This window comes from Spirulina sp. LEGE 11439, assembly GCF_059821285.1.
On the sequence record NZ_JCAMRX010000011.1, the window covers coordinates 1 to 57671 of the forward strand.

At 43.1% G+C, this 57671-nt stretch carries 47 protein-coding genes and 2 pseudogenes (1 of these 49 running past the window's edge); 24 read left to right on the top strand and 25 right to left on the bottom strand.

All coding sequences use genetic code 11. From position 1 onward, the window contains the following. Positions 1 to 13 precede the first annotated feature (13 nt). The 3 genes from dpdE to AC6RV6_RS09970 all read right to left on the bottom strand — a co-directional run bounded on the left by dpdE (position 14) and on the right by AC6RV6_RS09970 (position 4531). Positions 14 to 2965: a protein DpdE gene (gene dpdE / locus AC6RV6_RS09960; RefSeq protein ID WP_500240692.1), complete on the bottom strand. Its 2952-nt coding sequence runs from the start codon at positions 2963 to 2965 to the stop codon at positions 14 to 16. A 299-nt stretch (positions 2966 to 3264) separates the two neighbouring features. Further along, positions 3265 to 4029 carry a twin-arginine translocase subunit TatC gene (gene tatC, locus AC6RV6_RS09965; RefSeq protein WP_500240693.1) on the bottom strand — a complete coding sequence of 255 codons (765 nt, stop codon included), beginning with the start codon at positions 4027 to 4029 and terminating at the stop codon, positions 3265 to 3267. Positions 4030 to 4246: 217 nt separating this feature from the next. Continuing rightward, complete coding sequence (locus tag AC6RV6_RS09970; RefSeq protein WP_500240694.1) at positions 4247 to 4531, bottom strand: hypothetical protein; 285 nt, start codon at positions 4529 to 4531, stop codon at positions 4247 to 4249. Between the two features lie 189 nt (positions 4532 to 4720). Between AC6RV6_RS09970 and AC6RV6_RS09975 the strand changes: the two genes are divergently transcribed. Further along, a complete protein-coding gene (locus AC6RV6_RS09975) occupies positions 4721 to 5635 on the top strand; it encodes a LysR family transcriptional regulator (RefSeq protein WP_500240695.1) in 915 nt (304 codons plus the stop codon). Between the two features lie 19 nt (positions 5636 to 5654). On the opposite strand, the gene AC6RV6_RS09980 is transcribed toward AC6RV6_RS09975, so the two are convergent. Then, positions 5655 to 5855: a hypothetical protein gene (locus AC6RV6_RS09980; RefSeq protein ID WP_500240696.1), complete on the bottom strand. Its 201-nt coding sequence runs from the start codon at positions 5853 to 5855 to the stop codon at positions 5655 to 5657. 50 nt (positions 5856 to 5905) lie between these two features. On the opposite strand from AC6RV6_RS09980, the gene AC6RV6_RS09985 reads away from it, so the two are divergent. Then, positions 5906 to 8152, top strand: a complete 2247-nt coding sequence (locus tag AC6RV6_RS09985; RefSeq protein WP_500240697.1) for a GAF domain-containing protein — start codon at positions 5906 to 5908, stop codon at positions 8150 to 8152. Between the two features lie 100 nt (positions 8153 to 8252). Beyond that, positions 8253 to 9683 carry an alanine/glycine:cation symporter family protein gene (locus tag AC6RV6_RS09990; RefSeq protein WP_500240698.1) on the top strand — a complete coding sequence of 477 codons (1431 nt, stop codon included), beginning with the start codon at positions 8253 to 8255 and terminating at the stop codon, positions 9681 to 9683. A 23-nt stretch (positions 9684 to 9706) separates the two neighbouring features. On the opposite strand, the gene AC6RV6_RS09995 is transcribed toward AC6RV6_RS09990, so the two are convergent. Beyond that, positions 9707 to 15376 (bottom strand): AAA family ATPase, encoded by a 5670-nt coding sequence (locus AC6RV6_RS09995; RefSeq protein WP_500240699.1) that lies wholly within the window; start codon positions 15374 to 15376, stop codon positions 9707 to 9709. A gap of 190 nt (positions 15377 to 15566) precedes the next feature. Beyond that, on the bottom strand, positions 15567 to 16838 hold the full coding sequence (gene mltA / locus AC6RV6_RS10000; RefSeq protein ID WP_500240700.1) for a murein transglycosylase A: 1272 nt from the start codon (positions 16836 to 16838) through the stop codon (positions 15567 to 15569). 85 nt (positions 16839 to 16923) lie between these two features. Here mltA and AC6RV6_RS10005 point away from each other — a divergent pair, with 85 nt between their 5' ends. Beyond that, positions 16924 to 18681: an ABC transporter permease gene (locus AC6RV6_RS10005; protein WP_500240701.1), complete on the top strand. Its 1758-nt coding sequence runs from the start codon at positions 16924 to 16926 to the stop codon at positions 18679 to 18681. A gap of 84 nt (positions 18682 to 18765) precedes the next feature. Next, positions 18766 to 20367 (top strand): ABC transporter permease, encoded by a 1602-nt coding sequence (locus tag AC6RV6_RS10010; protein ID WP_500240702.1) that lies wholly within the window; start codon positions 18766 to 18768, stop codon positions 20365 to 20367. A 96-nt stretch (positions 20368 to 20463) separates the two neighbouring features. On the opposite strand, the gene AC6RV6_RS10015 is transcribed toward AC6RV6_RS10010, so the two are convergent. After that, positions 20464 to 21102: a histidine phosphatase family protein gene (locus AC6RV6_RS10015; RefSeq protein ID WP_500240703.1), complete on the bottom strand. Its 639-nt coding sequence runs from the start codon at positions 21100 to 21102 to the stop codon at positions 20464 to 20466. Between the two features lie 10 nt (positions 21103 to 21112). Beyond that, complete coding sequence (locus AC6RV6_RS10020) at positions 21113 to 23281, bottom strand: DEAD/DEAH box helicase (protein ID WP_500240704.1); 2169 nt, start codon at positions 23279 to 23281, stop codon at positions 21113 to 21115. A gap of 186 nt (positions 23282 to 23467) precedes the next feature. On the opposite strand from AC6RV6_RS10020, the gene AC6RV6_RS10025 reads away from it, so the two are divergent. The 3 genes from AC6RV6_RS10025 to AC6RV6_RS10035 all read left to right on the top strand — a co-directional run bounded on the left by AC6RV6_RS10025 (position 23468) and on the right by AC6RV6_RS10035 (position 25964). Beyond that, entirely contained in the window at positions 23468 to 24496 is a 1029-nt protein-coding gene (locus AC6RV6_RS10025) for a hemolysin family protein (protein WP_500240705.1), read from the top strand. A 47-nt stretch (positions 24497 to 24543) separates the two neighbouring features. Next, a complete protein-coding gene (locus AC6RV6_RS10030) occupies positions 24544 to 25368 on the top strand; it encodes a Uma2 family endonuclease (protein WP_500240706.1) in 825 nt (274 codons plus the stop codon). Positions 25369 to 25538: 170 nt separating this feature from the next. After that, positions 25539 to 25964 carry a hypothetical protein gene (locus AC6RV6_RS10035; RefSeq protein WP_500240707.1) on the top strand — a complete coding sequence of 142 codons (426 nt, stop codon included), beginning with the start codon at positions 25539 to 25541 and terminating at the stop codon, positions 25962 to 25964. A 79-nt stretch (positions 25965 to 26043) separates the two neighbouring features. On the opposite strand, the gene AC6RV6_RS10040 is transcribed toward AC6RV6_RS10035, so the two are convergent. Further along, positions 26044 to 26658, bottom strand: a complete 615-nt coding sequence (locus tag AC6RV6_RS10040; protein WP_500240708.1) for a TetR/AcrR family transcriptional regulator — start codon at positions 26656 to 26658, stop codon at positions 26044 to 26046. 109 nt (positions 26659 to 26767) lie between these two features. Between AC6RV6_RS10040 and AC6RV6_RS10045 the strand changes: the two genes are divergently transcribed. From AC6RV6_RS10045 to AC6RV6_RS10070, 6 genes and pseudogenes are all read left to right on the top strand, one after another. Then, positions 26768 to 27949: an ABC exporter membrane fusion protein gene (locus AC6RV6_RS10045; RefSeq protein WP_500240710.1), complete on the top strand. Its 1182-nt coding sequence runs from the start codon at positions 26768 to 26770 to the stop codon at positions 27947 to 27949. Then, positions 27946 to 29121 carry an ABC transporter permease DevC gene (gene devC / locus AC6RV6_RS10050; RefSeq protein ID WP_500240711.1) on the top strand — a complete coding sequence of 392 codons (1176 nt, stop codon included), beginning with the start codon at positions 27946 to 27948 and terminating at the stop codon, positions 29119 to 29121. Before AC6RV6_RS10045 ends, devC begins: the two co-directional genes overlap by 4 nt. A gap of 30 nt (positions 29122 to 29151) precedes the next feature. After that, positions 29152 to 29856, top strand: a complete 705-nt coding sequence (locus AC6RV6_RS10055; protein WP_500240712.1) for a DevA family ABC transporter ATP-binding protein — start codon at positions 29152 to 29154, stop codon at positions 29854 to 29856. Positions 29857 to 30109: 253 nt separating this feature from the next. Beyond that, a pseudogene (locus AC6RV6_RS10060) lies at positions 30110 to 30190 on the top strand (maltose acetyltransferase domain-containing protein); the annotation flags it as partial. Positions 30191 to 30370: 180 nt separating this feature from the next. Continuing rightward, entirely contained in the window at positions 30371 to 30625 is a 255-nt protein-coding gene (locus AC6RV6_RS10065) for a DapH/DapD/GlmU-related protein (RefSeq protein ID WP_500240802.1), read from the top strand. A 280-nt stretch (positions 30626 to 30905) separates the two neighbouring features. After that, positions 30906 to 32402, top strand: coding sequence for an aminotransferase class I/II-fold pyridoxal phosphate-dependent enzyme (locus AC6RV6_RS10070; RefSeq protein WP_500240713.1), 1497 nt, complete (start codon positions 30906 to 30908; stop codon positions 32400 to 32402). Positions 32403 to 32498: 96 nt separating this feature from the next. On the opposite strand, the gene AC6RV6_RS10075 is transcribed toward AC6RV6_RS10070, so the two are convergent. The 11 genes from AC6RV6_RS10075 to moeB all read right to left on the bottom strand — a co-directional run bounded on the left by AC6RV6_RS10075 (position 32499) and on the right by moeB (position 43651). Next, complete coding sequence (locus AC6RV6_RS10075; RefSeq protein ID WP_500240714.1) at positions 32499 to 32723, bottom strand: hypothetical protein; 225 nt, start codon at positions 32721 to 32723, stop codon at positions 32499 to 32501. A gap of 123 nt (positions 32724 to 32846) precedes the next feature. Continuing rightward, positions 32847 to 33401, bottom strand: a complete 555-nt coding sequence (locus tag AC6RV6_RS10080) for a DUF2808 domain-containing protein (RefSeq protein ID WP_500240715.1) — start codon at positions 33399 to 33401, stop codon at positions 32847 to 32849. Positions 33402 to 33453: 52 nt separating this feature from the next. After that, a complete protein-coding gene (locus tag AC6RV6_RS10085; RefSeq protein WP_500240716.1) occupies positions 33454 to 33843 on the bottom strand; it encodes an S-layer homology domain-containing protein in 390 nt (129 codons plus the stop codon). Positions 33844 to 33956: 113 nt separating this feature from the next. Continuing rightward, positions 33957 to 34436 (bottom strand): hypothetical protein, encoded by a 480-nt coding sequence (locus tag AC6RV6_RS10090; RefSeq protein ID WP_500240717.1) that lies wholly within the window; start codon positions 34434 to 34436, stop codon positions 33957 to 33959. Between the two features lie 39 nt (positions 34437 to 34475). Further along, positions 34476 to 35612: a mechanosensitive ion channel family protein gene (locus tag AC6RV6_RS10095; RefSeq protein ID WP_500240718.1), complete on the bottom strand. Its 1137-nt coding sequence runs from the start codon at positions 35610 to 35612 to the stop codon at positions 34476 to 34478. Between the two features lie 28 nt (positions 35613 to 35640). Next, entirely contained in the window at positions 35641 to 36771 is a 1131-nt protein-coding gene (locus AC6RV6_RS10100) for a mechanosensitive ion channel family protein (protein WP_500240719.1), read from the bottom strand. Between the two features lie 105 nt (positions 36772 to 36876). Beyond that, the gene (locus AC6RV6_RS10105; protein ID WP_500240720.1) at positions 36877 to 37332 is read right to left on the bottom strand and encodes a glutathione S-transferase family protein; all 456 of its coding nucleotides are present in this window, start codon (positions 37330 to 37332) and stop codon (positions 36877 to 36879) included. Then, positions 37329 to 38648: an AAA family ATPase gene (locus AC6RV6_RS10110; protein ID WP_500240721.1), complete on the bottom strand. Its 1320-nt coding sequence runs from the start codon at positions 38646 to 38648 to the stop codon at positions 37329 to 37331. Before AC6RV6_RS10110 ends, AC6RV6_RS10105 begins: the two co-directional genes overlap by 4 nt. Positions 38649 to 38672: 24 nt before the next feature. Next, on the bottom strand, positions 38673 to 41600 hold the full coding sequence (locus tag AC6RV6_RS10115; RefSeq protein ID WP_500240722.1) for an ATP-dependent Clp protease ATP-binding subunit: 2928 nt from the start codon (positions 41598 to 41600) through the stop codon (positions 38673 to 38675). A 121-nt stretch (positions 41601 to 41721) separates the two neighbouring features. Continuing rightward, on the bottom strand, positions 41722 to 42462 hold the full coding sequence (locus tag AC6RV6_RS10120) for a hypothetical protein (protein WP_500240723.1): 741 nt from the start codon (positions 42460 to 42462) through the stop codon (positions 41722 to 41724). A 16-nt stretch (positions 42463 to 42478) separates the two neighbouring features. Continuing rightward, on the bottom strand, positions 42479 to 43651 hold the full coding sequence (gene moeB / locus AC6RV6_RS10125; protein ID WP_500240724.1) for a molybdopterin-synthase adenylyltransferase MoeB: 1173 nt from the start codon (positions 43649 to 43651) through the stop codon (positions 42479 to 42481). Between the two features lie 560 nt (positions 43652 to 44211). Between moeB and AC6RV6_RS10130 the strand changes: the two genes are divergently transcribed. Beyond that, the gene (locus tag AC6RV6_RS10130) at positions 44212 to 44940 is read left to right on the top strand and encodes a hypothetical protein (protein WP_500240725.1); all 729 of its coding nucleotides are present in this window, start codon (positions 44212 to 44214) and stop codon (positions 44938 to 44940) included. Positions 44941 to 44942: 2 nt separating this feature from the next. On the opposite strand, the gene aptA is transcribed toward AC6RV6_RS10130, so the two are convergent. Continuing rightward, positions 44943 to 46256, bottom strand: coding sequence for an omega-aminotransferase AptA (gene aptA / locus AC6RV6_RS10135; protein ID WP_500240726.1), 1314 nt, complete (start codon positions 46254 to 46256; stop codon positions 44943 to 44945). 93 nt (positions 46257 to 46349) lie between these two features. Continuing rightward, positions 46350 to 46604, bottom strand: coding sequence for a hypothetical protein (locus AC6RV6_RS10140; protein ID WP_500240727.1), 255 nt, complete (start codon positions 46602 to 46604; stop codon positions 46350 to 46352). 287 nt (positions 46605 to 46891) lie between these two features. Between AC6RV6_RS10140 and AC6RV6_RS10145 the strand changes: the two are divergent. Both AC6RV6_RS10145 and AC6RV6_RS10150 read left to right on the top strand, forming a co-directional pair. Further along, positions 46892 to 47035 (top strand): annotated as a pseudogene (locus AC6RV6_RS10145) (element excision factor XisI family protein); the annotation flags it as partial. A 142-nt stretch (positions 47036 to 47177) separates the two neighbouring features. Next, positions 47178 to 47771 (top strand): Uma2 family endonuclease, encoded by a 594-nt coding sequence (locus tag AC6RV6_RS10150; RefSeq protein ID WP_500240728.1) that lies wholly within the window; start codon positions 47178 to 47180, stop codon positions 47769 to 47771. Positions 47772 to 47777: 6 nt separating this feature from the next. Here the strand turns inward: AC6RV6_RS10150 and AC6RV6_RS10155 are convergent, their stop codons facing one another. Both AC6RV6_RS10155 and AC6RV6_RS10160 read right to left on the bottom strand, forming a co-directional pair. After that, a complete protein-coding gene (locus tag AC6RV6_RS10155; RefSeq protein WP_500240803.1) occupies positions 47778 to 47855 on the bottom strand; it encodes a calcium-binding protein in 78 nt (25 codons plus the stop codon). A gap of 270 nt (positions 47856 to 48125) precedes the next feature. Beyond that, positions 48126 to 49400 (bottom strand): aspartate aminotransferase family protein, encoded by a 1275-nt coding sequence (locus AC6RV6_RS10160; protein ID WP_500240729.1) that lies wholly within the window; start codon positions 49398 to 49400, stop codon positions 48126 to 48128. Positions 49401 to 49746: 346 nt separating this feature from the next. On the opposite strand from AC6RV6_RS10160, the gene AC6RV6_RS10165 reads away from it, so the two are divergent. From AC6RV6_RS10165 to AC6RV6_RS10185, 5 genes are all read left to right on the top strand, one after another. Next, entirely contained in the window at positions 49747 to 50949 is a 1203-nt protein-coding gene (locus AC6RV6_RS10165) for an argininosuccinate synthase (protein WP_500240804.1), read from the top strand. Positions 50950 to 51299: 350 nt separating this feature from the next. Then, complete coding sequence (locus tag AC6RV6_RS10170) at positions 51300 to 53357, top strand: S-layer homology domain-containing protein (protein ID WP_500240730.1); 2058 nt, start codon at positions 51300 to 51302, stop codon at positions 53355 to 53357. Positions 53358 to 53715: 358 nt separating this feature from the next. Then, complete coding sequence (locus AC6RV6_RS10175; RefSeq protein WP_500240731.1) at positions 53716 to 54183, top strand: cyclic nucleotide-binding domain-containing protein; 468 nt, start codon at positions 53716 to 53718, stop codon at positions 54181 to 54183. A 100-nt stretch (positions 54184 to 54283) separates the two neighbouring features. Then, entirely contained in the window at positions 54284 to 55153 is an 870-nt protein-coding gene (gene rsmH / locus AC6RV6_RS10180; protein ID WP_500240732.1) for a 16S rRNA (cytosine(1402)-N(4))-methyltransferase RsmH, read from the top strand. Between the two features lie 124 nt (positions 55154 to 55277). Further along, complete coding sequence (locus tag AC6RV6_RS10185) at positions 55278 to 55472, top strand: ATP-binding protein (RefSeq protein ID WP_500240805.1); 195 nt, start codon at positions 55278 to 55280, stop codon at positions 55470 to 55472. On the opposite strand, the gene AC6RV6_RS10190 is transcribed toward AC6RV6_RS10185, so the two are convergent. After that, the gene (locus AC6RV6_RS10190) at positions 55435 to 55617 is read right to left on the bottom strand and encodes a hypothetical protein (RefSeq protein ID WP_500240733.1); all 183 of its coding nucleotides are present in this window, start codon (positions 55615 to 55617) and stop codon (positions 55435 to 55437) included. The two genes, AC6RV6_RS10185 and AC6RV6_RS10190, sit on opposite strands and share 38 nt — an antisense overlap. Positions 55618 to 55691: 74 nt before the next feature. On the opposite strand from AC6RV6_RS10190, the gene AC6RV6_RS10195 reads away from it, so the two are divergent. Both AC6RV6_RS10195 and AC6RV6_RS10200 read left to right on the top strand, forming a co-directional pair. Further along, positions 55692 to 57104 (top strand): hypothetical protein, encoded by a 1413-nt coding sequence (locus AC6RV6_RS10195; RefSeq protein ID WP_500240734.1) that lies wholly within the window; start codon positions 55692 to 55694, stop codon positions 57102 to 57104. Beyond that, a protein-coding gene (locus AC6RV6_RS10200; protein ID WP_500240735.1) for a tetratricopeptide repeat protein crosses the window boundary here: on the top strand, positions 57088 to 57671 show its 5' end (the start). It continues 2662 nt past the right edge of the window; 584 of the gene's 3246 nt are visible here — the first part of the coding sequence; it begins with the start codon at positions 57088 to 57090; the stop codon falls past the right edge of the window. The genes AC6RV6_RS10195 and AC6RV6_RS10200 overlap by 17 nt, the downstream gene beginning before the upstream one ends.

A 57671-nucleotide genomic window follows, 5' to 3' on the forward strand; every position in this document is an offset into this window, starting at 1 on the left:
CATTTTTACTGTACTATTTATCTCTTTTTAGCACAACAACTTCGGTAGACCCTAATAATCTTTCATTTTCTACAATTTCTAAAGATTTCTCGTGAAGAAAAATCGTTTCTATCCGTGGTGGAAATAAAGCAGAAATTTTTCGCGTTAACGCTTGTAAATGGAAATGATCGATCGCAAATTGTTCTATAATATGTTTGACGGGTTTTAAATCGGCTTCAATGATATAATCGAAGCGAAATCCCAGCCATTCTCCTCCTTCACTTGCATCCCAATTTTCATCGTAACGCCATAAAGCAAAGGCTTGACCGCGATCGTCCCACTGAGTATATTGATAGAGACTTTCAATGAGTCGTTCTCCAATTCGATAAAGACAAACTCCGGCATTTTTATTGGCAATTCTGCGATTATACGTTCCCGAACGATCGAGACAACCGGTAAAATATTCTCTCAGACGATCGCTTGGAATTAAGGTTTCTCGATGTCTTGACTTTTGATAAGAGTAAGAATAAATATCTTCACGAGTATTGCGTCTTACTTGAAATCCATCGCATAGCAACCCTTCAATTGCTTGTTTGATTGTTTTATGTTTAGCATCATAATCATCTAATTGAATAAAATAGTTTTCTAAATTATCATCGAGAAGTTCAATCTCATCCAGTGAGTTTTGTTCGTCAATTTGAATTCTCTCTTGTTCAATTTCTTGGTGTATTTCGCTTAAATAGTCTTGAAATTTTTCAGGATCTTCAAGATAAAAATTATCTCTGAATAAGCGATTTTCTAAATCCATCAATTTGCGATCGATATAGAATTGAAGACTGGCAATTGAATCTTCAAAAATATGTAAGCCATCGCGTAAAATGCGATAGAATTGAATGTGAGGACTTTCCTGTAATCCTGTTAAAGCCCAAGATTGAATTTTGCGTTTTCCCCCAATGCGATCGACTCGTCCTAATCTCTGTTCGAGTTGATTGGGAGACCAAGGTAAATCAAAATGAATTAACCCATCTGCAAATTGTAAATTTCTTCCTTCTTCTCCAGTGCGATCGCAAACTAAGATAAAACAATGCGGATCGGTTTTAAATTGTTGAAAGTTATCCTCTAATTGTTTTGAAGATTCTCCCCACTGATGCGAAACAATCGATTTCTCTCCAAATATTGATGATAGATAGCGCACAATTTCCGAACAAGTTTGTGTAAAACTGGTAAAAATAACAATCTTCGGAAAGCGATCGCTAAGACGCGGCCATTGTATTCGTCGCTTTACGAGATCGATTCGTTTTTGGAAATTATCTTGATATGCTTGTAATTGAAATTTTTCTGACAAATAGTCGATCAAAATAAATGTTAACTTCTGCAAGCGATCGTCATCTCCATCGCAATTGTTTAAACTCTCTAAAATTCCTTGTAAAATATCTTTTTCACCAGAAAAATGAGGCTCGGTTTTTAAAAGAATTGTTTTTTCTTTACCCAACTCTCTAATTAATGCTTCTGATTGTATTCGATTTAAACGAACTTCTATAACTTGTTTTAAAATTTCTAACCATGTATCAGAAGCACGAAATAAAATCGTAAAAATTTTGTGATAATTTTCGCGATCGGGTGCAACAGTTCGCCACTCATCTAATAGTTCAATAATGGTTTCTAAAGATTCGCTGTTGGTATACTTTAATTGAGGAATAATATTGCGCTCAAAAATAACATCCCGTACTGTATCTCGACGGTTGCGTAACATTCGACGATGCAAACGATAGATTTCGCTGATATGAGTCCGGATGGAGCGAATTTTTCCATCGCGATCGCTTTCTGATATGGTATTATCTCGCAAACCCATTTGTAATGCTTCAATTAACTCTAAAATATAGCGATCGCCAACAAACAATTCTTGCAATTGCTGGAGTTTTCGCTTCAGAAGAAATGGTTTCATTCCTTCTCTCAATGCTAATAACAAACGTCCGATTATTTGACGGTTTTGAACTCGTTCTCGAAATCCTTTTAAATCTTCTAAAGAATAATTTTGCGGATCGAGAAGATATAACATTGCTAAAAAATCTCGTTCGTTGTGCAAAACTGGAGTTGCAGATAAGAGAAGCAAGCGATCGCATTGATGTGCTAACTGTTGACAAAAAGCGAAACATTTTTTTTTCTGTAAATCTTGAGTTGCGGCCATTGCTGCAAGATGATGCGCTTCATCAATAATTAAAAAAGCAAATTTTTTACCAACAAATTTTTGCCAATCATTTATTGCTGTAATAATAACGCGATCGCCAAACTCACTTATATAAATTTTATCTTCTAACTCCTGTTTCCATTGTGCTAAAAGATGCGGAGGAACAAAAATTAAGCATTGTCCTTCTTCTTCCTCTAAAAGAAATTGCCGCAAGATCACTCCTGCTTCAATCGTTTTTCCCAATCCCACTTCATCTGCTAATAAATAGCGTTGTATGGGATCGGATAAAATACGTTGGATAACGGCAATTTGATGGGGATACAATTCTATATTGGCAGAAAATAATCCCGTCATCCCTTTCGCGATCGCTTGTTGTTGTATATAATTTTGAATGAATTGCGATCGCCAATTATGAAAGCGAGGTGTTTCCTGTCCTTTTACAGCTAAAATCTCAATTGGATCTTCAATCGCTAAATTGCACCGAACATAAATTATTTCTTCTTTAACAAATTTAATTTCTCGATCGGGAAACTCAATATAATATCCCTCTTTTAAGACATCTTTCGTACTGCTAATTCTACCAATATACCAACTCTCCAAATTTTTTAACCAGAGGTAACATCGAGTTTGCGGAGATAAACTAACCGACGAGATTGCAGTCCGAGGTAATATGTGCGTTCTTCGTCGCGCGACAGAGCTAAAATATTCAACTTTTACATCATCAGGATCGATGAGATCGATAATTTTACCAACTCCTAAATGATTGCTTGTCGAATAGACTAAAGAACCAACTTTCATGGAATGAGAAATACTTCTTATTGGAAGTGCTAGGTATAGTAACCTAATCTATTTTCCTTTAAAAACAAATCTGAGTCCTCATTATAACTCCAAGCAATAACTTGATTTCTCTTTATTGATTTCACTGTTACAAATTTTTACAATATCGTTCTTGTCTATCTCTTATTAGTTAGAAATAGTTTAAGTGTACATAAAAATGTGCCGAACATAAACAGTCTCGCGATTAATTAATTCCCTTTTCATCTGCTTTCAAGGGACAAGAACGAGAAAGGAACAGCTAACCACCGATCGCTAAACCTCTATTTCCCAATCAATTTCACCGCACCGATCCCGCCAAAATATAGCGCCAAAACCGCCCCCCCGAGAAGAGATTGAGTAATTGGATCTGTGGAAGGGGTAATCACTGCACCCAAAATTGCGGCGGCGAGAATCACATAACGCCATCCCGATAACATTCTCTCGGAACTCACAATTCCTAATTGTGCCAAAATTAATTGCAAAATCGGTACCTGAAACACTAAACCCGTGCCAAACAGTAATAACAGCACGAATTCAAAATAGCGATCGATGGACCATGCTTGTTCGACAACATCGGCACCGTAGCTAATAAAAAAGTTTAAGGCTGCGGGGACGAGGGCAATATAAGAAAAAGCTAAACCTATAAAAAAGAGAATTCCCGAGCCTAAAACGACGGGACCGAGAAGACGACGTTCTCGTCGCGTTAAACCGGGTAAAACAAATTTGATAATCTGGTAGAGAATCCAAGGACTAGAAACCAATATTCCGGTATATCCCGCGACTTTAATCGAAACAAAGAAGAACTCCCCCGGTGCCAGTTGCAAAAACTTGACCCCATGTGCAGGCATTTCCAACAAGTTGACGATGGGTCGCACGAAGAAAAAACAGCCGACAACACTCACCGCGATCGCGATTAAACTCGAGAAAATTCGCCACCGCAGTTCGTCGAGATGATCGAAGATGGACATTTCTACATCACTGGGAATCTCGTCAAGCGGATTTTGAGGGGTTGTTTCCGGGGCTTCTTCAAGGTCGGTCGTTGCCATTATCGTTTTGAGGATGCGTTATCGATCGCTCTCCATTGTATCGCGTGAGGTCTGAGAAACCGATGCTTTCTCCGAATCCATCCTTTCTGCTTGCCTGTTAGCATTGGTTCTAAAAATAATAAAAACCCAAAAGTTAAAACCTATCGTGCAATCGCAGGGTTTAACTTTTGAGTTTTCGGGAATTGATGGTTTTTTTCTGTCGCTCTAACATCTTTTCTTAATGGTAGTAGCGTTCCTCTAACCAGCTTCTCAATTCCGTTTCTTCGGTACTGGAAAATGAAGCATTCGTTACGGGGTCATAAGCCCGATATACTTTGCTTCCATTGCGATCGCGGCGCACCGAAATTCGCGGTTCTTCGCTACCACAAAGAAAGGCAAAAAAATCATTAAAAAATTGCTTGAATCCTGCGGGAAATTCAATTGTTGTAGCGGATTTAGAGGTGTTTTGATTGTAAATACGCTCTAATTTTTTTTGTGCCGTGCGAATGCTATAGTTAGTCATAATTGAATCCTCGCTCCAATCTTTTTCCTGACACTTTTACTATATCAATGGCAAAACTTAATATTCAAAGCATGACATAGATATCTTCTATCGATAAAATCGATAGATAGCAATTATTCAGTCACCAGTCACCAGTCACCAGTCACCAGTTATCGATCCCAGATTCTCGATTCCTTATTCCCTATTCCCATGAGTGCCATCAATCCCTACAAGTTAAAAATCTCGCAACTTCGCGCCCTTGTTGCAGTTGCGGACTGTAAAAATTTTAGTGCGGCTGCTCTTGAATTAGACTTGTCTCAATCGACGGTCAGCCATGCGATCGCTCAACTCGAAGAAGAATTGGGGGTACAATTGGTCAAGCGCGGACGAAAAGGTGCGAAAGTCACACCGGTGGGCGATCGCATTGTCACTCAAGCCCGGCAAGTTTTACACTTATTGGAGGGAATTGCCCGAGAAGCCAATCGAGATAAGGGTTTAGATGGGGGACAGGTTCGCATTGCCGCTTTTCGTAGCGTGGCGACTCACTTATTACCATCCGCGATCGCTCGCCTGCATCGCCATTTCCCCAATATTCAAATTGATATCGCCGAGTACGGAGAAATTTACGAAATAGAACAGGCACTCAGACAAAGAGAAGTTGACATCGGAGTGACTGAATGTCTGGTGAGTGAAGGGTTTTCAACTTGGGAGATTGTTGAAGATGAATATATTGCCCTCCTACCGCCTCGCGCAAGGGAAAAACACACTCAACTCACATGGCAACAACTGGCATCTTACCCTTTAATTCTCTCGCGTCATAGCAGTTGTAGCGCCAGAATTCGTAAATGTTTGCAACAATCAGAAGTTCCAATTGACATTGCTTACGAAATCCAAGAAGATTCGACGGCGATCGCGATGGTGATGCGAGGTTTAGGCGCAACAATTTTACCGCGTATGGCAGCCGAACCTATTCCCACAGGCGTTAAAGTGTGTAAATTACCCTGCCATCTCTCTCGCACTCTGGGGGCTTCAATTTTGGAAAATGCCCTACATCCTCCTGTTGTGTTTGCTTTTTTAGATGCGCTGAGAAATACGGGGCGATTCCGCGAACCGATCGCAGTTTAATTGATTGACTTCTTGGTATTTAGGACAGGGCGATCGCATCCCAAAAATCGATAGATTGATTCGCCAGTGTAGTAGATATGGTAATAGCGATCGCGAAAACCGCTATTTTGACATCCCTGAGAGAAATTTTCCTGACGACATCCCCAAAGGGATTTAAAATGGCGGAATAAGGGCTTTCAGATTTTGACCGACGCGATCGCCCGCAATGGTCGGGAAGCATCCCCAACCCAAACCAACCTCAATGCCTACTGCATCACCAGAAGTTGCATCATGACCTCAAATTCATTTTCTTCCCCCACCCAAGATGCCAGCAGCAACGGACTCCCTCTGACTCCTGAAATGCTGGAAGGCTCCCACAATTACAAAAAAATGTTGGGGTTGGTTTTGGAATGGACGGGAAAAGAGCCTTTTCTCACGCAAATTCTCTTCAAGATGCTTTTAGGAGGGCAAGAAGCGCCAATTTTTGGGGAAGAGCAAGAATGGGTCAACGAGATGGTGCGATCGCGTATTATCAAGAATTGGGAGAAAAATCCCCAACTCAAGCCCTTATGGAATATTCGCGATCGCATTCTTAAAAGTAAAGATAAAAAAAATAGCCTCAAACTCCTTAAATTTTACCGCGAAATTGTTAAAAAAGAATCGGTTTTTGCTGATAATAGTCCAGAGCAAAAAGAATTGCGCTTGTTGGGCTTAATCGTCCAACAAAGAGGCCGCTTAAAAGTTCACAATCAGATTTTTCAAGAAGTTTTTAATATCGAATGGATCGACAAAGCCATTGCTCAATTAGAAACCAATCTCGAACCCGATGACGATGAATTTCTGCAAGCCTTTAGCATTCTCGAACGGAAATTACTTCAGCATCAAACTGAAATTCTGGCTAAAATTGAGAGCGGTGAGGCCGACGAACAAACTGTCAGCCAACCCGTTTATGAAACCTTAAGAGATTTAACAGCCAAAGTCGGTCAGTTAGTCGGAGCAGATCGCTGCACGATTTTCTTACTCAATGATGAAAAAACCGAGCTTTGGTCTTTGGTAGCCGAAGATGAAAGCGGACAGTTTCTCGATATTCGCGTCCGCGTCGGCCAAGGGATTGCCGGATTGGTGGCCAAAAATAAACAAGTTGTTCATATTGCCGATAATGTTTATGAAGATCCGCGATCGCGCTTAGTCAAAGAATCCGATAAAAAGTTTAATTATCAAACTAAAAATATTCTCGCCTTTCCCATTTTAAACGACGATCTCGATATTGTCGCCGTCGTTCAACTCCTCAATAAAATTGTTAAAAAAGAAGGCGATCCCGCCGGATTTACCCATCAAGATTTAGAACGCTTGGCAAAATGCGTGATCCCCGTTCGCGGCATTTTAGAAACCTGTCAATCTTGCTACGAAGGTATTAAGAAAGCCCAAGCAACGGCTGCTTTAGCCAAAGCCACGCGATCGCTCAATCAAGTCAATTTAGATACGGACATGATTTTAGAGCGCGTGATGGGAGCCGCGAAAGAATTGCTCAACGCCGATCGCGCGACCCTCTGGCTAGTAGATCGACGACGCGGAGATCTCTGGACGAAGATTCCAGGAAAAGGAGAAATTCGCTGTCCCATTGGTGTCGGATTTGCCGGCCAGGTGGCTCACAGTCGCCAACCGATGGTGATTCCCTTCGATCTCTACGACGATCCCAATGCCGAGAATGCGAAAAGAACCGATGCTCAAACTCACTATCGTACCTGCAGTCTGCTTTGCATGCCCGTTCTTGCTCCTGATAGTGAGTTAGTTGGTGTCTCTCAATTAGTGAACAAAATAAAATCTGGAATGGAAGGAACATACGATCCTAATACTTATCCAGCCGTTCCAGAATTTTTTCAGGCAAGTTTCGATAAAAACGATCGCCAATCCATGGAAGTTTTTAACGAACGAGTCGGGGCAATTCTGCAATATGCCAAGGCCCATGAAGATCTGAAAGAATCCAGTCATATCGACCCCCAAGAATCCGTTCGACAAACGCTTTCCTTATTTAGCAACTTGTTTGAAGAAAGCCAAGAGAGCCGTTATAATACCCTATATTCTCTACTTAATTCTCTTACGGCTTCCGTCGGCAAATTCGTGGCCGCAGAACACAGCCATATTTTCTTGGTCGATGCCGATAAAAAAGAAGTTTGGTCTCTTGCCTTCGATGCAAAAAACGCTTGTGCTAAAGAATTTCGTCTCCCGGCCGATCGCGGCATTGCCGGAAAATTATTGAGCGATCGCGAAGCCAAGAAAAGTAATAAAGTGAGTCAAATCAAAGATCATTTTGTGAGAATCGGTTTGCGAAAAGATCGCGCCGCCCAGTTAGAACATATTCTTTTGTTTCCGGTCATTGATTCCCAAGGAAACTATATTGCGATCGTTCGCCTTCTCAATAAACGCCAATCTGCTACGGGATTTACCACTGAAGATGTGTCAAAATTAAAACAAAAATCTCCTGATTTATTACCCATTTTGCAAGCCTTTCAATCTTTTCGGGAAGAGAAGGTGTAAGGGTGGGAATTGGGAGAAAAAAGAGAAAAATCGCTTTTTTATACCTTCCCTTTCCTTAAAAAATGTTAAGATTTGTGAATCCAAGAAATTAAGTTTACTTATGCCGCAACTCGATTGGAGTTCTCTTTTTTTTCAAGCCGATCGTGAGTTTCAAATTATCGCCAATGGACTGTACGATCTGCTGTTTATTAGTATTTTCGGCTGTCCTTTAATTGTGCTGTGGGTATTGTTGGGTGGTATTATTCTCAGTTTCCGCTTGAATTTTATTAATCTACGAGGGTTTTCCCATGCCGTTGAGATCGCGCGGGGAAAATACGACGATCCGGGCGATCGCGGCGAAGTGAGTTCCCTGCAAGCATTAGCAACGGCATTATCGGCCACGGTAGGAGTGGGAAATATTGCAGGAGTCGCACTCGCGATCGGTCTAGGGGGAGTGGGTGCAGTATTTTGGATGGTTTGTACGGCTTTCCTCGCGGCAAACTTGAAATTTATTGAATGCACCCTCGCACAAAAATACCGCATTCTTGGCACTGACGGACATTTTTCTGGCGGCCCCACCCAATATCTCTCACAAGGATTAGCCAAACAAGGCCGAGAAACACTGGGAAAAATCTGCGCGATCGCTTTTGCCGTCTTTTGTATTTTTGCCTCTTGGGGAGCTTGTGGTATGTTTCAGGTAAACCAGTCTTACGGGGCATTTTCCCGCGTTTTCTCCTTTGTTCCAGCTTGGAGTTATGGAGCCCTCCTCGTGATTTGCGTCGGGACGGTCATTCTCGGTGGAATCGAACGAATTGGCAAGGTTGCCGAGTGGTTGGTCCCCATCATGTGCGGAACATATCTTTTGGGAGCATTCTGTATTTTAGTGCTGAAATGCGATCGCATTCCCGAGGCGATCGTAACAATTTGTACCGCAGCTTTTACCTTAAAGGCAGGCTGGGGAGGTTTAATCGGAGCGCTTTTGGCAGGAATACAACGAGGGAGTTTTGCTAATGAGATGGGCATGGGATCTGCCGCGATCGCTCATGCTGCATCTAAGCAACACGTCCCGCTTCGAGAAGGCTTTTTAGCCTCCCTCGAACCTTTAATTATTGCCTCAATTTCCCTGCTGACAGGGTTGGTTATTGTGGTGACCCATGCCTATCAAAATTCGGAACTCACTGGCACGCAAGGAGGAGAATTAGCAACGATGGCTTTTGAAAGTACATTACCTTGGTTTCCTTATTTATTAGCGGCAGCCATGTTTTTATTCGCCTTTTCGACGGCGATTTCTTGGGGATATTACGGCGAATCCTGCTGGGCTTATTTATTCAGTTCAAAAACGACAGGGATCTATAAAATCATCCTGTTGATTTTTCTCTTTTTAGGTGCGATCGTGAATTCGGAATCCGTAGTTAAATTTAGCGATGCTACCATGTTAGCAATGTCTTTTCCTAATCTATTAGGACTATATTTCCTCTGTGGAGAAATCAAGGCTGAAGCGATCGTCTATCTAGAAAAACTCCAATCTAGCTCAGAGATTGTTGTCAACTAGAAGTATTAAGAAAAGAGTTAATCTCAGTAATGTTGACAGCGTTCTAAATAATTGCGGGCAACGCAATCCTTCGAGCAATATTGTAAACATTCCTGAAATAACCGTGCCGCGTGAGGAAATTCTTTTTGATGAAACAGCATCACAGCCTTTTCAAACTTATCTTTGCTTGCCAGTTTCGCTTGATGTAATTCTGGGAGATCGGCAGAAAAAACTTCAAATAATCCTACTGCTTTAGCTTTGCCTTTCGCTTTCACTTGTTCGATAAAACGCAAGTCGTATTGGAGAGAATTATTTAAATTTGCAAAAGTTCTATGGGTGATTAAAAGAGAAACACCATAGGTTTTAGTTAGCTCTTCAACCCGAGAGGAAAGGTTGACCGCATCTCCGATCGCCGTGCCATCCATGCGACCGAATCCGCCGACGGTACCTAAAGTTAATAATCCTGTATGCAGTCCGATACCGATGCGAAGGGGTTGCAAATCCCTGTTTTGTCGAATGTGATTGTACTTTTTTAAGGCTTCTAACATTGCGATCGCGCCCTGCAAAGCACGATCCGCAGAGTCTGGAAAAAGTGCCATAATGGCATCGCCAATGTATTTATCAATAAATCCACCATGAGCCTGAATTTGGGGCTCCATATAACCGAGATATTCATTAATAAACGCAAAGTTATCGGCGGGGGTCATGCGTTCCGACATACTGGTAAAATCGCGAATATCGGAAAATAAGACTGTCATTTCCCGTTCGACTTGATCCCCCAATTTCACATCAACAATGCTCTCTTTCTCCAAAAAACTGAGAAATTGAGAAGGAACGAAACGTTCGTAAGCTACATTTAAAGTTTTCAGATCTTCATTTAAAGTCTTGAGATTTTCGTACAAGCGAGCATTTTCTAAAGAGACGGCTGCTTGAGCCGCTAACATCTGTAAAAGTTTCAAGCGTTCTTGAGTAAATGCTCCTGTTGTAAGGTTATTTTCCAGATAGATAATACCTTGTAATTTTCCTTGGTTGATGAGGGGAGCGCAGGCAACCGATCGGCATTGATACTGTTGAATATAAGAATCGTCTGCAAATTGTTTTTCCTCCTTGGCATTATTCGAAACGACCGTTTTTTGGGTGCGAGCGACATAATAAACAATTTTGCAGGAAATCATTTTAAAATCTTCGAGGAGAAGCGGTTCTCCGGCCTCGCTGCGAGAACGCGAAATGATAACTTTCTCTGAATTTGCTTCTTTGATTGCTTCAACAAAAAGACTATTTCCTTCTGCATGATTTTTTTGTGGAGAAGGTAACAGTAAAATTCCTCGTTGCGCTCCAGCATTTTCGACGAGAATATTCATGAATGCGGCCAGTAACTTATCTAAAAAAATTTCGCTGGAAATGGCACTGGTGGATTTCATGACCGTCGCGAGGTCTAAATCTTCGCCATTATTGCCTCTTCGAGTCGTGCGAGTTGCAAGAAAATTGTGCGTGATAGAAATCGATCGCGGTTTTTGTCGCAAACTGAGGGACAATAATTGCGGATATTTTCCTTCAAGGTGTTTAACCTTGGCGATCGCTCCCCAGCGATCGTAACAATAGCAAGCCTCGATCGCATAAGTCCGAGCAATTTTCGCTTTATCCCAGTTGAGGTAAAATTGAGCCGCCAATTCGTTCGCGAGGGCTTCTTCTTGCAGATATTCATGGTCTCGTGCCTTGGCAATGGCGCGATCGTAGTATTCGATAGCATTGGCGCGATCGCCCGAGACTCGATAGCGTTCGGCTTCCACAAGGTCATACTTGTGTCCGTAATTCATCGGCGCTAATTCTGCCCAACGCCGTAAATATTCTTGGTTTTCTTGCACGACAGACAAGTATCTCTCGCGATCGTCAAAACCCAATTCAGTTGTTGATAACTGATTAAGGGAATCGTAAAACCGCCAAACGGGAATCAAAGCATGGCTGGTGGCGGCGGACAAATATTGTCGGGCGGCTTCGCTGGCGATCGCTGCCCGTTCGTAGTTGCCAAACCAGTAAGCCAGTGTTAATTGCGTGACATAAATCCCCCATAAGCCACTACCATTTCTCCTCTCTTGATAGTAGGCAATAAGTTCCCGTTCCTCCATGACCGTTCCCGCCAAAAACTCGGGTTGAGGGGAACGTCCTTGCAAATTTAAAACGGCCTGCCAATAGGGACGATTGTAATTGAGAGCAGTTTGTTGGCCGATGCGGGCAAGCATTTCGCTATGACTTTGAATTTCTCGTTCGGCTTCAGACAGTTCTATTCCCGTCAGAAATAAGCGCAAGCAGTAACCTTGATTGCAATAGCCGCTATAGGAAAAATCCCCGGTCTCCAAACCAATCGCCAAACCGTGTTGCAAGGGTTCGAGGGCATCTCGCAAATGGACTTTCCAATGGCTGACAAACCGATAAACGATCATGAACACGGCGGCTTCAAACTCGCGATCGCCAAAAGCGTCCAGTATTTTTAAAGCCAGTTGACCGTACTCGTAACCGAGGTCGAATTCTCCGACGACTCCACAGAGAATCATGCCATAGGTGGCATAGCCAAACGCAGTAGCAGAAGTGTTGCCATAAGTAATCGAGAGTTCGATTTGTTTAAAGACTGTGAGGGGAAATAACGCCGGATCTGCAAAATAAGTGACGGGCAAAATCTTAATGAGCAAGGGGAGTGCTTCTCGGGCGAGAGGGTCTTCCATCCGGGGTAAATGCAGCAATTCTTCTGGCTGGCGATCGCCGAGGAGGGCTTTGATTTTGGCCAAACCCGGGGCAAAATCCCCCCGAGAGACTTCTGAGGGAAATTCGATCCCCAAGGCGGCCAGCATCTCTAAGCCGACGTTTAGGGCTTCTACCATGCGGTTTTGATTGGTGTAGGCATCTAGCTTGATTTCGCCAATTTTGACGCGATCGCGAGGGGTTTTGGCCTGCTGTATGGCGATGGCTGCCAGTGCTTCCATGCCCTCAATATCGGCGTTAAAATAGCTGGCTTTAACGGCTTCGCGATGGAGGGCGAAGGCTAATTCATATTGAAGGTGCCAACAATCTGGGCTGAGGAGTTGAATGCCGGTTTCTAGATAGGCGATCGCCGTTTCGTAAGCGGTCGTATTATTGGCTTTTTGTCCGGCTTGTAGATTGAGACGAGCGAGATTCTCACATTCTTCTACTTCGGAAATTAACGCCTTGCCGTGATTGAGTCGATCGACAATATCAAAGAGCTTTTCTTCGCGATCGCTCTCATTCAAGTTCTCAAAAAGCAGGCGACCGATGGTTAAGTTAATGGCGGGGCGTTCTCTTTCAGGAATGAGGGTGTAAGCGGCTTGTTGAATGCGATCGTGACTGAATTTATAGGCTTGAATGAGTAAATTTTCGTCGAGAGAGGACAGAGGGAGGAGAAAGCCGCGATCGAGGGCAATTTTTAAATCTTGGAAGAGATTCTCTCGGTGGCGATCGCGAGAATTTGGGCTGACTAGCGCTAAAGTCGCCAAGTCAAATTCTGCTCCCAAACAAGCGGCGAGAGCTAATATCTGCTGGGTGGATTCCGGTAACTTTTGCAATTTCCCGACCATTAATTCCACGACATTATCGGTAAATCCTATCGCTTCGATCGCTTCGAGATCCCATTGCCAACATCGGGAAGGACGATGGAAGGTTAAGAGATTTTCGCCATACAATTCTTGTAAAAATTCATTGATAAAGAAGGGATTTCCTTCGGTTTTTTGCAGCACCAATTCAGCGAAGTCTCTCACGGTTTCTGGAGGAGATTGTAAGGTTTCGCCGATTAACTGGGCAATTTCAGTAATATTGAGGGTATCTAGGCTGATTTGGGCGATCGCGCTTTCCTTTTGGTGCAGTCGTTCGAGGGTCACGGCGAGAGGATGCCCCGAGGAGACTTCATTATCGCGATACGCCCCTAATATTAAGAGATATTGGGTTTGGCTATCCTCAATCAATCGCTCCATTAATTTTAAGGTCGCTAAGTCCGACCATTGCAGATCGTCGAGGAAAATCACTAAAGGATGCTCGCTGCTACAAAAAGCGCGGATAAAGTTGCCAAAAACGAGATTGAAGCGATTTTGCGATTCGTTTGTCCCCAAATTGGGAACGGTGGGTTGTTTGCCGATAATGAGTTCGACTTCGGGAATGACATCGATAACAATTTGTCCGTTATTGCCTAATGCTGCGAGGAGTTTTTGCCGCCAGATTTGTAACTGGATTTCGGTTTCTCCTAATAGTTGCGTTACTAATCCTCGAAAGGCGGAGATAATGGCCGAATAGGGAATATTGCGTTGAAATTGGTCGAATTTTCCGGCAATAAAATAACCGCGACGGGCGGTAATGGGTTTATACAGTTCTTGCACTAATGCCGATTTACCAATCCCGGAATAGCCCGCCACTAGCATCAATTCTCCGCCTCTATTTCCTGCTTGGGTTTGAGAAGGGTTGGCAACGCGCTCAAAAGTGGTAAGGAGTTGAGCAATTTCTGCTTCTCGTCCGTAAAGTTTTTGGGGAATTTGAAAGCGATCGCTAATGTCGCGATCGCCAAGGAGAAATCTGCGAATTTTGCCGGTTTCTGCTAATTGTTGGCGACAGTATTCTAAATCTGCTTTTAAACCTTCTGCATTTTGATAGCGATCCTCGGCATTCTTCGCCATCAATTTCATGACGATATCTGCGATCGGTTGCGGAATTGCTAAGGGAGGATCGAGCGGGACTCTCGCTTCAGAGTCTTGCAGAAACTGGATTTCTGTGGCTCTCAATGCTTTCACTTCATCATCGAGAATCGTCAGAGATGCCGAACGACTTAGGGTTCGCAAAGCATCTCGCGCGACAGCTAATTGCTGTCTCGTTTTTTCCTGTTCTTGATGGGCGTTTTTATCTTTTTTTCGAGTCTTCCCTTGCTCTCTCTTTCCTTGCGAGAGAGAAGGGATATTGGCGACGGAAAGTGAGGCTGCATTGCCGCCCTCAGCTTCTTCACTTATCGTTAAGCATGGGGTTTTCGCAATATGACAGTGAACCAATTCTAGAGGATTGGGACTGGTAAAAGGTAATTTTCCTGTGAGCATTTCATAGAAGGTTACTCCCAAAGAATAAAAATCTGTGCGGTAGTCCAGTCCTCGATTCATGCGTCCGGTTTGTTCTGGGGAAATATAAGCGAGAGTTCCTTCTAAAACATTGGGATTTTGCAAAGTTGGCGTTTCTCGATTCAGTTGCGTTGCGATGCCAAAATCGATAATTTTCAGTTCCTGCGTGTCGGGATTTAAAACAATATTAGCAGGATTAATATCTTTATGAATGATATTTTGAGCATGGATTTGTGCCAAACTTTCCGCGATCGCGATCGCCCAAGGTAAAAATTCTCGCACATTGAGGCGTTTCTCTTGCTCTAACCATTGTTTCAGGGAAATACCCCCAAAGTCTTCAAGGGCGATCGCGTAACTTCTCTCCCATTCTTCTAAACTGTAGGCTTTGATAATACCGGGGGCATTGAGATTAAAAGTGAGATAGTATTCTTGTTTGTAACGTCGGATTTGCTCGGGGGTGGGATAGTCGGTGTTGAGAAATTTAAGAATGACGGGTTGGCCTTCGCGAAGCGTGGCAGTCGCTGTATCGCGAGTGCATCGAGCGCGATAAACTCGAGAGTTGGCACTCTCATAGATTTGCCTGAAATCTTCGTATCCGGCAAGAGCAACCATGAAATGTGGGATTGGGAGAGAAAGAGAACTATTCTCGTTTTAACATAGAATTTTAAGCAATATGACGGTTATCGATCTTGATATAACCGTATAAGACAATATCTCATTTATCTCACTCAATCCGTCATTTCAGTGAACAGTTATCAGTTATCAGTACCCACCGCTCAAGCGGGAGGTCATTGTTCATTATTCATTGTTCATTGAAATAACCATCTTTCAGCAATAAATAATAGAGTTGTCCATAACTGCGCGTCAAACCCGCAATTTCCCCGGCTTTTTCTCCACTGCCGACAAAATAATCTACGCGTCCTGCTCCTTTAATTGCACCTCCCGTATCTTGATCTAAAACGTAGCGACTGAAATGAGTTTCGACTAACTCTCCGCGATCGTTAAACTCAGGGATAGAAGTATGAATTAAAGCTAAAGCGCCGGGAGGCATTAAACGTTTATCTGTAGCAATAGAGCGTTTTTCACTCAAAGAAACCCCGATACTTCCTGTTGCTGGAGTCCCGTGTTTTTCTGTAAAAAAGACAAAACTTTCATCGCGAGTGAGATAATCATTGAGTTGTTCTGGATATTCCTCGAAATACTGAAAAATTCGCGGTAAACTCAATTCTTCGAGAGGAATTTTACCATCTTTTGCCAGTTCTCCCCCCACACTCGTGTAATTTTTGCGCGTATTGCCTGCATAACCAACAGTGGTTTGTGTGCCATCGGTCAAGTTTAATTTTGCCGATCCTTGGATATGAATGAGATATGCCTGCCAACGCGATCGCAGCCAAAATAATTCTAATCCTTGCAATTTTCCTCGGGATCCTTGCAGTCCATCTTCTCCTTCTAATTCTTTGCGAGAAGGGTGGGGAAGCGGCCAAGATGCTAAATTAGGCGGTGCTTGATAAATGGGATAGCGATATTCTGAAGTTGGGACTCGACTGGCTTCATAAATCGGTTCAAAATAGGCACTAAATAATACTGTCCCGAGGCGATCGCCGCCAATGGCTTGATAAAAAACAAATTCGCGTTTTACTTTTTCTTGTAGGTCTGCTGGGGAGTTTGATGCAAGGAGAAGCGTGCGAAAGCGTTGTAAACTGCGAAGGACGCGATCGCGGCTAATTTCTTTAATCAAATAATTACGATAAGCACGGATGGCTGGAGGAGAATTGAGATATTGTAAACTGCGATCGATGGCTGTGAGAAGCGTGTTGCGATCGCCAGTTTCCCAAAGTCTTTCATCGCGTCCGAGAGGCTCAGTTAACCAACCACAACCACTCAGATGAGTATCGGGGGTAGGTTGTAAAGGAAATTGCGAATCTGGGGACCAGTGAGGAATTCGACAGTGCAGAAAAGAGCCGATATTCCCGCGAATGTTTCCTTGCCATTTCTGTCGGGGTTGACATCCTACTAGCAGGATCGTGCCAATAATGCCAATTAATCCGAGACGCGAAAATTGAGATACGACCATCAGCAAATTAGAAAATAATTGGGCTAGGATAGGACAAACCGATGCAAGGGCATCTCTAACAATATTTCTTTACAGCATAGCGCCAATGATTGATACGCTACTTGATAATGTAGGGAATTGGAATCCCCAACTCCTGCGAGAATTAAAAGGCCGATTGACTCCTAAGAATATAGTAATTTCTGCGGGGATTGCTGGGGTGAGTCAAGTTTTTCTCTATTTGTTCTTTCAAAGTGCTTTAATCCGAGCAGATCGTGCCTTGGGAAGACGCGATCGCTATTGTACCGGCTCTCAAGGAGGTTATTCTCCTCATCACAGTTTCCCAAAATGTCTTCCTAATGGAATGGGAGGTTCTGAAATTAATTTTTCCTTGTGGTCTTTAGATTTTTTTACCACGATAAGTATTATCGGAATTATTAGTTTATTAGTCGTTGGAGTCTATTTGCTGATTGATGACTTATCGCGAGAAGAAAAGCGAGGAACGCTCAATTTTATTCGCTTGAGTCCTCAGAGTAGCAAAAATATTTTACTCGGAAAACTTCTCGGTGTTCCAGCTTTAGTATATTTAGCAATTCTTCTCCTCATTCCTCTACATTTTGGTTTAGGAATTGCCGCACGAATTTCCCCACATCTCATCTTTGCTTTTTATGGAATTGTTGCAGTAAGCTGCTGTTTATTTTATAGTGCAGCTTTACTTTTTGCCCTCACTTGTACGGGTTTGGGAGGATTACAAGCATGGTTGGGCAGTGGTTTGACTTTTAGTTTTTTATTCATCATTGCGATCGCTTCTTTAGAGAACGATATTTCTTTTAAACTTGGCTCGTTTGGTTGGTTTGCAATCTTTTATCCCGGTTATATTCTGCCTTATTTGATTGCTCATACGCCTAACTCTCTCGATCTTGTCGATTACTTGAATGTCAACGATTTAGGTCTCGTAACTTGGTTTAAAATCGATCTTTGGACTAATGCAGGAACGGCTTTTGCGTTTACCTTAGTGAACTATGGTTTAGGAATTATTTTACTGTGGCAAGGACTCGATCGCCGCTTCCAAAATCGCAGTATTTCCCCGGTGAGCAAAGGACAAAGTTACTGGTTGAGTAGCAGCATTATTTTTTTATTGATTGGCTTTGCCGTCCAACACAGTCAAAATTATCAAAATTACAATGAAAGCCTATTTTATGAATTTTCAATAGTTTTGGCGCTACAATTATTCTTGTTATGTGGATTAATTGCCGCGTTAACTCCTCATCGCAAAACCTTGCAAACTTGGTCGCGCTATCGCCATCAAAAGACCAAAAAGAAATTGCTATGGGATTTAATGTGGGGGGAACAAAGTCCGGCAACTTTAGCGATCGTTTTGAATTTAGTTTCCACTTCTACAATTATTCTCACCGCGATCGCACTGTTACCTTTGGATAACTATCGCCTACATTTAATTATTGCGTTAACCGTGAGCAATGGTGTAATTGTACTATATGCCAGTCTCGTACAATGGCTACTCTTGCAAAAAACCAAACAACGAGTTGTTTTTGCCATCGCAGCAGTCACAATTTTGTTAGCTTTGCTTCCTCTAGCTGTCAATATTTTGAAAGTTCCTTTTGCAGGTAGTAATACTTTTTCAACAATCAAGACAATGCTGTTATCGATTATTTCGGTTTTTCCTGTTTTATTGGGAAAAGAATACGCAACTTTGATAGCACTATTCTCTCTTGTAGGTCAAGGAATTGCGATCGCACTCATTAACATTCAAATGACGCGACAATTGCGCCATTTAGGAGAGTCGCATATGAAAGTTTTACTCTCAGATAATTCTCGTTCTCAGAAGCAATTATCAGAAGTTTCCTAATAAGATCGGGAGCGATTTAGAAATGCGATCGCTCCTTTTTTAATACTGCATTTTTTCTCATTTCCAAAAATTAGGATAAGAATAATGATCGATAAACTATTTGATCGAGTGGGAAACTGGAATCCTCAACTCTTACGAGAACTGAAAGGCAGATTGACTTCTAAAAATATCGTTCTTTCCCTCGGGATTTCTGTTGTAGGTCAAATTTTATTATACTTCTCTTTGAAAAATACGGGTGCAGGAGATTCTAATCCTTCTATCTGGATTTTATACTTGTTTGTTACCTTAAGTGTTATTGGCATAATTAGCGTATTAGTCATAGGAAGCTATTTTCTTATTGAAGATCTATACCGAGAGGAAAAACGAGGAACACTCAATTTTATTCGTTTGAGTCCTCAGACCAGCAAAAGTATTTTACTGGGTAAACTTCTTGGTGTTCCCATCTTAGTTTATTTGGCAATTTTAGCCATGTTTCCTTTACATTTTAGCTTAGGAATCAATGCCGGTATACCCATACCTCTTCTCTTCGCTTTTTATGGTATTGTTACGGTTAATTGTTTTTTGTTCTATAGTGCTGCCTTACTATTTACTTTGATTTATGGTGGATTAAGACACTCTCCAGCATTTTTGGGCAGTAGTTTTATTTTTGGCTTTACGTTCGTCTTTGCCCTAAAATTTTTGTACGATAATGTTTATTTTCAAATTGGTACTTTCAATTGGCTCGCGATATTTTATCCCGGCTATTTTCTTCCTTATTTAACAAGTCAAACTCCATATTATTCTAATCTTCCTAATTATTTAAGCATAAACTACTTTGCAAATTTAACTTGGTTTAATGGTTTCGTCTTTGGCAATTCAATAGTTGCTTTTGTTTTTACTTTAGTTAATTATAGCTTCGTTATTTATTGGCTTTGGTCTAGTCTCGATCGCCGTTTTCAAAGCCGCAATATTTCCCTTATCAGTAAAGGACAGAGTTATTGGTTGAGTAGCAGTATTATTATCATTTCAATTGGCTTTTCTCTCCAGAACAATCAAGATCATTATTTATTTAAAAACTTTTCGGATATTTTAATCCTCCAATTCCTTTTATTATGTGGGTTTATTGCTGCTTTAAGTCCTCATCGCAAAACCTTACAAAATTGGTCGCGATACCACCACCAAACAACCCAAAAGAATTTATTATGGGATTTACTATGGGGAGAACAAAGTCCAGCAATTCTAGCGATCGCTTTGAATTTGCTTTTGACTTCTACGATTGCGATCGGTACAATTTTGTTCTTGCCTTTGGATCGATCGCGTTTCTTGCTGATAATTGCTTTACTCGTCAGTAATGGTGTTATTTTACTCTATGGGAGTCTCGTTCAATGGATACTGCTACAAAAATTCAAACAACGGGTTGCTTTGGCGATCGCAACAGTAGCAATTTTATCGTTTGTACCGCCACTAATCGCCATGATTCCAGAAATTTCAAAGATTAACCCCGCATTATCGATAACTTCCATTGTTCCCATCCTTATTGTTCAACGTTTTAGCATAACTCCAATCACTTTTCTCGGTCAAGGCATTGCGATCGCACTCATTAATCTACAAATGACGCGACAATTACGCCATTTAGGAGAGTCGGAAACAAAAGCATTGCTCTTAGAAAATGCTCCCTCTCAGAAACAGCGATCGGGTATATCTTAAAACGACAAATAACAGTCAAAAAGAAACCACAAATAACAAAATAAGCAAAACTCTCTCTCTGCGCTCTCTGTGTCTCTGTGGTACAATTAAAAAATATCAATTAAAACGAACTTTACTTTCACTGTGGCTTAAATGGGAAGTATCTGCCTCTAATGCTACAACCCATTTCTCCGACTCTTTAACAACCTGAGATAAACAACATAACGCAACCCTAAAATTAGGACATTCTGGGACTAATCCTCGCGTTGCTCCAAATACCGATGCACCGTGACCGATTAATAAAATATCCTCAGAAAATTCTGAGACTAATTTTTGCACGGTTTGGGCAGTTCTGGCCATAACATCTTCTTCAGTTTCTGGATATGCTGAAATAACGCGAGATTCATAGCGTAGATCGATTCTTGGATATTTCTGTGCTAACACTTCTGGAGGTAAGCGATCGGGCATTTTAGGCATCCAATCAGGATTTAACCATTCACTAAGTCCCGTTTCTAATTTAATTGGTAAATCGAGAAAATACGCAACTTCATTGGCAGTTTGTACCGTGCGAAGAAAGGGAGAAGCAAAGATATGCGCGATCTTCTCTAACTGCAAGCGTTTCCCTAATTCTTTTGCCTGTATAAACCCATCTTCGGATAAAGGTGGATCGTAGGGATGTTCTGCTGTATTAAACCATTCAGGATTAACAAAATCAAAACGGTTTGCGTGTCTAGCAATCCAAACAGTTTGTGTCATTTGTCCTCTTTTACCAAGTCTTAACAATTTCTTGCAATTCTGCAATATCTAAATAATCCCAAGCAAAGGCTTTTCGCAAAAGGTTATCGGGAATAAATTTATCATATTTCTGTCGTTGGGGAGAGTCGGTAAATGCAGTAATATCTTCTGGAGTCAAGTTTTGTTGACATAAATTTACAATTGTTTCTTGGAGTGCGATCGCAGAAGTTTGTTCTCCCGATTTTAAAAGTAAATAATAAGGAGACAAAGATTTAACAATTTTTACGTTCATAAAGTCCCCTAGCACAAAATAGAGCCATTTTTCTAAAGTATTGAAGGTTTTTGTTCCCATCCAAGGAAAAATACAGTAAGAATTGCGATCGAGAGGATAGATAATTTTGCGATCGAGATCGTAGCGTCGTGCTAAGTTTTGTACTTCTAGCAATCTTGTTTTTGCACCTTGTAATAAATAAGGATAATCAGCCTTTTGAAATAAAATCTCTCTCATTTTATACAATATTTTTGTATGAATTTTTCCCATACCGCGACCGCGCCAAGCAATATTAGCAATTCCAGAAATCGGTTTGACCCAAATATTTCTTTTCCCATAGTCTACATCAATCACTTGCCATGTTCTCCCCGCCAGAGAAAATTGTTCGCCGAGAGGTGGTGGTGTAAAAATACTGCCAATTTCTCCTGCTTCTCCCCGCACAATATATTCGACAGGGGCATCAAAAACAGCATAAAATTGAAAGTTTCTCGCAATTTTTTCCCCTACTATTCCCAGAATCAAAGTATTATTCTCTGTTTCTTCAAGATGTTCTAAATTTTTCCAGTAATTGAGAAGTTGTTGAAAATCTCTGGGAGAAATATTTTGAAAAGCAGGCAAACTTAAAACTTCTTCAGCCAATTCTGAATGCGATCGCTCTCCTCGAGCAGCTAAAATACTCAAAGTTTGATGATACAAAAGACTATAAGGATAGTGTAGCAGTTGAATGGGTTCGAGCCAATTTTCTTCAATATATAATTGAATGATAGCAATAGTTTGTAATAATTGCCAAGGAATTAAATCCGGTAAAAACTCATCTCCCGATCGTTCTGCTTCCGAACAAATAAAACGCATATCCGCAGGCATTTCTCGCCGTCCCGTGCGTCCCAATCTTTGTAAAAAGCTGGCAACAGATAACGGCGAATTGAGTTGAATCACTCGCTCGAGTTGACCAAGATCGATACCTAATTCTAGCGTTAATGTGGCTGCAGTTACAGCATAAGTATCCGATCGCATGGCCGTTTCAGCATCTTCGCGCAAAGATGCTGAAATACTACCATGATGGACGTGATAAATATCTGGTGCATTTTGCGATCGCGCCAAAGAACGTAAATTCGCAATAACTGATTCTGTATCGGTACGACTATTCGCAAAAATCAAAGATTTACTCGTTTTAGTAATCGCAAATAAATAGCGATAATAAGGATCTGTAGGTTCGATTTCAGCAGGAAGCAAAAAATACTCGACAGCTAAACGTACTTTGCGAGAATTATCTTGAATTTCTGGGGCAATAACTGATAAATTTGTCCCCATTTTCAGCCATTGCTTGGCGATTTCATAATCCCCCAAAGTAGCAGATAAGCCAATACGACGTGGAATTTGATGAATACTACGAGAAAGACGAACCAGTTGACATAAAATTTGATAGCCTCTTTCCGAGTCCATGAAAGAATGAATCTCGTCAATCACAATGAAACGCAGATCGCCAAAGAGTCGAGGTAGTGCAGAATCATGATTAATTAATAAACTTTCTAGGGATTCCGGCGTAATTTGCAAGATACCAGAAGGAGATTCTAGCAATTTTCGCTTGCGACTCGAGGGGATATCCCCATGCCATGCAAAAATACGGGTATGATTTTGCTGGAGGAGATCGTTGAGACGCTCAAATTGATCGTTAATGAGAGCCTTAATTGGACTAATATAAAGAACGCCAATTGTTTTTGCAGGCTGTTCGTCAAGAAGCGTTAGAATTGGTAAAAAAGCAGCCTCCGTTTTCCCGGATGCCGTTCCGGTAGCCAATAAGAGATGAGCATTCGTTTCAAATATAACCTGACAAGCCAAAATTTGCACGTCTCGCAATTGTTGCCAGCCTTGATTGTAAATATATTCTTGAATAAAAGGAGCGAGGCGATCGAAAGTTGTTTGCGACATACTTCTTACAATATACTTTTTTGCGGCATAATCGATGTAAAAATTCAAAATCCAGACATGTATTCAGGCTAGAACTTTGCCATACAAACAGAATAAAAATTTCCCAAAGTTTACAATTCAAGATCGACGATCCTTCGCCTTCTGTACTCTCATTAATCCTTACCAATTTTCCTTTACTCCATTTTTATGATCGCTTTAATTTTCGTTGTCTTTTTTGTCCTTGTCGGTTCGGCATTTTGCGCTTTAGCAGAAACTGCAATTTTATCCGTTTCTCCGATTAAAGTTCGACAACTCGGACAGTCCAAAAAGCGATCGGAACTCACACTATTTGCTTTGCGCTCTCGCATACATCGTTCGATCGCAACAGTTGTTATTTTAAACAATATTTTTAATATTGTTGGTAGTATTGTCATTGGCAGCATTGCTACAGGAGTTTTTGGCGATACTTGGTTGGGGATTTTTTCTGCTTTCTTAACTTTACTGATTATTATGTTTGGGGAAATTATCCCTAAAACATTAGGAGAGCGTCACGCTTTGCCAATTGCGATATGGATTGCCATTCCAGTCACGGGATTAGTTTTTATTTTAGCACCGATTGTTTGGTTTATCGAACGAGCAACAACACCTTTTATTCGAGGTAAAAAGAAGCCGACAACCAATGAAGCCGAAATTAAATTTTTAGCCAGAATTGGACATCAAGAAGGCATTATTGAAGATGATGAAGCTGATATGATCCAGCGCGTTTTTCGCCTTAACGATCTCTTGGCACACGAGATTATGACTCCGAGAACGGTAATGACGTACTTGCGTGGAAGCTCAACATTAGCAGAAGTGAAAGAAGATATTATCGCTTCGCAACACAGCCGTATTGTTGTTATTGATGAAACCATTGATGAAGTTATTGGCTTAGCATTAAAAAATGAGCTATTGGTTGCCCTGTTAGAAGATAAAACCGATATTGCGATCGCAAGTCTAACGCGGACAGTTTGTTTTGTTGCCGAAACCATGAAGGCAGATAAATTATTGCAAGAATTCCAAAAGAAACGCGAACATTTATTTGTGGTTGCTGATGAATATGGCGGGGTTTCGGGTGTTGTTACCCTTGAAGATGTCCTCGAAGTATTAACGGGAGAAATTGTGGATGAAACCGATCGCACGGCAGATTTACAAGAAATTGCCCGCAAGCGTCGCAAGCGGATTTTGGGGGAAAATTAATTATTTTATGATACACTTGTCTCTATTAGTGCGTTCTCTTAGCTCTTATGGTTCAACTCCAACCGCAACATTCTCAGCAGAAAAACTCTCTGCCCACAATGTACGATCTACCCAGCGAAGACCCAGAGGAACCCGGTTTGCCAGACGAATTTCACGATTTTCAACCCAATTTATTAACTCAAACTTGTCAATCTCCACGTTATTCCCGCGAAGATTATTTTATTGCTAAGGATCTCAATCTCTATTACGATCTCAAGCATACTCGCTGGTACAAAAGACCTGATTGGTTTCTGGTTTTAGGCGTTCCCCAAAGTAAAACGCGAGAAGAATTACGCTTGAGTTATGTTATTTGGCAAGAACAAGTGAGTCCTTTTTTAGTAGTGGAATTGGCTTCTCCCGGTACGGAGGATGAAGATTTGGGATTGACAGAAAGACAAGTTAACGATCCCCCGACAAAATGGGAAGTTTACGAACAAATCTTACAGATTCCTTATTATGTTATTTATGACCGCTACGATAATCGCTTTCGCGGGTTTCATCTTGAGGAAAGCGGATATGAGGAATTAGAGTTATGGGAGGGTCGATTGTGGTTTGAGGAGTTGGGTTTGGGTTTGGGACAATGGCTGGGAAGTTATGAGGAGGTAGAAATGCTCTGGCTGCGTTTTTATGATGCGGTCGGAAATTGGCTTCCTACTCCTGAAGAACGTGCGTATTTTGAGCGGGAACGTGCAGATCGCGAACGAGAAAGAGCCAATATCGAACGAGAAAGAGCCGATCGCACCACTGCAATTTTAGAAGAAGAACGCCGACAAAAACAAGCACTTCTCAAACTGCTTCGACAACAAGGAATCGATCCCGACAATCTACTCTAATTGAAAATAATTAACTCGATCGTTAAATTGTTCTTTTCATTATCGATCTACTAGGGGTTCAAAACCTCTCCTACACTGTCTAAAAATTAAAATTTTTGGATCTATTTCTATTGATTTTCATCGTTTGACTATACTTTACAAGTCGAAAGTAAGTTTTAGGAAACCAATCCATGAATCAATTTTTCAGAAAAATACAAGTTTCGTTAATTCTTTGTCTAGCTTGCATGATGCTTTTTATCCCAAGCGCTTTAGCTGGGGAAACTTGGTGTGAATCTATTATGGGTTCAAGTTCGGAATCTTCTGATGCTGGTGATTATGCTTGTGTCGATAGTTATGCTCCTGCATGGGATCAATGTGACCACGATGATAGAGGACTAAAGATACAAAAAGCTGCAAAAACTCTTGCAAGTGAACTTGGTTGGTCATCTCATTGGACGGATGGAACAGCATGGAATGGTATAGAGAACTGGGATGGCTCTGTATTCTATGAAGCGATCGGTTTATATTATCCTTGCACCGGTGTTCGAGGATTTAGTGACAGCGAGTTAGTATATACCAAAGAGATAGATGGAATAAAGTATAAGGTTTATGATTAAGCCTTACAGCTATAGTTGTATGGAGAATCGTACCGTTTTTTGGGAGGGCTAAAAATTAGCCTTCCTTTTCAATTTTCTTTTAGAGAAATAAATCAACTAAACCGGCAACAAAGCGATCGCGTTCCATCGGTAAAGTCTTTTTACCTTGTAAAATTTCTTGAAGTAAAACAAAATAAATGATTGAACCGATAAAAGATCGAGCCAACACTTCTGCATCTTTTCCCGCAAATTCAGTACGAGAAGCAAAATATTTACTCAAGGTTTCTAATACGGGTTTGGCTAAATTTTCAATATAAGGATGGGATAATTCGGGAAATCTTCCAGACTCGGCGATAATTGTTCGCAAAAAGGCTTGCATTTGCGGATCTTGCCCGGCAGTTTCTAACACTTTGGTCGCGAGGTGATGTAAAAAAATTTTTGGTTCTTCTTTTAATATTTTATCATTAAACGGATTAAAAACCGTGCGATACTTTTCTTCTGCCAATCGCTTCACTAGGGCAACAAATAAACTCTCTTTATCCTGAAAATAACGATAAACCGTGGCTTTAGAAACCCCCGCCGCCGCCGCTACGCCGTCCATATTCGTCGCAGCATAGCCGTGGGTCAAAAACTCTATCATTGCGCCTTCTAGGATGGCTGCGGCTTTCTCGTTGGATTTTTGGCGACCAGAGGAGTTAGAAGATTTTGAGTGCATCGCTTGACTTTATGAGACTGAGTAGTTTAATCTTAAAACAGATAAAACGAAACTGTTTAGTTTTATTTTAGCATTGAATGTCGCGAGGTGTTCGACAGGAGAAAGAACAATGGTTCACAATGGAACAGTAGATCGCCCTCGATCGCTAAAATCTTTCAGTATTGTGATTTTGACGGCGCTTTTGAGTGCGGGTGGAGGGGCTTTTATTACCTCTCGAATGACTGTATTTCAGCCCGCGACGGAAGCTCCTGCTATTGCTCTGCCAGAAATTGAAACCGTGACGGGACTGGGACGATTAGAGCCTCGGGGGGAAGTGATTCGCCTGTCTTCTCCGTCCTCCGCAGATAGCAATCGCATTGAGAGATTATTAATTGAGGAAGGGAGTTGGGTGAAAAAAGGAGAAACGATCGCAATTTTAGACAGTCGCGATCGCTTGCAAGCGCTTTTAAAGGAAGCCGAAGAACAAGTGAAAGTTGCCCGCGCTAATCTCAACCGCATCCAAGCTGGAGCGCAACGAGGAGCGATCGAGGCACAACGCGCTACGATTTCCCGCATTCAAGCCGATCGCCGCACTCAACTCGCCGCCCGAGAAGCCGCGATCGCCCGCCTGCAAGCCGAGTTAAATAATGCCAAAGTCGAATACGATCGCTATCAGAGCCTGTACGAGGAAGGGGCTATTTCCGCATCAAATCGAGATAGCAAGCGTTTAACCTTCGATCGCCTGCAATGGCAGTTACAGGAAGCCAAAGCAGAGCGCGATCGCGTTGGCTCCTCCCAACAAGAACAATTGCGAGAAGCCCGCGCGACCCTCGATCGCATTGCCGAAGTGCGCCCAGTGGATGTAGAAGTCGCCACCGCAGAACTCAAAGCCACTCTTGCCGCCGTCGGACGCGCCCGAGCCGACTTAGATCGCGCTTTTGTGCGCTCTCCTCAAGCCGGACAAGTTATCGAAATTTATACGCGACCCGGAGAAATTATTGCCAGCGAAGGCATTGCTGCCATCGGACAAACCCGAGAGATGTATGCGATCGCGGAAATTTACGAAAGCGATATTAGCAAAATTAAAACCGGTCAACCGGCGATCGTGACCAGTAATGCTGTCCCCGAAGAATTACGCGGAACCGTCGAACAAATTGGACTGCAAGTCCTGCGCCAAGATGTAATTAATGCCGATCCTGCTGCCAATACTGATGCCAGAGTCATCGAAGTTAGGGTCAAACTCGAGGAAACTTCCAGCGAAAAAGTTCTCGGACTGACCAATTTACAAGTCACGGTGGCCATTGAATTATGAAAAAACGACTCGCCGCATTAATCAATCGGACTCCTTTGGGGTGGTTGCAACTCAAACACGATATTACTCGTCTGCTCACAGCAATGTCGGGAATTGCCTTTGCAGATATCTTAATTTTCATGCAATTCGGCTTTTTGAATGCCCTTTTGAGTAGCAATACACTACTCCATAAAAACTTGCAAACCGATATTGTCATTATGAATACCCAGGCGCTGAATTGGTCGGAACTATCCACTTTTCCTCGACGGCGCTTATATCAAGCACTTGACATTCCGGGAATTGAATCCGCCGAAGCACTTTATGTGAATTCCGTGCAATGGAAAAACCCACAAACCCAGCAAAAAACAAACGTGATGGTTATCGGCATGAATCCCGATCGTCCAGCTTTTGCCCTGCCGGAAATTACCCAAAAATTAAATGAGATTAAACTCCCCGATACCGTATTATTCGATCGCGCCGCCCGAGGAGAATACGAAGAAGCGATCGCGAAAACAGAACTGGGGAAAACCGTCACCACCGAGATTGAACGCCGTACCGTTATGATTGGCGGACTCTTTGAAATGGGGGCTTCTTTTGCAGCCGATGCCGTTATTATTACCAGCGATCAAAACTTTTTGCGCTTGATGCCAAAACGACAAGCGGGAACCGTGAGTTTAGGCTTATTAAAGCTTAAACCCAATAACAATCCAGTGCAGGTGAGAGCCATGCTTGATGCTCATTTACCCGATGACGTGCAAACCTTAACCCTTGAAGAGTTTATTAATAAAGAGAAAACCTATTGGGCGACCAATCGTCCCGTCGGGATTGTTTTTGGCTTTGGTGTCGCGATCGGGTTTATCGTTGGCGTTGTTATTGTCTATCAAATTCTTTCGACCGATGTTAATGCACACATGGCAGAATATGCCACCTTTAAAGCAATGGGCTATCGCAATTCTTATTTGCTCGGGGTGGTATTTGAGGAAGCACTAATCTTAGCAGCTTTTGGCTTTTTTCCGGGGTTGGGGATTTCGATTGGCTTATATGCCTTAGCGAAAAAAGCAACCGCTTTACCCATGTTTATGACCCTAACTCGAGCCATTGGAGTATTTGTTTTAACCCTTGTGATGTGCAGTATTTCTGGCGCGATCGCTACTCGAAGATTGCAAGCTGCCGATCCTGCGGATATTTTTTAATTGTTTTTGGTTATTTTCTTCTCTTTCATTATGAATAAAATACCTGTCATTGCCGTTGAAAATCTCGATTACTATTTCGGTCAAGGACAACTTCAAAAACAAGTTCTTTTTGGGATTAATTTAGAAATTAATTCTGGAGAAATTGTGATTATGATGGGTCCTTCTGGCTCGGGAAAAACTACACTTTTAACCCTCGTGAGCGGCTTGCGTTCCGCCCAAACTGGGAGCTTGAAAATGCTAGGGCAAGAACTGTGCGGGGCAAGTCCAGAAAAATTAGTGCAAGCGCGGCGCAATAATGGTTATATTTTCCAAGCACATAATTTACATCAAAGTTTAACCGCCCTGCAAAACGTGCAAATGGGGTTGGAAGTTCACGGAATATTGACGCGATCGCAAATGTGCCAAAAAGCAACAAGCATCTTAGAAGAAGTGGGTTTAGGAGAATATATTGAACAATATCCCCATAATCTTTCTGGAGGGCAGAAACAACGGGTTGCGATCGCACGTGCCCTAGTTGCCCATCCTGCAATAGTATTAGCAGACGAACCTACCGCCGCCCTCGACAGTAAATCCGGTCGCGATGTGGTGACTTTAATGCAAAAGCTAGCACGAGAACAGGGTTGTACGATTCTCTTAGTCACCCACGACAATCGTATTTTAGATATTGCCGATCGCATTGTCAAAATGGAGGATGGACATTTAACCGAAAATTCTATCGTTGGTTCTGCGGCGTGATTGTCCTGCGATCGGGAAATTGGCATTAATTTGGGGATGGCTTCATCGAAAATACAGCTTTTTTCAGTACAAGGCTCATTTATTTAAGTTGAATGATGTGCCGAACGCGATTAAGAAAAAGAGATTCGGATGGAGAGGAGAAAGTAGTTGACATCGATCCATGAATTGCAATAATCTTATCCTGTCAAGGAAGTTATACCGCAACTACAAATTATTCCCTTTGGTGACTCTTATGGATACAGAGAAAGATAAGATGTTATCAGGTGTAGAGTACATTGCATCCGATCCTAGTTTGGTCAAAGAAAGGATGCACGCACACGAGTTGTGTAGAGAATTCAATGTATCACTACAAATCGAGAGTTTAAGTAGATATTTTGGTTCTTATGGCTCTAATTTATACATTGAATCCCCATTTTTTTGTGATTATCTGTATAATTTGAACATAGGAAATAATGTTTATATAAATTTTAATTGCACGATTCTTGATTGTGCTGAAGTCTGGATTGGCGATAATGTGAAATTCGGCCCGGGCGTGCAGGTTTATACTGCAGGTCATTCTCTCGATCCTCGGCGACGAGAAATGGGATATGAATTTGCTCATCCTGTTGTTATCGGCAACAATGTTTGGATAGGAGGCGGTTCTATCATTCTACCCAGTGTTACAATTGGCGATAATGCTGTTGTAGGGGCTGGAAGTGTTGTCACTAAAGATATTTGTAGTGGCATTACGGTAGTAGGAAATCCTGCTAGAAGAATCAGGCGTAATTAAGAGAAAAACTCTACGGGTTTGCCCATAAATTTGGGATAATTGTATTCTAGATGTTGCCGATCGCATCGTTAAAATGAAAGATGGGCGCTTGACTGAAAATTCGATAGTTACTGCTGCGATAAATCACCTATCCCGTAATTAATTAAAATTTACTTTGCGCGATCAAAAAAGTAAAGTTTTAAATCTTTCTCTTCAAAGGGAAAACCCCAAATATTCCGAATTTCAAGCCTCCTGCTTTAGCGATCGGAACTGATAATTGTTCATTGTTCATTGAAATGACATGCCTCTCGACCAAACCAAAACACCTCTAATCGCTGCCATAAAAGCCATTGCTCACCAACCTCTGGCAATATTTTACGTTCCGGGACACAAAAGAGGGCAGGGAATTCCCAATCGCTTGAGGGATTGGTTAGGACGAGAAGTTTTTCGTGCAGATTTACCAGAGTTGCCAGAATTTGGCAGTTTATTTCCCCCTGAAGGGGTAATGCAGGAAGCGCAAGCATTGGCAGCCGAGGCATTTGGAGCAAAGCAAACTTGGTTTCTGGCCAATGGTTCCACCTCTGGAATAGTCGCAGCAATTTTAGCAACTTGCAGACCGGGGGATAAAATTATCTTGCCTCGCAACGTGCATAAATCAGCAATATCGGGGCTGGTTCTTTCCGGTGCTATTCCTATTTTTGTGACCCTCGAATACGATCGCAATCTCGCCACCAGTATTACTCCAGAGACCCTCAAAGTTGTATTAAAAGAGCATCCCGACGCGAAAGCCGTGCTGGTCGTCTATCCCACCTACCACGGAATTTGCGGAGATTTGGCCGCGATCGCTTCTCTCGCGCATCAATACAATATGCCTCTGTTAGTGGACGAAGCACATGGGGCGCATTTTGCCTTTCATGCCAATTTACCGCCATCGGCACTCTCTTTGGGAGCAGATATTGCCGTACAATCTACCCATAAAACTCTCGGAGCAATGACCCAAGCCTCGATGTTACATTTGCAAGGCGATCGCGTGTCTGGCGATCGCATTACTAATGCTTTGCGCTTAGTTCAATCGACTAGCCCCAATCATATTTTATTAGCTTCCTTAGATGCCGCCCGACATCAAATGGCAACCCAAGGGGAAGAATTATTAGCGAGAATCTTAAACTTAGTCGAGGAGGTGCGCGATCGCCTCGCTACAATTCCCGATCTGGTCGTTTTTGAACCCACAACAGCAACCCTCGATCGCACTCGAGTGGCGATCGATGCAACACAATTAGGCTTAAGCGGTTTTGCTGCTGATGAAATCTTGTACGATCGCTTGGGTGTAACCGCAGAATTGCCCGAATTGCAATATTTAACTTTCGTCCTCACTTTTGCTAATACTAAAGAAGATTGCGATCGCCTCGTAGAAGCCTACCAAATCCTAGAACAAAATCATCGCCAATCTCCTATTTCTCCTATTTCTCCTATTTCTCCTATTTCTCCTATTTCTCCTATTTCTCCTATTTCTCCCATTTCTCCCATCTCCTCCATCTCTCCCCGAGAGGCTTATTTTGCCCCCACAGAAACCGTTCGTTTCGAGGATGCTGGCGATCGTATTAGTGCAGAATTAATTTGTCCTTATCCTCCCGGTATCCCTCTATTAATGCCGGGGGAAGCCATTTCTGCTGCTGTCCTCGATCGCTTACAAGAACTGCGTACTTTGGGAACAACGATTAATCTTGAAGGATGCAGCGATCCGACTTTAAAAACCTTAAAAGTTATTACTCATCCCTATCTTCGTCTGGATTTCTAGACGAAGGGGAACGTTTTGACGAGAAAATACGGATGCAGCATTAAATCCCACCCTTGAAAAGAGTTGGGATTTAGCGTGGGATATTATGGGGAATTCTTAGAATCCCGGAACCTCTTGATGAATGGGAGTAACATTAGAACGAGATAGGGTAGAAGCAACCATCGCCGTAACGCCGCCAAAAACAAGCAGACCCGCGATCGCGATCGCGCTGCCCATTTGTTTTAAATTTAATTTGCGGGGAAGTGCGATCGAGCGAATTCCCAGAGATCCGACGGTTTCTTCATAGGTCACCGCCATGTGAGTGTAACCGAGAACTTCCATAGTATTCTCCTTAACTAAATAGCTTCTGAAAATTAGAAGGTTTTGAGGATGAATGCACGATTATTCATTTATTCTCGGTCTCAGTTTAGCATTATTTTTCTAGCGTTTCACCTTTTTGAACCGTTACCAATATCCCGGGCGCAAACGTTCGTAGAAAGTCAATCTTCTCGCCCCTAAATACAGTTCTCGTGCATTGTCTCCCGGGGGAAATACCGCGACCCCAAATCCATAAGCACCACCCCATCTGGGGTTGCGTCGCGGTTTAAGCCGAATGCTCAGGGTTGTACCGGGAGAGATTGCGGCTTCGAGTTCGACCGTAACAGCAAGCCTAGATTCATCGTAGGTGACATTTTGAATCTTTAACGGTTGTCCGCGATCGCTGTATGTGCCGATAAAGGCGATCGTTTCTTCGAGTTTAAAGCGAATACGTTCTTGACCGCCCCGTTGTTGAATCATAACGCTTTGTAAAGGGGTTTCGGCAGTGTCGGGTAAGGTAATGGTGAAATAGTATTTGGCTCGATTCGAGTAAATGCGCGACGAACTGCTTCTCACTTCCTCAAGACGCGGTGCGCGACCTTGAAATGCTGTCGGTAATTCTTGGCTTTGTGTAAGCAGAGAAGAGAAGCTAACAATATTGGCAGCTGCGATCGCAAAAGCAATGAAAATACTGCGTTTCATTATTCTCCAGTTATTTTAACGAATTGTAAATAGCGAGCAAGGAATAGTTATTTTAACGTTCCTCTAAAGTTTCAACGCAAGTTTCTTGAAGATCCAGTTTGGTCGAAGTTTCTTGCAAAAATTGCTGGATTTCTTGCCATTCTGCTCGGGTCGAGAAGTCTCTATCTTCGAGAATGCGGCTTTCGATCGACTCAATACAGGAGACTAAACCGACTGCAAATTCATAGCGGGTTAAAACACGCTCTCCTTGGAACGTATCATCGGGATAGCCCGTCAGACAACCATAATTTTCTGAGAGGTTTTGTAGGGCTTCATACGCCCAATCTCCCGGAAAAACATCTTGATTTTGAGCGACTCGATCGGGGTTGGCAAAAGCTGGAGAGTTGGCCATAAGAAGTTGGCTTAAAAGGGCAATTGTAATGGTCGCAATGGGTTTAAACATTTTCCTCCCTCAGTTTAATAATAAAGACTTTGAGTAAAAGGCGATCGCACGGTCGGATTTTATCTAAATATTAGCTTAAATTTAGAGGGATGGGTATTGTCTTAACGATTTAATTATTCCGCTTTAGTTTGTTTGTCAGCTTTTACTTTTTCGAGTTGTTCGCGTAATTGTTGTAACTGCTGGCGATTTTCCTCAATCAGAGAATTTAAGTCTTGAGAAATTTGTTCTCGATTTTGTCTAATTTGACGCTCTTGGCTAACAATTTTTTCTTCTAGAATTTCGAGGCGTTCTAACATTTCTGTTTGTATTTCTAGAGTTTGTTGTGTTTCTTGATTTGCTCTTTTTTCTTCGAGTAAAAGTCGATATGAAAACCAACTTGCAACTCCGATTGCAATCAGAATAGAGACCAATAAACCGCTCACTAAAGTTTGCAGCCAACTTCGCAGTCGCTCGACTTGGCGATAAATTTTTTCGACCTCTAATTTAAGATTAACATGTTGTTCTTGCAGATTTTTAGTAGGAGCTTCGTTGCTGCGATCGGGAATGTCAGTTTCGGTATCTGAACTCAGATCGGGAGAATTTTGTTCATTCATAATTGACTTGATAATTGATAATTTTTTATTGCTGATTGATTAAATGGACATGGGAGAATCAATATAAACAATAGGTTCTGGCGTTGTAAAAGTAATATTGTAAGCTGCTAATTTTTTTGCGATCGCATCATTGGCTAACTCTAACAGTCCTTTGCGTAACTCAACCGAATTTTTACTCGATCCTGTCAGAAAAAAGATCGCTCGAGCGCGAGTTCCCAAAGAATTTTCTGAGGAACTAAACTGTACTTGAGTGCTAGCACGATCGAGATCGCGAAAGACCAAACTTGCTTCTTCAATAATTTGCCGAACGAGAGCGCGCTCGCTTTCTTTTAAACTCTTAATAAAATCCAAACAGAGAATCGCCATAATTTTTTTGCCTCGACTAATATTTTCAATATTTAAACTTGCCATCATTGAATTAGGAACGATCATGACCGTATTGCGAGCAACAATGCGAATTTTAGTCGATCGCAAACCAATAGATTCGATACGACCGTAGATATCTTCAGCATAAGGATTAAAGGTAACGCGAATGTATTCTCCCGGGACATAAGGGCGATCGAGATAAAGCTCTAAGGTGCCAAAAAGCCGTCCGAGGGCTTGCTGAGAAGAAAAAGCAACAGCGACTCCACCAATACCCAAACTGGCTCCAAGGGTAAACAGATCGAGTCTCAATCCTCGGGCAAAAATCACGATCGCAATTAGAACAATAACAATATAAATCAGCGTTTCAAAAATCAGAACGACCTCGTTCACTTCTCCAAACCAACGCCGTACCAAACTAATAACAGATTGCCGGATAACTTGTCGAGTTGCTTGGGAAGCAAACCAAACGATCCCGATCGATAGTGCTGAATAGATAAAAAAGCCAATAAAAGTATAAAGTTCGTCATAAATAATCAGCCAATTCAAATTGAGGGCAATAAAAATTAAAGTCCCCATGACCGCGATCGCATTTTGAACGGGTTTTAAGTAGCGATGGTAGACTTCTCTCGTATTAATGTCAGTATAACCTTGATTAAATAATAAGAGTCTTCGTAACAGCCGAGGAAGCGATCGCCCTAACATGGGTGCGATCGCCGCACTACCGAGAAATAAGCCCAATCTTAAAGCAAATTCGAGAACTTCTCTAAGAATCTCTGGATCGAGTTGACTCAACTGCAAATCTTCTGGCATCAGTTATCGATTTTATGGTAACGTGAAACTATATTCGCATGGGTTGAGTAATATCAACAATTTTCTCCTCAAATTTGAAGTCAATGCCATAGTTTCGCAGTTGTTCAATAATATTGGCACGAGCAATAACCAAGAGATTCTTTCGCAACTCCATTGAATTTTCCGCAGATCCCAAAACAAAGAAAATAGCTTGAGTACGAACGCGCTTCTGTTCGGAAGCATCTATTTCGTCTTGGAACATAATTTGAGTTAGCTGCGAATCAATCCCTAGAATTTCTCTCGTACTCTCTAAAATAAGTTGTCGAATCAGCGCTTTTTCTTCGTCGGACATGGTTCGGAAAAAGATAAGATCGACAATTAAAACAACTCTTCTAGCTTTTGTTAAATTTTCAATATTAGTTTGTGCTAAAGAACTATTTGGGACGATAACTAAAGTATTTTTTCCCGATAATCGAACTTTCGTAGAACGCCATCCCGTTGTTTCAACTTGACCGATAATTCCGTCAGAGAGATGAATATAGTCGCCAACATTAAACGGGCGATCGAGGTACAAAACAACACTCCAGAGAATTTGTTCGAGAATCTTTTGGGAGGCAAAAGCGATCGCGGCTCCAGCAACCCCTAAACTGGCAATTAAACCGATTAAGTTAATGTGATGAGTTTGAGCAAAGAAAAAGATAATAATAAGAACTAAAACGGATTTAGCGACAAACTGAGCAAGAGCGAGGAGTTCGCTATTAATATTTGTTGTATCTTCTAAAACGACTTCGAGAAGATAGCCTTCAAAGAAATGGTTTAAAAATTTAAAGCCGAGAATACTAATATTAATGGCAATAAATAAGCCGAAAGGAAATTCTAGTATTTTTAGCCAATTTGGGAATGCGATCGCGAGAATAATCAGATCGATCGCTATAAAGAGAATTAACCAACTGAGTCTCTTTTGATAGGGCTGAAAAACTTGCTCAAAAACTTCTTTGAATTCAGGAGAAGCTAGTTTTTGCGTGAGATATTCAATGGCTTTGGGAATCTGAAAATAGATGAGACTGGCGAGGGACAGCAGTCCCAAGAACAAGGCGAAACCAATTAGTATAGCCGTCGTAAAACTAACAGTTTGCGGGATTTCAATCCTTAAGAGAATCGTGATTAGTATAATATTCATTGATAAGGAGATGTTTGCATCAAAGAGTATCCATCAGATTGTACTTGTTGTGTTATTTCTTGCTAAAAATTGGTAGAGAATGAAATTTGCGTTCGCTCAATTATATTATGGCTGACGATCGTAACCCATCAAATCGTCGTCTAAAGACCAGATAAACACGCGGCGATTAGGATTTTGCTCAATTGTTTTTTCCCATTCTTTAATAATTGAGATATCTCCCATCCCTATCCCTCGCATTGCTGAGTCTGGAAATTCATTCAACCAGATTATAACTTCTTGAAGCGTTGGCATTTGCATAATTGTCCAAGGAGAATCTCCATTAATTGCTTTGTGAACTTGTTCGGTAAAAACTTCAGCATAACGGCGACGATTTCCTCCATCACTCAATTGAGCAATGTGATTACCTGTTTCATAAACACTAGCCATAGGTAAAAGAAATAATGTACCTTGTTCTATTAACTTTCCAAATTTTTTGATTACTTGCTCTCTAGAGCTATTCATATGAGGAATATTCAGTATCTCGCAGAAAATAGAAGTATCAACAATCGCAATTGCTTTCATATAACAGTTTCCATTTCTTTACTAATTGAAGCCAACCATTCTCTTGCTTTCTGCTTTTTTTTCTCGCTATCGGGATGGTATTTTACAAACCGTTCTAATAAACCTTGTGTCATCAGATGACCGATAGTACCTTGGGCGATGAGTTCGGGATAATCTGGAATGTCTCGCAGTCGTATAAGTTGGCTCGAACCATTATCAGGACTACGATAGCAAAAGACAGTTTCGGGTATAGCTTCGTTAGGTAAAGCATCAAGTAATGCTGGATTGTGGCTGCTAATTAAAACTCGCAAATGGCGAGATTTGGCAATACTAGAAATATGCTTGAGTAAATTTTCTGCTCGATTTGGATGAACCCCATTGTCGATTTCTTCAATCACAACAATACTGTGTTCTGGTGCAGAAAATAAGATTGCTGCAATTGATAAAACTCGTAAGGTTCCATCTGAGAGATTGGTTGCATCATAAATAGTTGAAATACCACCAAAGGTTTCTGTTAGCCTTAATATTACTTCCTCACGAGCAGTTTCTAGAAAATCAATATTTTCGATATCTTGTTCGGGGAGACTTCTAACAAATTCTAAGATTTTTGACTTGATATCTGAACTTTGGCAAAGATTGTAAAGAACGCCAGAGAGATTTTCTCCGTGTCGATCGAGGAGTTTATCGCTTTTGTGACTATAAAAACGCATTGCATTAGGCTCTGGTTCTAGAAAAATAATGCTACTCAACCATTCCACATAATTCTCGGTAATTCGAGGAATTTTTTCTCGACTCTCTGAGTTTTCTTGACGAAACCGAATTTCACTCAACAATTGTGTAAAAATTGCCATATGGCTGCTACAAACAATTTTTGGTTTTTTCCCGCCTCGTGCAAAGTTATTATATTCTACTTCAACATCACTGCCTACACCTTGAGGTTCGCTGCTAATTTGGTATAGAGGAACAGTTGATTTTGGATCCGTGATTTTTTCTTTGATAACATGGAGATCTCCATCATCACCAAGCTCTAGATCGATTTCAAAGTGATTCCAGCCTTCAAAATTTTGAGTTTTAATATTGCAAGAAATTTGAAATGATTTTGCTCCCCGATATCCCAGATTATCGATCTCTCCTCTGAATGGACTTTCATGCTTTTGATGAGTCTTACCCAACAAACTCAATCGTTCACCTGTTGCAATTCTTGCGAGCAATCTGAGCGCTTCGATAATATTGCTTTTCCCTGACGCATTTGCTCCAATCAAAACAGTCAAAGATGCAAAAGGCAATACTCCTAATTGATAGCTTTTAAAGTTTTGAACTTGAATCTCGGTAATCATGTTATTTTCTCTATGTTGAAACATTTACTCGCGATCGAAGCTCAAAACCCCATTTTTGCAATCTACGATCGCAGTATCTCCTTCCCCAAACGCATTTTCTAAAATCTTCGTCGCCATTGGGTTTTCTAACTCTCGTTGAATGGCACGTTTTAACGGTCTCGCCCCATAGATCGGATCGTAACCGACTTCTACCAAATAATCCCGCGCTGCATCGGTTAATTCTAAAGTAATCTCTTGTTCTGCCATTAATTTTTGCAAGCGTTGCAATTGAATATCGACAATTTGCCGCAATTCTGCCCGTTTTAGCGGTGTAAAAACAATCCTTTCATCGACGCGGTTGAGAAACTCTGGGCGAAAATGATTGCTTAATGCTTCCAAAACTAACGTTTTTGTCGAAATCATTTCTTGCGGTTCTTGCATTCCAGCCAAAGCTTCGCGAATGCCGGCGGAAATTGCCGCTTTCACATCTTTTTCGGAAGATTCCTCAACGTTTTCCGCCCGAGAAACCGCCTGTTTTAACCAATCAATTTCCGTTTCTTGGAACGTTTCCCGAATCAAGACCCGAAAATCCGACAGGGACAAATCTGGCGATCGCTCCTGAATAAAGTTATGCCATAACTCCTCAATCCAATCGGTTTGCTGTTCGGGTAATGCGATCGCCAATCTGTCACGAATATTTTGTTGTAAACGTTCCTCAATGCTTTGCGTTTTCTGGTTTTTTCCCTTTCCTTTCAACTCTTCGAGCAAGTAATGGCTGCCGATATTACTCGTCATCACGATAATAGTATTGCGAAAGTCCACCAAACGCCCTTGAGAGTCCGTCACGCGCCCATCATCCAAGACTTGCAGCAAAATATTAAAAATATCCCGATGCGCCTTTTCCACCTCATCCAATAAGACCACAGAATAGGGACGGCGGCGCACGGCTTCCGTTAGCTGTCCTCCTTCCTCATAGCCGATATACCCCGGAGGTGCCCCCACCAAGCGAGAAACGGCATGTTTCTCCATATATTCCGACATATCGAGGCGAACCATCGCCTCTTCGCTATCAAAGAGGAATTGTGCTAATGCCCGCGCCAGTTCCGTTTTCCCGACCCCTGTCGGACCGAGGAACATAAATGAGCCAATGGGACGATGTGGATCTTTCAACCCCGCCCGAGCGCGGCGAATGGAAGCAGAAACCACGGCGACGGCTTCATCCTGACCGATTACTCGCTCGTGTAAATGGGCTTCCAATTGCAGTAATTTCTGTCGTTCTGATGCCAAAAGGCGATTGACAGGAATCCCCGTCCATTGCGCCACGACTTCCGCGATATCTCCTTCTGTGACTTCCTCTCGCAAAAGTGATGTTCCTTCAGACTGTCGAGCAAGGAATCCTGCCTCTTTTTCCTCGCGATCGCTTTGCAACTGCTGACGTTCGTATTGCAACTCAGAAACTTGTTGTTGCTCTTCATCTCGCTTCGCGCGATTGATTTGGAGCTTTAACTTCTCTTCTCGCTCTTTGAGGGTGTTAATTTCCTCTAAGATTTGCTTTTCCTCTTGCCATTGGGAATCGAGTTTCTCTTTTTTCTCGGCTAGTTCGGCAATTTCTTGTAAGATGCGCTCGAGGGGAGCAGAGACAAAATTCTCACTTTCTGCTTTTTTTTCTCCTTCAAGGGAGAGTTTTTCGGTTTGCAATTGCAGCAAGCGCCGCTCGATCGCTTCTAATTCAAGCGGTTTGGAGGTAATTTCCATCTTTAAACGCGCCGCCGCTTCATCCATGAGATCGATCGCCTTATCGGGCAGAAAGCGATCGCTAATGTAGCGATCGGACAATTTCGCCGCCGCAATTAGAGCAGAATCAGTAATTTTAACCCCGTGGTGGACTTCGTAGCGTTCTTTTAAACCTCGCAAAATTGAAATCGTCTCCTCTATCCCGGGTTGACCCACGTATACTTGTTGAAAGCGCCGCTCGAGGGCAGGGTCTTTTTCGATATGGTTGCGATACTCGTCAAGAGAAGTTGCTCCAATGCAGCGAAGTTCTCCCCGCGCTAACATGGGCTTGAGTAAGTTGCCCGCATCCATCGTACCGCGCTGGGAACTCGCCCCCACCACCGTATGCAACTCATCGATAAAGAGAATCGTTTGTCCGTCAGAGTCAGTGATTTTGTCGAGAATCGATCGCAGTCGCTTCTCAAATTCCCCTCGATATTTGGTTCCGGCAATTAAACTGCCCATATCGAGAGAAAAAAGCTGACGATTTTGTAAAGATTCTGGGACATCTCCACTGACGATGCGCTGGGCGAGTCCTTCTGCGATCGCGGTTTTCCCTACCCCCGGTTCCCCAATTAAGACGGGATTATTTTTAGAACGACGGGAGAGAATCTGAATCAAGCTGCGAATCTCTTCATCTCGTCCGATAACTGGGTCTAATTTTCCCCCTCGTGCATATTCTGTGAGATCGATGCCATACTGACTTAAAGATTCCTCCTCTTCTTCCTCTTCTGAGTCCGGTTTTTCCACTTTTTGCGATTTTCGTAGCGCTTTAATGGTCACTTCGATATCTTGGGGATCGAGATTAAAACTGCGGAATAACTTGCGTCCGATGCGGACATCTTCCGCAAATCCGAGGAGAATATGTTCGACAGATATATGCTTATCGTTCCAACTGCTGCGAATAATTTCAGCGCGATCGAGCATCACGTCCAAAGTTTGGCCGAGATAGAGTTGTGTCGTGTAGGGATATCGTTTCTGACGTTTGGTAAAAGTTTCTAGTTGTTGGCGAAATCTGGGAATTTCGATCGCTGCTTTGTCGAGAATGCTTTGCGCCAACCCTTCCTCGCGATCGAGCAAAGCCAGAATAACGTGTTCGACTTCCAATTGTTGATTGCCATAACGACGGGCAACATCTTGGGATTTTACGATCGCATCCCATGCTTGTTCGGTGAATTTATCTGGGTCGGTTGGCTGCATTTGCTCCTCGATATATCAACGCTCGGTGATTCACTATCCATTATTAACGATCGATTCTCAATACCTCTTTCCCAGAAATTGGGAAAGAGGTAAAAGTCATTAAAAGTTTTGGGGAAAAATTTTATTCAAAAGGCTTTAAAGGGGTAAAGTTAAAATTTTCTTCTGAATTCTCCTCCGGTACAAATTCCGGTTCTAAGGTTGCATTCGTTGACGGGACGTACAATTCCCTCGGAAAATCCTCGGCTTCAATACAAGTATTTAAGGCACGAGCAGGAGTGAGGGCAATTTCCCGACTCAACCCGACCACGCAAGCGGATAAGCGCTTGGGGAGTAAACTGCGGCGGCAATGGTCTAAGGTTGAGAGGGCGAGGGGTTCGAGGTCTGTGGCGGCAATGGTAATATTTCCGGCTAATTCCGCCCGGGTTTCCAGAACGTTATCGTGAATGGTCACCACGCATTCTGCCAGTTCGAGGGGTCGTCTGACGCGAAAACAGGCAAAGAGGGCATAAAGCTCATTGATCGCTGTTTCTGTGTCGATACTGCTGACGCATTCCGAGAGATGGGTGGGTTCGAGAGCTTCCGAACAGGCGATCGCGGTTTGATCTTCTCTGACTCCGACCGCTAATAATTCTGTCGCGCATTCTTCAAATTCTTCTGTAAATTGACCGTGACGGTAGCGGCGACTGAAAATATCAAAGGCTTCGCTAGGAGTTGCGATCGCTAGAGTGCTAAGAGGTAAGAGAGTGCTTAGACCGAGAGCAATGGCACGATACGAGAACTTTTTCATGGGGAAATCGAAAATAGGGAACACTTCGGCTTCGCTCAGTGTAAAGCGAGGAATGGGGAATGAGCAATTCCCCATTCCCTCTTGGCAATTTTTAGTATTCTGGGACAGAAGGATCGATTTCTTGACTCCAAGCACGAATTCCGCCCTTAACATTCGTTCCCTCAATTCCAGAGTCTTTGAGGATGTTTAAGGCTTTCGCCGATCGCCCTCCCATCTTGCAATGAGCAATGAGACGATGGCCGTTCAGTTTCTCTTTCACTTGTTCGATCCCCGGACCTTGTTCGATCTCGGGCAAGGGAATCAAAACCGCCCCCGGAATTTTCGCGATCTCGTATTCATTGGGGTTGCGAACGTCAATTAAAAGAAAATCATCGGCATCGCTATCGAGCAGTTGTTTTAACTCTCGTACATTCATTTCTGACATGGCTTGCCGTTCTTGTTCTTCTGCTGCCTTCGCTTGAGGAATACCACAGAATTGTTCGTAGTCGATGAGTTTTTCGATAACCGGACGCACGGGGTTGGGACGTAATTTCAATTCTCGGAACTTCATTTCGAGGGCATTAAACAAGAGTAAACGCCCGCTTAAGGTCGTATTTTCTCCCAAAATGATTTTAATCGTCTCCGTGGCTTGAATCGTCCCGACAATGCCGGGTAAAACCCCGAGTACGCCGCCTTCTGCACAAGAAGGAACCATCCCGGGGGGTGGGGGTTCGGGGTAGAGGTCGCGGTAGTTGGGGCCGCCTTCGTAGTTAAAGACCGTTGCTTGCCCTTCAAAGCGGAAAATCGAGCCGTAAACGTTGGGCTTGTCGAGAAGAACGCAAGCATCGTTCGTCAGGTAACGCGTGGGGAAATTATCCGTTCCGTCCACGACAATATCATAAGGCTTGATAATATCAAGGGCATTTTCCGCACTCAAGCGAGTTTCATACAAGTCCACCTGACAATCCGGATTGATTTCATGGATGCGGTTTTTTGCCGATGCAATTTTCGGTTTGCCAACCCATGAGATACCGTGAATGATTTGGCGTTGTAAGTTAGAACTATCGACGATATCAAAATCAACAATACCGATGCGCCCGATCCCCGCCGCCGCGAGATAGAGCAACAGAGGCGAACCGAGGCCGCCGGTGCCGATACAAAGAACGCTAGCGGATTTAAGGCGTTTTTGTCCATCCAGCCCGACTTCCGGCAAAATAATATGGCGCGAATAACGCTCGTATTCTTCTTTCGTCAGTTGGATTTCATCCAAGTTGGGATTTAACATTGACTGTCGAGTTTTAAGGTTCGTGTATGGGCGATCGCTGGCTGTTGGGGTAGGGGGGGTGCAGCGATCGCAATTTTTGGCTGGGGTAAGACCATCTATTCTATCTTTATTGAAGAAGATTTATTCGACTTCCTAATTTTCTGTAATGTTTTTTTTGGGTTGTCCAGAAAAGAAGGAGGAGAGAAAGGCGAGACTCTGTTATAGAGACATTCCGATGCGATCGCACTGGAAAGCGACCCGATCCAAATGAGCGTGATAGATTAGAGATAGTTCATGTTTCTCACGAGAACAAGATACAAATATTATTAATATAGGCAATATCTACTCTACTGAATCCAAAGATTTAGTAAGTATTTTTATTGGTATGTTAAGCAAGGGCGCAATTGCGATATACTAATTGCGAATTCAGAAATATTATTCGCTTGCCGAGATTGCTATATCTGGCGAGCCAGCTTAAGGGGTAAGGGGTGAGAGCATTCAATGCAGATCTTGAGGCTAGTGAGAAAATAACAACCACCAATCTAGATTGCTAGGTTGATTTTGTAATCTAAAATTCAGTGATGACCATTGTTAAATCGAATAAGGTGTGTGCTAGCTTTGCGACCAAAATCAAAAAATGGCTGAATGCCATCAAGCAACTTCGCAATAGCGATGGAGTTTTGGCGTTACCCATTACTCGCTTGACTAGTGTTAAGAGCCTTTGTCAAGATCGAAACGCCGCTCGAGCTTTTGCGCTGCATATTTCTCAGCGCATGCTACAACAAATGCAAGATTCCAACGTGCCGGAAAACTCCGCATTGGAGGAATGGCAAGAACATCAAGCCTTTTCAATTGAGATCGTGGGGGCGATCGCAAACGAAGAGCCTTGGGAAGTTTTGCAACAATACTTAGCCAAAATCGCTGAGTATCGAAAATTAGATCGGCGTAAAACTCACTGGACGACGATACATTTCGTCCAAAGTGGATATTTAATGAAACTCGAATATGCTTTACGCTGTTGTACGGAAAGCGATCGCGAGATCTGGGGATATAAGTTGGCACGAGAATATGTCGAGCGCTATTCTCCTGCTTGCGGGACGGGATTAATTTCCGATTCGATTCCTTTTCTCTTAGATATTGCTGAGTTTTGGTGTCGGTATTACTTCGATTTGTCCTTGCATGAAAAATTCTCTAAAGTGATGGCACAAATCGAAGGTATTCCTTTGCATGAATACCTTACCAGTCACCAGTCACCAGTCACCAGTCACCAGTTACCAGTTACCAGTCACCAGTTATTGTTTACCCGTTAGGGTTACGGTAATTCTGAGATTGTTTCGGCAAAAATGGTGAAGAGGCGATCGATCTGGTCTTTGCTAATGATTAAGGGCGGCGAGAGGGCAATAATGTCCCCTGTCGCCCGGATCATTAAGCCTTTTTCAAAACAGCGTTGCAGACAGAAAGTACCCCGATCGCCGACGCGATCGGGAATAGAGGCAAACTCTATGGCAGCAACTAAACCAATATTGCGAATATCGATAATGTGAGGCAATCCTTTTAACTGGTGAGCGCATTCTTGCCAATAGAGGGCAAGGTCTCGGGCGCGATCGAAAAGTCCTTCTTCTTGGTAAATATCCAAGGTCGCTAAGGCAGCGGCACAAGCGAGGGGATGTCCGGAATAAGTATACCCGTGAGGCAGTTCGATTCCTCGCTCCGGTGCGGCGGTGCTGAAGGCATCATAAATACCTTTGCGAGTTAAAACTGCCCCCATGGGTACCGTGGCATTTGTAATCCCTTTGGCCACGGTAATCAGATCGGGAACAACATTAAAATACTCCGTCGCGCAAGTCGCTCCCAAGCGTCCAAAGGCGGTAATCACTTCGTCAAAAATGAGAAGGATGCCGTATTTCGTGCAGATTTCTCGCAAACGTTCTAAATAGCCAATGGGAGGCACGAGAACACCAGTAGAGCCAGCAACGGGTTCGACGATAACGGCAGCGATGGTGGAAGGATCGTGGAGTTTGACCAAGCGTTCCAATTCGTCGGCTAAATGCGCCCCCCATTGGGGTTGTCCTTGGCTAAAGGCGTTTTTTTCGAGGTTGTGGGTGTGGGAGAGGTGATCTGTACCGGGAAGAAGGCTGCCGAAAAATTTGCGATTGTTGGCCATTCCACCGACGGAAATGCCACCGAAACCAACGCCATGATAGCCTCGTTCTCGACCGATCAAGCGAGTTCTGGAGGCTTCTCCCCGCACGCGATGATAAGCGATCGCAATTTTCAAGGCTGATTCTACGGCTTCAGAGCCGGAGTTCCCAAAAAAGACGCGATCGAATCCTTCTGGAAACAAGGAAATTAACCGTTCTGCCAGTGCAAAGGCTTGGGGATGTCCCATACGAAAAGGCGGTGCATAGTCCAATTCTGCAACCTGTTTTTGTACTGCTTCTACAATTTTTGGTCGACAATGTCCCGCGTTAACGCACCAGAGTCCGGCGGTCCCGTCGAGGATTTGGCGACCGTCGGCACTGGTATAGTACATATCTTTGGCCGAAACAAGGATGCGAGGATTGGCTTTAAAGGCGCGATTGTTGGTGAAGGGCATCCAAAAGGCTTCGAGTTGTTGGGGTTGCACCGCTTTTTCTCCTAACGTTTGACCGTTCTTTATTGTGGCGCGTTTTTGCGATCGCAGATTGCGATCGTTTATATTTTGTTATCGAAAAGCTATCTATCCGAATACAGACATAAGCGCCGAATAGGTAACGAAACCCGTTAATCCTCCGGGGATTAACCAGCATAATAATTTCAGTTCTGCCCAGGCATCTTCGCCATATTGTCCGCGAAATAGAGAAATAATATTCGGGGTGAAAAAAAACCGCACGCAACGCCAAAACTCGTCGCGATCGCCAAAAATGGGTTGAAAGAGGAATTTCATAACGACGACACCCGCAACGATGGCGAGAAAAATAGCGATCGCGTTCATATTTTTTGCTGAAATTGGGGAGGATGATTCTTTTTTATCACACGACGAATTTTCGCAACATGGCGATCGCAAAAAAAAGCCAGAAAACAGATAATCTCTGCTCTCAGGCTTTAGCTCCCAAACTTTAAAATTCTGTGCCAAGCAGTTTGTTTGCTGGCTTATCTCTAGAATGCTGCAAATTGCCCAAAAGGGAAATATAGAAAAGTTGATAAAATCTGATAAAAATTGACAAGTTTGCGATCGCGCTTCACCAACAAGAGCTATAAGCACCAAAATCATTCAATATCGATGAGAAAATTTGGATTCAACACGATGGAACGAATATTTCTATTGCTGAGGAGTTAGTGGAATTAGGCATTCCTCCAGAGGATATTATTCTGGGCTTTCATCCTCCCAATGTTCGTCAATATACTGATTTTGGTGTTGTGTAGTCGTGTCACAGGAGAGGCGATCGCTTTATTACTTTAAGTGCAAATTTTATCGGAAAAGCGATCGCGCTTTGAGGGGAGATTGCGATCGCAAATTGCTTTCTTTATCATTGGAGTAGAATCTCTTGATGTTTGCTGAATGAAGATGGCGGCTTTACTTGACTTCTCCTCTGGCATTGAAGAACAACGATGTGTTTTGCCTAACATAAACTGGCAACAATATGAGAGCTTTTTGGCGACACTAGGCGACTATCAAGGCTTGCGACTCATTTATTTGGCAGGAACTTTAGAGCTTTTTATGCCTTCTCCAGAACATGAATTGCTTAAAAAGGCGATCGCGAGACTTTTGGAACGGTATGCGGAGGAGGTTGGAATTCTTTTGCATGGGTACGGATCGACGACGTTTCGACGGGAGGCTCTCGGACGAGGATTAGAGCCGGATGAGTGTTATTGTATCGGTGAGTTTAAAGAATTTCCCGATTTTGCCCTCGAGATTAATTTAACGAGTGGAGGGGTTGATAAATTGGTGATTTACAAGGGATTGGGAATTCCAGAGGTTTTAATTTGGCAAAGCGATCGCTTGACACTCTACGATCTGCGAGGAGAGGTTTATCGAGAAAGCCTCACCAGTCAGTTTTTCCCGGATTTGAATTGGCAGTTGTTCGCCCAATACATTCGCCCTCAAGGGCAACCTCAAGCGATTCAGGAGTTTTTGCAAGTCGTGCGATCGAGTCCATGAGAAGTCTCACTCGCGTTCCAACCAATAGTGCCAATCTTCAACAGCTTGTTTTGTTTGTTCGTCAACTTCATCAAGGGCTTGAATATTTTAACACAATCGTCATATAATTCTTCGTCTTCGGGTGCGTAACTGTTCAAAAAAGCATTAAGGAATTATTACTGGATTGCCCACCGCCGCCAAATTAGCCGAAACTTGTGAGAAAATCATCCCCGCAATTTCTACAATTTTTGGTCTTTAAAATAAAGCAGGGCGCAATCTTGCGCCCTTACGGTGGTTATTATTGTAATAGGCGGAAAACAGGCAAGATGCCTGTTCCACAAATTACCGAGATATGCCTCGATATTCTCTGAATGCTTAACCCAAAAGAGAAGCGATCGCGCTTTCTAATTTCTCCATCGCCTCATTCACTTCTGCTTCCGAGACAATCAAAGGTGGCACAAAACGCAAAACTTTCGGACCCGCAGGCACCAAAAGCAAGCCTTTCTCCGTGGTAACTTTGATGATATCAATGGAAGTAATATCGCGATCGCCGGCAATTTCCAGTCCGTTAATTAACCCCCAACCTCGCACCTCAGTGAAAGTATCGGGATATTTTATAACAATCGCATTTAATTTCTCTCGCAATTGCTCCCCGCGCACTCGGGCATTTTGCAAAAGATCTTCATCCAGTAACGTTTTCCCCACAGCCAACCCCGCCGCACAAGCAAAAGGATTGCCGCCAAAGGTACTCGCGTGATTCCCCGGCTCAAAGACATCGCAGGACTTCTTACACATCATTGCACCGATGGGAATGCCCCCCGCCAAACCCTTCGCACTGGTGAAAATATCTGGTTCGATGCCCAGATTTTCATAGCCCCAGAGTTTCCCCGTGCGACCCATCCCCACCTGAACTTCATCAAGGATCAAAAGCAAGCCGTTTTCATCGCAGACGCGGCGTACTTCTTGGAAATACTGGGCATCTCCCGGACGTACTCCCCCTTCTCCTTGCAGAGATTCCAGTAAAATCGCGCCGACGCGACGATTCCCCTCATCAATATCCCCGATCGCATCTTCCAAGGCGATCGCATCGTTAAACGGCACGTAGGCAAACCCATCCACTAAAGGTTCAAACCCTTTCTGGTATTTCGCTTGACCCGTTGCCGAAATAGTCGCGAGGGTGCGCCCGTGAAAGCTGGCTTTAGCAGTTAAAATCACGGGATACTGAATTTCTTGGACTTTGTGAGCGTACTTGCGGGCGAGTTTAATGGCTGCTTCATTCGCCTCTGCCCCAGAATTGCAAAAGAACACGCGATCGGCACAAGAGCGATCGACGATCCATTCTGCTAATTGTCCCTGTTCCGGGATGTAGTATAAGTTAGAAACGTGATGTAACTTTTGGATTTGTTGCGTCACCGCCTCCACAAGAACGGGGTGGGCATGACCGAGGGTACAAGTCGCAATTCCCGCCACAAAATCGAGATATTCTTTCCCATCGGTATCCCAAACGCGACAACCCTTACCTCGCTCTAGGGCAATGGGAAAGCGCCCGTAGGTTGTCATGACACTTGCATTGAAGCGGTCTGCATCAAACGTCATTTCCGGGGGTTGCGGGGTTGCGGTAGGCTCTTGAACGAGGGTGTTTAGACTCACTGGCTAACTCCTAATCGAGACTGAGCGGGTTTTTGCGATCGCGATCGCTTTGTTTTCCTTTTCAGGATATCCCCTACGTTAACGCAGACACATCGAGGTGAACTCTTTGTTTTATCGTCCGAGGGGGCGATCGCCTCGTCCGCAGTAGAATACCCTAAACTTTTCTATTTAACATCAATTCTTGCGTTTGTGCCGCATTGAAAGCAACGCAAACGAAAAAAAGTGCGATCGGGTGGAGTGAATGTCCCGACCGCAAAAATTCCTTTTGCAAACGGTGACAAAAGGATCGAAGGAAAGCAAAGCAATAGGCTACAATACCCCCTTAGTCGTTTTTGGGAAAACAATCATGGGTCGTGCCAATAAAGTCGTTCTCGCCTATTCTGGCGGAGTCGATACCTCTGTGTGTATCCCCTATCTCAAGGAAGAGTGGGGTGTAAAGGAAGTGATTACCCTTGCTGCGGACTTGGGACAGGGAGAAGAACTTGCCCCCATTAAGCAAAAAGCTCTCGACTCGGGAGCCTCTATCTCTCTGGTAGAAAACGGACAAGAAAGTTTTGTCAAAGATTACGCTTTCCCTGCCATTCAAGCGAATACTCTCTACGAAAATCGCTATCCCCTCTCCACTGCTCTCGCTCGTCCCCTCATTGCTAAAATGCTCGTAGAAGCAGCAGAGAAACACGGTGCTGATGCGGTCGCTCACGGTTGTACGGGAAAAGGCAACGATCAGGTACGCTTCGATGTTTCGATCATGGCACTCAATCCCTCAATTAAAGTTCTTGCCCCGGCTCGGGAATGGGGCATGAGTCGAGAAGAAACCATCGCTTATGGGGAAGGTTTCGGCATTCCTTCCCCGGTGAAAAAATCTTCTCCCTACAGTATCGATCGCAATCTTCTCGGTCGTAGTATCGAAGCGGGACCCCTCGAAGATCCCATGATGGAACCCCCAGAAGAAGTTTTTGCGATGACTCGTGCGATCGCAAATACCCCGGACGAGCCAGAATACGTAGAGATCGAGTTTACCCGAGGCATTCCCAGTAGCGTCAACGGCACCCCCTACGCCCCCGTAGAACTCATTACGCAACTGAATGCGATCGCTGGGAAACACGGGGTCGGACGCATCGATATGATTGAAAATCGCGTCGTGGGCATTAAGTCCCGAGAAATTTACGAAGCTCCGGCGTTATTATTGCTCATTCAGGCCCATCGAGATCTCGAAAGTCTCACTCTCACTGCCGACGTAACTCACTACAAGCGGAATGTTGAAGATACTTACGCCAACTTAATCTATCGAGGACTATGGTTCTCGCCTTTAAAAGAATCTCTCGATGCTTTCATTCAAAAAACCCAAGAACGCGTTACGGGAACCGTGCGGATTAAATTATTTAAAGGCAATGCCAGAATTGTCGGTCGTCGTTCCGAATATTCCATTTATTCTCCCGATTTGGCAACGTATACCTCAGATGACCAATTCGATCACAAAGCTGCCGAAGGATTCATCTATATTTGGGGTTTGCCGACGCGAGTTTGGTCGGAACAAGTTCGCAAATAATCCCTTGATGCCTCTAATTCATCTGGGGCTAGAATTTAGAGAATTGGGATAAGAGCAGAGCGATCGCATTTTTTTCATCCGCGATCGCTACTCAACAGTGATTGATGCCGAAATATTAGAAAAATCGACAAAATTAATTATTCCGGGGGTTCCAGCCGATCCTGTCATTGCGGTTTCGTAGAGACGAGAGATCGTCCGTTCTCGGAAGCGAGAGAAGGTAAGATTATTCCCAGAAAATGCCAAATTCGAGAGAACCGTGCCGCATTTGGATTAATAAGGAATTATCAATGAGGAAAGCACCGCGAAGCCAATCGGGGTAAAATTAAGCGGGAATCATCTCAAAAACAAGTATGACAACTTTTTATGTTAATCCAGTAACGGGAAGCGATCGCAGTAACGGCAGTCGCAACGCGCCGTTTAAAACCCTCACCCGCGCCCTCGCTCGCGCTTCCTCCAAAACTACGATTTATCTCTCCCCCGGCACTTACAGCACCACCACGGGGGAAAAATTTCCTTTGACTATCTCTGAGGAAGTGACGGTAATCGGACAAGAAGCCGATAAAGGAGAAAATATTATTTTGTTAGGCGGAGGAGAATATAATAGTCGCACCTTTCGGCGGCAAAATATTGCGGTTTTATTAGAAGAACGATCGCAGTTACGAGGAGTCACCGTCAGCAATTCCGGCACGAAAGGGATCGGGGTCTGGATCGAATCTACGTCTCCTCTCCTTGCTAGCAGCACCCTCACCAATTGCGCTCTTGCAGGGGTGGTGGTGACGGGGAATGGTAAACCCATCCTGCAAGATAATCGGGTGATTCGCAATACTTCTACCGGAATTTTCCTGCGTCGCAATGCCAAGGGAGAAGTCCGGCGCAATGAATGCGATCGCACGGGGTATGGTATTACCATCAGCGATGATAGCGCTCCTTTATTATCCGACAATCGTTTGAGTAACAATCGGGCTGGGGCTTACTTATCTCACAATGCCAAGCCCGTTTTGCGCCGTAATGCCATTGAAAAAAATACGATCGCGGGCATTGTCGTCAAAGATGAATCGCAACCGGACTTGGGAAGCGCTCAAGATCCGGCATTAAATCGCATTCGCAATAATGCCCGGGTGGATCTGCAAAATGAGAGTAAATATGAATTAATTTCGGCAGGAAATGAACTCAATGCGCGGCGAGTTTTGGGAAAAGTCGTGTTTGCAGAATTGGAAGTAGATACTAGAACCCCCGGTCCGACTCAGTTTCGCGATGTGGAAGGCCATTGGGCGACGGATTTTATCAATGGGTTAGTACAACGGGATATTTTACGAGGATTTCCCGATGGCAGCTTTCAACCCGAAGGGAAACTCTCTCGCGTCGCCTATGCCGCCGCGATCGCTAATGCTTTCAACCTACCCCGACAGTTGGGAACCCGGCGCAGTTTTCGCGATATTCCCGGTAATTACTGGGGAGCGGCGGCCATTCGCAAGGCGACGGAAATGGGCTTTATCTCTGGGTTTAGTGATGGTACTTTTCGCCCAAACTCAAACTTGACGCGGGTGCAAGCATTGGTATCTTTAGTGAGTGGATTGGGACTGACGGGGGGAAATTTAGATGTGTTGAGACTGTATCGCGATCGCGCTCAAATTCCCAGTTATGCCCTCATGTCTGTTGCGATCGCCACGGAAAAACGCTTGGTGAGTAATTTTCCCAATCTGGATCGCTTGAACCCTTTGCGGGCAATCTCCCGTGGAGAGTTGGCAGCATTTCTCTATCAAGCCTTAGTGACAACGGGACGTGCCACCCCGGTCACGTCCCCTTATATTGTGAATCCAGATCCCTATTTGCCCTCTTTTAGCGATACTCGCGATCATTGGGCGCAAGATTTTATCCGTCGTCTTGCCAGTGCCGAGTTAATCAGTGGTTTTGGGGATGGCAGTTTTAAGCCGGATACTCCTATCAATCGCGCCCAATACGCCGCCCTGTTGGTGAAATCCCTTAATCCTCCTGCCATTCGTCCGGCGGGGCTGTTTCTCGATGTGGGGGAAAATTTTTGGGGGTTGGATGCTATTAATCGCGCTTATCAAGCAGGATTTATCTCCGGTTTTCCCGATCGCACTTTTCACCCCAACCAGCAATTACAGCGCCTGCACTTATGGGTGTCTTTGGCAGGTGGCTTGAATTTACCGGGAGGGGATGAGAGCATCTTAAATCGTTATAGCGATCGCGCCGATATTCCAGCTTATGCCCGCAGTGCGATCGCCGCAGCCACGCGATCGCGCTTAATTATTAACTATCCCACTCGCGATCGCCTCCTCCCCAAACAAAATGCAACCCGTGCAGAAGCCGCAGCCGCAATTCATCAGGTATTGGTTCATCAAGAAAAAATGAGCGCCATTTCTTCCCCTTATATCGTCGGGTAAATCGAGCGATTGCAATTCTTTTACTCATCAGTTCTGCGATCGCGCAATGCTTGGGTAAATTCTCTCACTGCATCATATTAATCACATTAAGTGATGTCTTTTTGAGCAATTCGAGAGCGGGATTCGGTAACAATTCACCTTATCGAATACTTTCATATTTTCACTTAAAGCAATATTCTCACTTTAGAACTGCGGCCAGCCAATTTCATAGAAGGTCAGACAGCGATCGCCTTGAAATAATTGACGCAACAGGGAAACCTTGGGATTTCCCAACCTCTGCTAACATGAGAATTATTCTATCTCGTCTAAAATTTGTCTCGATTTCCCCTTACCGATTCTCCATTCTCTCACTGGGTAAATGTTAAGTAGCTTTGAACGCTTGTTGTTTATTCGGCGCGTCTCGATCTTTCAGGAATTGCGAGATGAATTTTTGGTGAAACTAGCTTCAGCGATGGATGAACTCTCTTTTCCTTCGGATCATACGATTTTTGAGCAAGGAGAAGAAGGGCGATCGCTTTATATTGTCGTTTCGGGACGAGTGCGAGTGCATTTAGGCGATCGCGACTTGGTTAAATTAGAACAAGGTACTTTTTTTGGCGAAATGTCTCTCTTTGATGCGGAACCGCGATCGGCTTCTGTGACCACCATCGAAACTTGCGATTGTTTAACCCTCAATCAATTGCAACTGATCGACGCAATTGAAGAAACCCCAGAAATTGCCGTTAATATTACCCGTTCCCTCTCGCGACGCATTCGGGAACTGAATGGCAAAATCAACACCTATGAAAAGCAATTAAAAGAATTAAAAGCCCCATCTCTCGCCTAATAGTTTGTCTTTAAACAGAAGATTCCCAACACTTTTGTTGCAACCAGAGGATCGATGAGATAATTTTTTGTAATACTTTTTGCTCGAATTTCTTAAAACAATGCCAAGCCATTCCTTTTCCCATATCCCTGTTTTACAGCAAGAATTAATCGCAGGTCTAAATATTCAAAGTAGAGGGCATTATTTAGATGCGACAGTGGGAGGAGGAGGACACAGTAATCTGATTTTGCAAGCTGCACCGGATGTCCAACTGACTGCGATCGATCGCGACGAAATTGCGATCGCAGCAGCCCGAGAAAAATTACCCGAAACCGTACAATTTTGGCAGGGAAATTTTGCTGATTATTATCCGCTCAATCTTAAATTTGACGGGATTATTGCTGACTTGGGCGTAAGTTCTCCTCAATTCGACGATGGCGATCGGGGTTTTAGCTTCCAACAAGATGCAGTCTTAGATATGCGAATGGATCGCCGTCAAACCCTAACAGCCGCAGAAATTATCAATCGGCGATCGGAAAAAGAACTGGCAGATATTATTTATCAATATGGAGAAGAAAGACTATCTCGACGTATTGCCAGACGCATTATTGAAAAACGACCTTTACAAACAACTAAAGAATTAGCAGAACTCATTTATTACGCAGTTCCCTCTAAATATCGCCACGCAAAAATTCATCCTGCAACGCGAACTTTTCAAGCCCTAAGAATTGTCGTCAATACCGAACTAAAATCCTTAGAAAAGTTTATCCAAATTGCTCCCGAATGGTTGAAAATCGGTGGACACATCGGAATTATCAGTTTTCATAGTTTAGAAGATCGTATCGTTAAACATGGTTTTCGCAATTCAACATCGCTCAAAATTATTACCAAAAAACCAATTACTGCCCAATCTGAAGAAATTCAAAAGAATCCCCGTTCTCGTTCTGCTAAACTCCGCTTTGCCGAACGAGTAGAGAACTTTGTAAAATAAAGGTACTATCATCCGTAGCCCAGCAATATTACAGAAATAACACGGAAATGATAGCGATACGCGATACAATGGCGATTGCGTAACGATCGCGATCGCCGACAACAGTGCCGGGATTCTCGAAACTATTCGCAATCAAATTTTTAACCCTTTCTTCACCACTCAACCCACTGGAAAAAGAACGGGTTTGGGACTGTCGATCGCCTACGAAATTGTTAGCGATCTTCACCAAGGACGATTAGAATGTTCGTCTTGGGTCGATCGCGGGACAGAATTTCGCATTTTCATTCCGGTTGCTCTGGAGAGGAATGCGATCGCTTAAGTTGGGAATGCGATCGCCAGACAGAAACAAAAACGCTTTCTAAAACGAGGAATTTTTGCGTTCCTGTTAGTTTGCGATCGCTAAATATCATGTCCTGACTGAGTTCAGGGATTTTACTTTGATTTTGCTTTTCCCAGAGTGACAAAACAGGGATAGCTCAACTTACCGAGTCTGCGGTATAGTATTTGTGCGTTTTAGAATCTTCCGAGAATATCCCGTATGCAAACGACCCGTGCCAATTCTCTAGAGGACATTTATCTCAGGCTCAAGCCCGATCCCTTAACAACGCAGAAAGAGCTTGATGCGTTTTATAGAAAAGAGTTAAATGAAGTGCGAGGAGGAGATAAAATTGGACGCTTAAAACTGGATTTAGAACGAGCTTGCCAAGAGTATCTTTTCTTTAAAGGTTGTTTGATGGGACATCCGGGGGTTGGTAAATCAACCGAACTCTCGCGATTAATTCAAAAAGTAGATAATAAATTTTCTGTCATTCGTTTTAGTGTTATTACCGATCTCAATCCCAGTGATTTTAATCCTTTAGATGTTCTATTGTTGATGATGATTGAAGTTACTGAAAAAACGGAAATGGCTATTGAAAAAGGCGGAGCAGGAAAGATGCCATCCCAAAAAATACTGCAAGAAATTTTGGATTGGTTTGCTACAGAAAAAACTATACGGATTTCATCAGGAGAAGCAGCGATCGCAGTGGAAGCAGGTATGGGAGCAAAAGAAGATTCTCTTTGGGGGAAAATTCTAGGATTATATGCCTCTCTTCGGGGGAATCTCAAGTATTCCCATACCCGAAAAAAAGAGATTATAGAATATCGTCTTACTAGAACTAACGATTTGATAGACATGGCAAATCGCTTGTTAGAGGAATGCAATCGCGCTTTGCAAGAAGCAAAGGGACGCGACTGGTTATTTATTGGTGAGGATTTCGATAAAGCAGGAATTACAGCGCGATCGCTAAAATCTTTGTTCCTTGAAAAAGCAAATATTTTTAGCGAACTCAAGACCCATTTAATTTTTAATTTGCCTATTAGCATCTACAGCGATCCTAATTCGGGACAATTGCCATTTTCCCATGAAAATAGGCTGATGATTCCCGATACGCCAGTTTTTCAGGAAAATCGAGAACCGAACGATAAAGCACAAGAGGCAATTCGAGAAGTTTTGACGGCTCGGGTCGATCCAAATTTGTTTGAACTGAAGACAATGGAGCGGTTGATCGTTGCTTCGGGAGGAAATTTGCGAGATTTATTTTCCATGACAAACTATGCAGCCGATACCGCAATTTTGAGGAAATCTGATAATGGCAAAATTAATAATGAAGATGTTACAATTGCGATCGATAATATGCGGACTGAATACGAACGTCGTCTCGGTGTCAATGCGTATGATGAAACGGAAATTCCCTATGCAAAAAAAGCCGAATTGATGCAGCGAATTTATAAGAGCGAGAAAGAGGCACAAATTCCAACTCAGATTCTCTATACCCTTTTAAATTGTCGTGCAGTCCAAGATTTTAACGGCTGGTTTGGCATTCATCCTCTGGTGGTAGATCTTCTCAAGGCTCAGAAGAGAATTCCCGATAATTCGCAGGGAGGAAGTTTAGATGCCACGTCGTCGTAGATTAATTGAGGGAAGTATTGAAAATACCGTTGCACGGCTGTCGTTGTGGTGTCGTCGCGAGACTCAAGGTTTGGCTCGAGTCAGTTTTTCCTCGGAGTTTGTTCGTCGTGAGGCGATCGAGCAACTTAAGCGATCACTTCGTGAGGAGAACATTCCTTTTCACGAAATACATTTGCCTCTATGGGAAAAGCCCTCGGTTGTTTTGAACTTTTTACTGGATCGCCTTGATGAGATTAAATCGGGTGCTGTTTCGGTGCATGGTTGGGCCACAGCTATGCCGAGAGAAATTATCTCGGAGGGATTGAGAGTTATCAATTTTAACCGCGAACGCTTGGTTCGTCCTGCTTTGCGTCAGATTTGGTGGATGCCGCGATCTTTTGCTGTTGAGGCAAGTCGTGTCATGCCGGATTTAAGTTCATGGTTTGTACTGCGTTTATATATGGATAAAGAGAACTACCTAGAGTCTCATTTAAACAGACAATTAACCAATTTAATCATTCCTTCACTCACTAACAAGGAAATTAGTGTTGATTCTAGTATCACTGAATCAATCTCAAAATCTCCCCA

Coding starts and splice junctions, on each gene's coding strand:
- dpdE (WP_500240692.1), bottom strand. CDS start 2,965: ATGAAAGTTGGTTCTTTAGTCTATTCGACAAGCAATCATTTAGGAGTT.
- tatC (WP_500240693.1), bottom strand. CDS start 4,029: ATGGCAACGACCGACCTTGAAGAAGCCCCGGAAACAACCCCTCAAAAT.
- AC6RV6_RS09970 (WP_500240694.1), bottom strand. CDS start 4,531: ATGACTAACTATAGCATTCGCACGGCACAAAAAAAATTAGAGCGTATT.
- AC6RV6_RS09975 (WP_500240695.1), top strand. CDS start 4,721: ATGAGTGCCATCAATCCCTACAAGTTAAAAATCTCGCAACTTCGCGCC.
- AC6RV6_RS09980 (WP_500240696.1), bottom strand. CDS start 5,855: ATGCTTCCCGACCATTGCGGGCGATCGCGTCGGTCAAAATCTGAAAGC.
- AC6RV6_RS09985 (WP_500240697.1), top strand. CDS start 5,906: ATGACCTCAAATTCATTTTCTTCCCCCACCCAAGATGCCAGCAGCAAC.
- AC6RV6_RS09990 (WP_500240698.1), top strand. CDS start 8,253: ATGCCGCAACTCGATTGGAGTTCTCTTTTTTTTCAAGCCGATCGTGAG.
- AC6RV6_RS09995 (WP_500240699.1), bottom strand. CDS start 15,376: ATGGTTGCTCTTGCCGGATACGAAGATTTCAGGCAAATCTATGAGAGT.
- mltA (WP_500240700.1), bottom strand. CDS start 16,838: ATGGTCGTATCTCAATTTTCGCGTCTCGGATTAATTGGCATTATTGGC.
- AC6RV6_RS10005 (WP_500240701.1), top strand. CDS start 16,924: ATGATTGATACGCTACTTGATAATGTAGGGAATTGGAATCCCCAACTC.
- AC6RV6_RS10010 (WP_500240702.1), top strand. CDS start 18,766: ATGATCGATAAACTATTTGATCGAGTGGGAAACTGGAATCCTCAACTC.
- AC6RV6_RS10015 (WP_500240703.1), bottom strand. CDS start 21,102: ATGACACAAACTGTTTGGATTGCTAGACACGCAAACCGTTTTGATTTT.
- AC6RV6_RS10020 (WP_500240704.1), bottom strand. CDS start 23,281: ATGTCGCAAACAACTTTCGATCGCCTCGCTCCTTTTATTCAAGAATAT.
- AC6RV6_RS10025 (WP_500240705.1), top strand. CDS start 23,468: ATGATCGCTTTAATTTTCGTTGTCTTTTTTGTCCTTGTCGGTTCGGCA.
- AC6RV6_RS10030 (WP_500240706.1), top strand. CDS start 24,544: ATGGTTCAACTCCAACCGCAACATTCTCAGCAGAAAAACTCTCTGCCC.
- AC6RV6_RS10035 (WP_500240707.1), top strand. CDS start 25,539: ATGAATCAATTTTTCAGAAAAATACAAGTTTCGTTAATTCTTTGTCTA.
- AC6RV6_RS10040 (WP_500240708.1), bottom strand. CDS start 26,658: ATGCACTCAAAATCTTCTAACTCCTCTGGTCGCCAAAAATCCAACGAG.
- AC6RV6_RS10045 (WP_500240710.1), top strand. CDS start 26,768: ATGGTTCACAATGGAACAGTAGATCGCCCTCGATCGCTAAAATCTTTC.
- devC (WP_500240711.1), top strand. CDS start 27,946: ATGAAAAAACGACTCGCCGCATTAATCAATCGGACTCCTTTGGGGTGG.
- AC6RV6_RS10055 (WP_500240712.1), top strand. CDS start 29,152: ATGAATAAAATACCTGTCATTGCCGTTGAAAATCTCGATTACTATTTC.
- AC6RV6_RS10070 (WP_500240713.1), top strand. CDS start 30,906: ATGCCTCTCGACCAAACCAAAACACCTCTAATCGCTGCCATAAAAGCC.
- AC6RV6_RS10075 (WP_500240714.1), bottom strand. CDS start 32,723: ATGGAAGTTCTCGGTTACACTCACATGGCGGTGACCTATGAAGAAACC.
- AC6RV6_RS10080 (WP_500240715.1), bottom strand. CDS start 33,401: ATGAAACGCAGTATTTTCATTGCTTTTGCGATCGCAGCTGCCAATATT.
- AC6RV6_RS10085 (WP_500240716.1), bottom strand. CDS start 33,843: ATGTTTAAACCCATTGCGACCATTACAATTGCCCTTTTAAGCCAACTT.
- AC6RV6_RS10090 (WP_500240717.1), bottom strand. CDS start 34,436: ATGAATGAACAAAATTCTCCCGATCTGAGTTCAGATACCGAAACTGAC.
- AC6RV6_RS10095 (WP_500240718.1), bottom strand. CDS start 35,612: ATGCCAGAAGATTTGCAGTTGAGTCAACTCGATCCAGAGATTCTTAGA.
- AC6RV6_RS10100 (WP_500240719.1), bottom strand. CDS start 36,771: ATGAATATTATACTAATCACGATTCTCTTAAGGATTGAAATCCCGCAA.
- AC6RV6_RS10105 (WP_500240720.1), bottom strand. CDS start 37,332: ATGAAAGCAATTGCGATTGTTGATACTTCTATTTTCTGCGAGATACTG.
- AC6RV6_RS10110 (WP_500240721.1), bottom strand. CDS start 38,648: ATGATTACCGAGATTCAAGTTCAAAACTTTAAAAGCTATCAATTAGGA.
- AC6RV6_RS10115 (WP_500240722.1), bottom strand. CDS start 41,600: ATGCAGCCAACCGACCCAGATAAATTCACCGAACAAGCATGGGATGCG.
- AC6RV6_RS10120 (WP_500240723.1), bottom strand. CDS start 42,462: ATGGGGAATTGCTCATTCCCCATTCCTCGCTTTACACTGAGCGAAGCC.
- moeB (WP_500240724.1), bottom strand. CDS start 43,651: ATGTTAAATCCCAACTTGGATGAAATCCAACTGACGAAAGAAGAATAC.
- AC6RV6_RS10130 (WP_500240725.1), top strand. CDS start 44,212: ATGACCATTGTTAAATCGAATAAGGTGTGTGCTAGCTTTGCGACCAAA.
- AC6RV6_RS10140 (WP_500240727.1), bottom strand. CDS start 46,604: ATGAACGCGATCGCTATTTTTCTCGCCATCGTTGCGGGTGTCGTCGTT.
- AC6RV6_RS10150 (WP_500240728.1), top strand. CDS start 47,178: ATGGCGGCTTTACTTGACTTCTCCTCTGGCATTGAAGAACAACGATGT.
- AC6RV6_RS10165 (WP_500240804.1), top strand. CDS start 49,747: ATGGGTCGTGCCAATAAAGTCGTTCTCGCCTATTCTGGCGGAGTCGAT.
- AC6RV6_RS10170 (WP_500240730.1), top strand. CDS start 51,300: ATGACAACTTTTTATGTTAATCCAGTAACGGGAAGCGATCGCAGTAAC.
- AC6RV6_RS10175 (WP_500240731.1), top strand. CDS start 53,716: ATGTTAAGTAGCTTTGAACGCTTGTTGTTTATTCGGCGCGTCTCGATC.
- rsmH (WP_500240732.1), top strand. CDS start 54,284: ATGCCAAGCCATTCCTTTTCCCATATCCCTGTTTTACAGCAAGAATTA.
- AC6RV6_RS10195 (WP_500240734.1), top strand. CDS start 55,692: ATGCAAACGACCCGTGCCAATTCTCTAGAGGACATTTATCTCAGGCTC.